At 69.2% G+C, this 56,982-nt stretch carries 46 protein-coding genes and 1 pseudogene; 19 read left to right on the plus strand and 28 right to left on the minus strand.

The annotated features are described in order from the left end of the window. Positions 1 to 369: 369 nt before the first annotated feature. Positions 370 to 1,578: a tyrosine--tRNA ligase gene (gene tyrS, locus L3V18_RS13540; RefSeq protein WP_237055734.1), complete on the minus strand. Its 1,209-nt coding sequence runs from the start codon at positions 1,576 to 1,578 to the stop codon at positions 370 to 372. A 202-nt stretch (positions 1,579 to 1,780) separates the two neighbouring features. Between tyrS and L3V18_RS13545 the strand changes: the two genes are divergently transcribed. Both L3V18_RS13545 and L3V18_RS13550 read left to right on the plus strand, forming a co-directional pair. Then, on the plus strand, positions 1,781 to 3,223 hold the full coding sequence (locus tag L3V18_RS13545) for a M23 family metallopeptidase (RefSeq protein WP_237055735.1): 1,443 nt from the start codon (positions 1,781 to 1,783) through the stop codon (positions 3,221 to 3,223). A gap of 106 nt (positions 3,224 to 3,329) precedes the next feature. Continuing rightward, positions 3,330 to 4,487 (plus strand): anhydro-N-acetylmuramic acid kinase, encoded by a 1,158-nt coding sequence (locus L3V18_RS13550; protein ID WP_237055738.1) that lies wholly within the window; start codon positions 3,330 to 3,332, stop codon positions 4,485 to 4,487. Between the two features lie 47 nt (positions 4,488 to 4,534). Here L3V18_RS13550 and L3V18_RS13555 read toward each other — a convergent pair whose 3' ends face one another. Genes L3V18_RS13555 through L3V18_RS13565 form a run of 3 tightly spaced genes read right to left on the minus strand, consistent with a single transcriptional unit; the run spans position 4,535 to position 7,121 of the window. Beyond that, positions 4,535 to 4,870, minus strand: coding sequence for a hypothetical protein (locus L3V18_RS13555; RefSeq protein WP_237055739.1), 336 nt, complete (start codon positions 4,868 to 4,870; stop codon positions 4,535 to 4,537). Between the two features lie 26 nt (positions 4,871 to 4,896). Continuing rightward, complete coding sequence (locus tag L3V18_RS13560; protein ID WP_237055741.1) at positions 4,897 to 6,309, minus strand: AmpG family muropeptide MFS transporter; 1,413 nt, start codon at positions 6,307 to 6,309, stop codon at positions 4,897 to 4,899. After that, positions 6,306 to 7,121 (minus strand): exodeoxyribonuclease III, encoded by an 816-nt coding sequence (locus L3V18_RS13565; RefSeq protein WP_237055743.1) that lies wholly within the window; start codon positions 7,119 to 7,121, stop codon positions 6,306 to 6,308. Before L3V18_RS13565 ends, L3V18_RS13560 begins: the two co-directional genes overlap by 4 nt. A 105-nt stretch (positions 7,122 to 7,226) precedes the next feature. Between L3V18_RS13565 and pyrE the strand changes: the two genes are divergently transcribed. After that, a complete protein-coding gene (pyrE, locus tag L3V18_RS13570) occupies positions 7,227 to 7,901 on the plus strand; it encodes an orotate phosphoribosyltransferase (RefSeq protein ID WP_237055746.1) in 675 nt (224 codons plus the stop codon). 84 nt (positions 7,902 to 7,985) lie between these two features. Next, on the plus strand, positions 7,986 to 8,663 hold the full coding sequence (locus L3V18_RS13575) for a hypothetical protein (protein ID WP_237055748.1): 678 nt from the start codon (positions 7,986 to 7,988) through the stop codon (positions 8,661 to 8,663). Positions 8,664 to 8,770: 107 nt separating this feature from the next. Here the strand turns inward: L3V18_RS13575 and L3V18_RS13580 are convergent, their stop codons facing one another. From L3V18_RS13580 to coaBC, 3 genes and pseudogenes are all read right to left on the minus strand, one after another. Next, positions 8,771 to 11,122 (minus strand): phosphomannomutase/phosphoglucomutase, encoded by a 2,352-nt coding sequence (locus L3V18_RS13580; RefSeq protein ID WP_237055750.1) that lies wholly within the window; start codon positions 11,120 to 11,122, stop codon positions 8,771 to 8,773. 34 nt (positions 11,123 to 11,156) lie between these two features. Further along, positions 11,157 to 11,615: a dUTP diphosphatase gene (dut, locus tag L3V18_RS13585; RefSeq protein ID WP_237055751.1), complete on the minus strand. Its 459-nt coding sequence runs from the start codon at positions 11,613 to 11,615 to the stop codon at positions 11,157 to 11,159. Positions 11,616 to 11,716: 101 nt separating this feature from the next. Further along, positions 11,717 to 12,988: pseudogene (coaBC, locus tag L3V18_RS13590) on the minus strand (bifunctional phosphopantothenoylcysteine decarboxylase/phosphopantothenate--cysteine ligase CoaBC). 253 nt (positions 12,989 to 13,241) lie between these two features. Between coaBC and radC the strand changes: the two are divergent. The 4 genes from radC to L3V18_RS13610 all read left to right on the plus strand — a co-directional run bounded on the left by radC (position 13,242) and on the right by L3V18_RS13610 (position 17,770). Then, positions 13,242 to 13,916: a RadC family protein gene (gene radC / locus L3V18_RS13595; protein ID WP_425493538.1), complete on the plus strand. Its 675-nt coding sequence runs from the start codon at positions 13,242 to 13,244 to the stop codon at positions 13,914 to 13,916. 484 nt (positions 13,917 to 14,400) lie between these two features. Then, positions 14,401 to 16,089 (plus strand): arginine--tRNA ligase, encoded by a 1,689-nt coding sequence (argS, locus tag L3V18_RS13600; RefSeq protein WP_237055753.1) that lies wholly within the window; start codon positions 14,401 to 14,403, stop codon positions 16,087 to 16,089. A gap of 111 nt (positions 16,090 to 16,200) precedes the next feature. Beyond that, positions 16,201 to 17,046, plus strand: a complete 846-nt coding sequence (locus L3V18_RS13605; protein ID WP_237055754.1) for an SPOR domain-containing protein — start codon at positions 16,201 to 16,203, stop codon at positions 17,044 to 17,046. Positions 17,047 to 17,338: 292 nt separating this feature from the next. After that, on the plus strand, positions 17,339 to 17,770 hold the full coding sequence (locus L3V18_RS13610; protein ID WP_237055755.1) for a hypothetical protein: 432 nt from the start codon (positions 17,339 to 17,341) through the stop codon (positions 17,768 to 17,770). Positions 17,771 to 17,973: 203 nt separating this feature from the next. On the opposite strand, the gene L3V18_RS13615 is transcribed toward L3V18_RS13610, so the two are convergent. The 3 genes from L3V18_RS13615 to speA are packed head-to-tail and all read right to left on the minus strand — an operon-like array spanning position 17,974 to position 21,059. After that, positions 17,974 to 18,867, minus strand: coding sequence for an NAD(P)-dependent oxidoreductase (locus tag L3V18_RS13615; RefSeq protein ID WP_237055757.1), 894 nt, complete (start codon positions 18,865 to 18,867; stop codon positions 17,974 to 17,976). A 1-nt stretch (position 18,868) separates the two neighbouring features. Beyond that, positions 18,869 to 19,138: a YciI family protein gene (locus tag L3V18_RS13620; protein WP_237055759.1), complete on the minus strand. Its 270-nt coding sequence runs from the start codon at positions 19,136 to 19,138 to the stop codon at positions 18,869 to 18,871. A gap of 7 nt (positions 19,139 to 19,145) precedes the next feature. Beyond that, entirely contained in the window at positions 19,146 to 21,059 is a 1,914-nt protein-coding gene (speA, locus tag L3V18_RS13625) for an arginine decarboxylase (protein ID WP_237055952.1), read from the minus strand. A gap of 241 nt (positions 21,060 to 21,300) precedes the next feature. Here speA and speE point away from each other — a divergent pair, with 241 nt between their 5' ends. Continuing rightward, positions 21,301 to 22,152 (plus strand): polyamine aminopropyltransferase, encoded by an 852-nt coding sequence (gene speE / locus L3V18_RS13630; RefSeq protein WP_237055761.1) that lies wholly within the window; start codon positions 21,301 to 21,303, stop codon positions 22,150 to 22,152. A 93-nt stretch (positions 22,153 to 22,245) separates the two neighbouring features. Here speE and L3V18_RS13635 read toward each other — a convergent pair whose 3' ends face one another. Then, positions 22,246 to 22,584: a P-II family nitrogen regulator gene (locus L3V18_RS13635; protein ID WP_111267765.1), complete on the minus strand. Its 339-nt coding sequence runs from the start codon at positions 22,582 to 22,584 to the stop codon at positions 22,246 to 22,248. Positions 22,585 to 22,864: 280 nt separating this feature from the next. Here L3V18_RS13635 and ubiK point away from each other — a divergent pair, with 280 nt between their 5' ends. Both ubiK and L3V18_RS13645 read left to right on the plus strand, forming a co-directional pair. Further along, positions 22,865 to 23,140, plus strand: coding sequence for a ubiquinone biosynthesis accessory factor UbiK (gene ubiK / locus L3V18_RS13640; protein ID WP_237055762.1), 276 nt, complete (start codon positions 22,865 to 22,867; stop codon positions 23,138 to 23,140). Positions 23,141 to 23,154: 14 nt separating this feature from the next. Beyond that, a complete protein-coding gene (locus tag L3V18_RS13645) occupies positions 23,155 to 24,657 on the plus strand; it encodes a YifB family Mg chelatase-like AAA ATPase (protein ID WP_237055763.1) in 1,503 nt (500 codons plus the stop codon). 154 nt (positions 24,658 to 24,811) lie between these two features. Here L3V18_RS13645 and L3V18_RS13650 read toward each other — a convergent pair whose 3' ends face one another. The 4 genes from L3V18_RS13650 to L3V18_RS13665 form a co-directional block, all read right to left on the minus strand. After that, positions 24,812 to 25,312, minus strand: coding sequence for a hypothetical protein (locus L3V18_RS13650; protein WP_237055764.1), 501 nt, complete (start codon positions 25,310 to 25,312; stop codon positions 24,812 to 24,814). A 68-nt stretch (positions 25,313 to 25,380) separates the two neighbouring features. Continuing rightward, complete coding sequence (locus tag L3V18_RS13655; protein WP_237055765.1) at positions 25,381 to 25,860, minus strand: hypothetical protein; 480 nt, start codon at positions 25,858 to 25,860, stop codon at positions 25,381 to 25,383. A 69-nt stretch (positions 25,861 to 25,929) separates the two neighbouring features. Then, positions 25,930 to 26,394, minus strand: a complete 465-nt coding sequence (locus L3V18_RS13660; RefSeq protein ID WP_237055766.1) for a hypothetical protein — start codon at positions 26,392 to 26,394, stop codon at positions 25,930 to 25,932. A gap of 162 nt (positions 26,395 to 26,556) precedes the next feature. Continuing rightward, the gene (locus L3V18_RS13665; protein ID WP_237055767.1) at positions 26,557 to 27,741 is read right to left on the minus strand and encodes a putative peptide maturation dehydrogenase; all 1,185 of its coding nucleotides are present in this window, start codon (positions 27,739 to 27,741) and stop codon (positions 26,557 to 26,559) included. Positions 27,742 to 27,901: 160 nt separating this feature from the next. Here L3V18_RS13665 and L3V18_RS13670 point away from each other — a divergent pair, with 160 nt between their 5' ends. Then, a complete protein-coding gene (locus tag L3V18_RS13670; protein WP_237055768.1) occupies positions 27,902 to 28,249 on the plus strand; it encodes an NHLP-related RiPP peptide in 348 nt (115 codons plus the stop codon). Here the strand turns inward: L3V18_RS13670 and L3V18_RS13675 are convergent. The 4 genes from L3V18_RS13675 to aceB form a co-directional block, all read right to left on the minus strand. Beyond that, positions 28,234 to 30,834, minus strand: coding sequence for a putative peptide modification system cyclase (locus L3V18_RS13675; protein WP_425493539.1), 2,601 nt, complete (start codon positions 30,832 to 30,834; stop codon positions 28,234 to 28,236). The two genes, L3V18_RS13670 and L3V18_RS13675, sit on opposite strands and share 16 nt — an antisense overlap. Positions 30,835 to 30,845: 11 nt before the next feature. Next, positions 30,846 to 31,835, minus strand: a complete 990-nt coding sequence (locus L3V18_RS13680; protein WP_237055953.1) for a GGDEF domain-containing protein — start codon at positions 31,833 to 31,835, stop codon at positions 30,846 to 30,848. 644 nt (positions 31,836 to 32,479) lie between these two features. Beyond that, the gene (gene aceA / locus L3V18_RS13685) at positions 32,480 to 33,826 is read right to left on the minus strand and encodes an isocitrate lyase (protein ID WP_237055772.1); all 1,347 of its coding nucleotides are present in this window, start codon (positions 33,824 to 33,826) and stop codon (positions 32,480 to 32,482) included. Positions 33,827 to 33,983: 157 nt separating this feature from the next. Then, positions 33,984 to 35,669 carry a malate synthase A gene (gene aceB / locus L3V18_RS13690; protein WP_425493533.1) on the minus strand — a complete coding sequence of 562 codons (1,686 nt, stop codon included), beginning with the start codon at positions 35,667 to 35,669 and terminating at the stop codon, positions 33,984 to 33,986. A 140-nt stretch (positions 35,670 to 35,809) separates the two neighbouring features. Between aceB and L3V18_RS13695 the strand changes: the two genes are divergently transcribed. Further along, positions 35,810 to 36,778 carry a LysR family transcriptional regulator gene (locus L3V18_RS13695; RefSeq protein WP_237055776.1) on the plus strand — a complete coding sequence of 323 codons (969 nt, stop codon included), beginning with the start codon at positions 35,810 to 35,812 and terminating at the stop codon, positions 36,776 to 36,778. 400 nt (positions 36,779 to 37,178) lie between these two features. Here the strand turns inward: L3V18_RS13695 and L3V18_RS13700 are convergent, their stop codons facing one another. From L3V18_RS13700 to L3V18_RS13715, 4 genes are all read right to left on the minus strand, one after another. Then, positions 37,179 to 38,195, minus strand: a complete 1,017-nt coding sequence (locus L3V18_RS13700) for a 3-oxoacyl-ACP synthase III (protein ID WP_237055778.1) — start codon at positions 38,193 to 38,195, stop codon at positions 37,179 to 37,181. A gap of 218 nt (positions 38,196 to 38,413) precedes the next feature. Continuing rightward, the gene (locus L3V18_RS13705; RefSeq protein WP_237055780.1) at positions 38,414 to 39,325 is read right to left on the minus strand and encodes a zinc-ribbon domain containing protein; all 912 of its coding nucleotides are present in this window, start codon (positions 39,323 to 39,325) and stop codon (positions 38,414 to 38,416) included. Then, positions 39,322 to 39,648: a DUF4156 domain-containing protein gene (locus L3V18_RS13710; protein ID WP_237055955.1), complete on the minus strand. Its 327-nt coding sequence runs from the start codon at positions 39,646 to 39,648 to the stop codon at positions 39,322 to 39,324. Before L3V18_RS13710 ends, L3V18_RS13705 begins: the two co-directional genes overlap by 4 nt. A 174-nt stretch (positions 39,649 to 39,822) precedes the next feature. After that, positions 39,823 to 42,735 carry a M16 family metallopeptidase gene (locus L3V18_RS13715; RefSeq protein ID WP_237055782.1) on the minus strand — a complete coding sequence of 971 codons (2,913 nt, stop codon included), beginning with the start codon at positions 42,733 to 42,735 and terminating at the stop codon, positions 39,823 to 39,825. A gap of 196 nt (positions 42,736 to 42,931) precedes the next feature. On the opposite strand from L3V18_RS13715, the gene L3V18_RS13720 reads away from it, so the two are divergent. The 3 genes from L3V18_RS13720 (at position 42,932) to L3V18_RS13730 (ending at position 45,001) form a co-directional block, all read left to right on the plus strand. Next, the gene (locus tag L3V18_RS13720; RefSeq protein ID WP_237055783.1) at positions 42,932 to 43,633 is read left to right on the plus strand and encodes an SDR family oxidoreductase; all 702 of its coding nucleotides are present in this window, start codon (positions 42,932 to 42,934) and stop codon (positions 43,631 to 43,633) included. A gap of 111 nt (positions 43,634 to 43,744) precedes the next feature. Further along, positions 43,745 to 44,224, plus strand: a complete 480-nt coding sequence (locus L3V18_RS13725; protein ID WP_237055784.1) for a tRNA (cytidine(34)-2'-O)-methyltransferase — start codon at positions 43,745 to 43,747, stop codon at positions 44,222 to 44,224. 192 nt (positions 44,225 to 44,416) lie between these two features. Next, positions 44,417 to 45,001: an OmpO family porin gene (locus tag L3V18_RS13730; RefSeq protein WP_237055785.1), complete on the plus strand. Its 585-nt coding sequence runs from the start codon at positions 44,417 to 44,419 to the stop codon at positions 44,999 to 45,001. Between the two features lie 272 nt (positions 45,002 to 45,273). Here the strand turns inward: L3V18_RS13730 and L3V18_RS13735 are convergent, their stop codons facing one another. Together L3V18_RS13735 and polA are read right to left on the minus strand one after the other, a co-directional pair. After that, positions 45,274 to 47,238, minus strand: a complete 1,965-nt coding sequence (locus L3V18_RS13735; protein WP_237055786.1) for a S8 family peptidase — start codon at positions 47,236 to 47,238, stop codon at positions 45,274 to 45,276. Positions 47,239 to 48,162: 924 nt separating this feature from the next. Beyond that, on the minus strand, positions 48,163 to 50,982 hold the full coding sequence (polA, locus tag L3V18_RS13740) for a DNA polymerase I (RefSeq protein ID WP_237055787.1): 2,820 nt from the start codon (positions 50,980 to 50,982) through the stop codon (positions 48,163 to 48,165). A gap of 145 nt (positions 50,983 to 51,127) precedes the next feature. Between polA and L3V18_RS13745 the strand changes: the two genes are divergently transcribed. Then, positions 51,128 to 51,418, plus strand: a complete 291-nt coding sequence (locus tag L3V18_RS13745; protein ID WP_237055788.1) for a DUF2782 domain-containing protein — start codon at positions 51,128 to 51,130, stop codon at positions 51,416 to 51,418. Positions 51,419 to 51,579: 161 nt separating this feature from the next. Here L3V18_RS13745 and L3V18_RS13750 read toward each other — a convergent pair whose 3' ends face one another. Further along, positions 51,580 to 51,972, minus strand: coding sequence for an HU family DNA-binding protein (locus L3V18_RS13750; RefSeq protein WP_237055790.1), 393 nt, complete (start codon positions 51,970 to 51,972; stop codon positions 51,580 to 51,582). 188 nt (positions 51,973 to 52,160) lie between these two features. Next, complete coding sequence (gene uvrD / locus L3V18_RS13755; protein WP_237055793.1) at positions 52,161 to 54,356, minus strand: DNA helicase II; 2,196 nt, start codon at positions 54,354 to 54,356, stop codon at positions 52,161 to 52,163. A 22-nt stretch (positions 54,357 to 54,378) separates the two neighbouring features. Here uvrD and L3V18_RS13760 point away from each other — a divergent pair, with 22 nt between their 5' ends. Then, the gene (locus tag L3V18_RS13760) at positions 54,379 to 55,392 is read left to right on the plus strand and encodes a M61 metallopeptidase family protein (RefSeq protein WP_237055795.1); all 1,014 of its coding nucleotides are present in this window, start codon (positions 54,379 to 54,381) and stop codon (positions 55,390 to 55,392) included. 54 nt (positions 55,393 to 55,446) lie between these two features. On the opposite strand, the gene L3V18_RS13765 is transcribed toward L3V18_RS13760, so the two are convergent. Continuing rightward, positions 55,447 to 56,058, minus strand: coding sequence for a TIGR00645 family protein (locus tag L3V18_RS13765; protein ID WP_237055796.1), 612 nt, complete (start codon positions 56,056 to 56,058; stop codon positions 55,447 to 55,449). 158 nt (positions 56,059 to 56,216) lie between these two features. On the opposite strand from L3V18_RS13765, the gene L3V18_RS13770 reads away from it, so the two are divergent. Beyond that, positions 56,217 to 56,912 carry a glutathione binding-like protein gene (locus tag L3V18_RS13770; protein WP_237055797.1) on the plus strand — a complete coding sequence of 232 codons (696 nt, stop codon included), beginning with the start codon at positions 56,217 to 56,219 and terminating at the stop codon, positions 56,910 to 56,912. The last annotated feature ends 70 nt before the right edge of the window (positions 56,913 to 56,982 follow it).

A 56,982-nucleotide genomic window follows, 5' to 3' on the forward strand; every position in this document is an offset into this window, starting at 1 on the left:
CGCTTCACCCTCCGCCACCGGCAATCGCCTAAGTGCCCGAGGGAGCCGCTCATCATACAGCAGTTTTCAGGGCCGTCAACACCTTTTCACACCCCGTTTCCTGCCTCCCCGCCACCGTTCAGCTCGCGCCTCACCGCCAGCGGGCCGCGCATCTTACAGCAACTCCCCAGACCGTCAACCGCCCGCTGAAAACCGCCTCCAATACGCCCCCGCAACCACTCACATCCCGATGCGGGGCGCGCATTGTGCACAGCCATTCCGGCTTTGGGAAGGGAGCATGACGAAATTGTTTCAGGGCCGCGGCGGCGGCCCTCTCGTATCCGCTCCCGGACAACCGCAACGCGCGTGCGAGGACGCGCGTTGCGGCACTCAGGCGGCGACCAGGCGGACGCGGGCGAAGTTGCGCTTGCCGACCGCGAGCACGCCCTCGAAACCGGGCGCGAACACCCGCTGCGCGTCCTCGACAACTTCGCCATCGATGCGCACCGCGCGCTCTTTGAGCTTGCGGTTGGCCTCGGAGTTGCTCGGGGTCAGCCCGGCAACGGTCAGCAGCGCGGCGATCCGCAACCCTTCCGCCGGCACCGCGACTTCATTCAGCGGCAGCTGCGCGGTGTCGCCCTGGCCGCGAACCGCGGCGTTCCAACCCGCTACCGCCTGCTCGGCGGTGGCGGCATCATGGAAGCGCGCGGCCAGCTCGCGCGCCAAGCGCAGCTTCACGTCGCGCGGATTGAGCTGGCCGGCGTCGATTTCCCGGCGGAGACTCGCGGCCTCGGCGACGCCGATCTCGAAGCTGAGCAGCTCGATCCAGCGCCACATCAGCGCGTCGTCGATCTTCATCGTCTTGGTGACGATCTCGATCGCCGGCTCGTCGATGCCGATGTAATTGCCCAGCGACTTGCTCATCTTCTGCACGCCGCCCAGCCCTTCCAGCAACGGCATCGTCAGCACGATCTGCGGTTTCTGGCCGTGGTGCTCCTGCAGGCCACGGCCCATCAGCAGGTTGAACTTCTGGTCGGTGCCGCCGAGCTCGACATCGGCCTTGAGCGCCACCGAGTCGTAGCCCTGCACCAGCGGATACAGGAATTCGTGGATCGCTATCGACTGCTGGGCGGCGTAACGCTTGGCGAAGTCGTCACGCTCGAGCATGCGCGCGACGGTGTGCTGCGCGGCGAGGCGGATCATGTCGGCAGCGCCCATCTTGCCGAACCACTCGGAGTTGAAGCGCACCTCGGTGCGCTCGCGATCGAGCACCTTGAACACCTGGTCGGCGTAGGTCTTCGCGTTGGTGAGCACGTCCTCGCGGGTGAGCGGCTTGCGGGTGACGTTCTTGCCGGTCGGGTCGCCGATCATTCCGGTGAAGTCGCCGATCAGGAAGATCACCTGATGGCCGAGGTCCTGGAACTGCCGCATCTTGTTGAGCAGCACCGTGTGACCCAGGTGCAGGTCCGGCGCGGTCGGGTCGAAGCCGGCCTTGACCCGCAGCGGACGGCCTTCCTTGAGGCGCGCTTCGAGTTCGTCTTGCTTGAGGATTTCGTCGGCGCCGCGGCCGATCAGTTCGAGGGAAGCTTGGATGGACAAGGCGGACTCTCTACGGGCGTTCTACAGGGGCCGGACCGTCGACCTGAATGCGACGACGGACACAGATGCAGGTTAAAGGGGCGTTAACACTCGCCAGCTCCAAAAACCCTATTCAGCTCAAGGGTTTGACGCGTGTTGCTCGCGTGACTATGGTACCCCCGACACGCCACCTTCACAGCTTCCGCAGGGGGAGACCACGTCCATGACTGTACCGGGTTCCGGCGCCAGCCGGCGCGAGCGCCTGAAGGCCCTGCGCGAAGCCGCCCTGCACCGCCCGGTGCTGGCCCGTCACCTCTCCGACGGCTTCAATGGCCGGTGGTCGCGCCGGCAATGGGCGACGGCGAGCCTGTTCGCATCGATGGGACTGCTGGTGGCGGCGATCGTGCCGGGATTCAGCACCGACGTCACCGCGCCGGCGCACGCGCCGCGCCAGTCGATGGCGCTGGCGCTGCCGCCGCTTCAGGTGCGCTCGCCCGAACAGGCGCGTGGCGACAGCTGGCAGATCGTCACCGTGCAGTCCGGCCAGACCCTCGGTGAACTGTTCGAGGCCAACGGCATTCCCGCGGCGACCCTGCAGCTGATCCTCGCCCAGCCCAGTGCGAAGGAAGCGCTCGGCCGCCTGCGTCCCGGCACCCAGCTGGCGTTCGACCTGCCGGTCGACGGCGGACTGCGCACGTTCCGCTTCGATCGCGACGATACCCATCGTGTCGAGCTGCACATCGACGGCGACTCGATCAGGGAGACCGTGATCGAGCGCCCGGTCGAGACCCGCACCGTGGTCGCGACCGGAGAGATCACCAGTTCGCTCTATGTCGCGGCGCGCAAGGCCGGGCTGTCGCCGGCCGCGATCGCGGTGCTGACCGACGAGATCTTCCAGTACGACATCGATTTCAACACCGACATCCAGCGCGGCGACCGTTTCAGCGTGGTGATGGACGAGAACTGGCGCGAGGGCGAGCGGATCGGGCGCGGCAAGATCCTCGCGGCGACCTTCACCACCGGGGGCAAGACCTATTCGGGCTTCCGTTTCGAGCGCGGCGACAAGGCCGAGTATTTCAGCGCCGACGGCCGTCCGCTGAAGAAGAGCTTCATCCGCATGCCGATCCCGTATGCGCGGCTGACCTCCGGCTTCGGCGCGCGCCGCCATCCGGTGCTGGGCAAGGTCCGCCAGCACAAGGGCGTGGACTACGGCGCAGGTACCGGCACCCCGATCATGGCCGCCGGCGACGCCCGCGTGCAGTTCGTCGGCTGGAAGGGCGGCTACGGTCGCACGGTGGTACTCGACCACGGCCGCGGCTACACCACGCTGTACGCGCACATGTCGCGCTTCGGCAAGTACAAGGCCGGCCAGCGCGTGCCGCAGGGCTCGGTGATCGGCTACGTCGGCAGCTCCGGACTGGCCACCGGTCCGCATCTGCACTACGAATTCCGCATCAACGGCGTGCACCGCAATCCGCTGTCGGTGACGATGCCGCCGCCGGAGCCGCTGCGCGGCGCCGCCCTGGCCGAGTTCCGTGCCCAGACCGGCCCGGCGCTGGCCCGCATCCAGCAGGTCGAGCGGATCATCTACGCCGACGTCGGCGGCGAAGCGGATGGCAGCCAGGTCGCGACCGCCGAGCCGGCCGGCCGGGGCAAGAAGGGCTGATCTTCCCGGGTGCCGGTGAACCTGGCCGATGATCGGTCCGGCTACCGGAAACGTCGCTGAAGCCGACCTGGTCCCCGCCGCCATGGCGTAAGCGTAAGCTGCGCGCATGGCGACCGATTCCCACCTGTTCATTGGCCTGATCTCCGGCACCAGCGCCGACGGCATCGACGCCGCGCTGGTCCGCTTCGACGCTTCTCCCGACGGCGACAAACATGCCCGCTGCCGGCTGGTCCGTGGCCACAGCCACGCCTGGCCGGCGCCAATGCGCGCGCGGCTCGTCGAGATCGGCCAGGGTGCGAGGATCGACTCGCTCGACGAGATCGCGACCCTCGACGTGCAGGCCGGCGAAGCGTTCGCCGAAGCGGCACTGGCCCTGATCGATGCGGCCGGACTGTCGGCCGACGCGATCACCGCGATCGGCTCGCACGGACAGACCGTGCGCCACCGGCCCGCCGGTGCGGCATACGACGGCCGGCACCCGTTCACCTGGCAGATCGGCGATGCCCACGTGATCGCCGAGCGCACCGGCATCGCCACGGTCGCCGACTTCCGGCGCCGCGATCTCGCCGCCGGCGGCCACGGCGCACCGTTGCTGCCGGCGCTGCACAACGCGCTGCTGCGCGCGCCGGACGAGGACCGCGCAGTGCTCAATCTCGGCGGTATCGCCAATCTGACCCTGCTGCCCGCCGATCCGGACGCGGCGGTGCGCGGCTTCGACACCGGCCCCGCCAACTGCCTGATGGACGCCTGGTGCCTGCGCCATACCGGGCGCGACTACGATGCCGGCGGCACATTCGCGGCGGATGGCAGCCCCGACGGCACGCTGCTGGCGCGACTGCTCGACGAAGCCTGGTTCGCCGAGCCGCCGCCGAAGAGCACCGGCCGCGAGCAGTTTCACCTCGACTGGGTGGCCGCGCGCCTGTCGGGCGACGAGCGTGCCGAGGACGTGCAGGCGACGCTGCTGGAGCTGAGCGCACGCACGATCGCCGATGCGCTGCGCGCGACCCAGCCCGGCACCCAACGACTGCTCGCCTGCGGAGGCGGCGTGCACAACCCGCTGCTGATGGCACGGATCGCCGCGCACCTGCCGGGCGTGCGGGTGGAATCGACCGCGGTGCACGGCGTCGATCCGGACCTCGTCGAAGCGATGGGTTTCGCATGGCTGGCACGCCAGACCCTGGCCGGGGGGGCCGGCAACCTGCCCAGCGTCAGCGGCGCCACCGGGCCGCGCGTGCTCGGCGTCGTGCATCCGGCCGCCCGCTGAAGACTGGTCGCGGGTGACCCGCGCCGGTCGCGATCGGCCGTCGACGGTCAGTCGTCTACTTTCGACGAGGCCTCGTCGAACAGGCCACGCGGGAGCGATACCGTCTGGTCGGGCGCTTTCGGCGGCGGCGGCGGTGGCTCCACCCGTCCGATCTTCGCGAAGCCCGGATCGCTGGGGACCTGCTCCATCGCCGCGATCGCCTCCTGCAGCGCCCGCGCGTCGGCATCGTCGAACGACCGCGAGAGCTCGCCCTCGCAGACGTACAGACCCTGTTCCAGTACCTGCATCAGCGCGACCTGCAAGCTCCAGCCGTGCGCATCGGCGACACGCTTGATGCGTCCCATCAGCACGGCGTCGATGTCGCGAAGGATGATGTCGCTCATGGCTGGACCGCTGACGACGGAGGAGCTCACGCTGCGCCCGCCTCCCCGGCGGACCGTGGCCGGCGCTTGGCCACCAGTATGCACAACAGGACCGCCGGCAGGCCAACCAGGGCGGTACCGGCGAAGAACAGCGAGTAGGCCTCCAGCAGACTGCGCCCGACCTCGAGCTGCTCGACCGCGACCCCGGACAGCCCCTTCAGCACCTTGCCGGGCAGCGCATAGAACGAGCTCAGCAACGCGTACTGGGTCGCGGTATAGCCGACGCTGGTGAGGCTGGACATGTAACCGATCAACGCCACTCCCGCGTAGCCGCTGCAGAAATTGTCGATCACCATCGCTGCGGTGAACACGCCGGCGTCGGCGCCGTGCAGCGCCAGGTACGAGAAGGCGAGATTGGATCCGGGGCCGAGTACCGCGCCGGCGATCAGCGTCGGCATGAAGCCGAAGCGCACCGCACTCAGCCCCGCCGCGGCGATGCCGACGGTGGTCGCGACCAGGCCGATCGAGCCGCGCACCGCGCCGACCGTCTCCTTGTCGATCCCCAGATCGGCATAGAACGGGTTGGCCATCGGCCCCAGCAGGAAGTCCGGCAGCCGGTACAGGCTGATCACCAGCAGCATCAGCAGCGCCCAGCTACCGTGCTCGCGAAAGAACACCACGAACGGGGCGATCAGTGCGTCGTAGAGCCCCCGCGGCGTGAGCAGCATCGGATGCGGCGCGGCCGCGGCAGCCATGCTGGCGGCCGGCTCGCGCGCGGACAGAGTGGCCGCGACACCGACCGCCATCAGCAGCGCCATCACCTCGTACGACACCACCCAGCCGACATGGGCGGCCAGGATCAGGATCAGCGCGTCGGTGACCAGCAGGGCGCCGCGATAGCCGAGCGTCGCGCTCGAGGTCAGCAGGCCCTGCTGTTCGTTGCTGTCCGCGCTCTCGATGCGCCAGGCATCGATGACGATGTCCTGGGTCGCCGATGCGAACGCGACCACCAGCGCCAGCGCGCCGAACACCAGCAACTGGTCGAGTTCGGTGCCGAACAGCAGCAGCATGCCTTTTCGGGGCTGCACGAGCGCCATCCCGATCAGCGCCGCCGCGATCACCAGCTGCGACAGCAGCATCCAGCCGCGCCGGCGCCCCAGCCAGCGTCCGAACAGCGGCGCGTCGAGCTTGTCGACCAGGGGTGCCCACAGGAACTTCAGCGAATAGGCCAGGCCGACCCAGGACAGGAACCCGATCGTCGACAACTCGATCGCGTTCTCGCGCATCCAGAAGCCGAGGGTGTTGCCGACCAGGTAGATCGGGATGCCGGAGCTGAAGCCCAGCAACAGCATCACCAGCACCTTCGGCTCGCGCAGGCGTGCGAGCACGTCGCGCCAGCCCGAGCGGCGCCGCCCCGTCGTGCCGGCGCCGCTCGACGGCACCGCGGAAGCGCCGCTCACCCGGCCAGCTCCCCGTCGAATTCCACCGTGAACGGGGCGTGGTCGGAGAAGCGCGGCTCGCGCGCGATCGAGCAGGCCTTCAACCGCTTTGCCAGCGCCGGGGTGACCAGCTGATAGTCGATCCGCCATCCTACGTCGTTGGCGCGGGCGCCGCCGCGGTTGCTCCACCACGTGTAGTCCTGGCCCTCGGGATGCAGCGCGCGATAGGCATCGACCCAGCCGCCCTCACGGCCGTCGGTGCCGTCGCTGCCGCCATCACGGCCGATCTGCGCGTTCAGCCATTCGCGCTCGGGCGGCAGGCAGCCTGAGTTCTTCTGGTTCGATTTCCAGTTCCTGATGTCCAGCGCGCTGCGCACGATGTTCCAGTCGCCGCACAACACGTAGTCTCGGCCGCTGGCCAGCCATTGGTCGAGGATTGGCCTGAGCCATTCCATCACCTCGAACTTGAAGCCCTGCCGCAGTTCGCCGGAGGAGCCTGAGGGGATGTAGAAGGAGACCACGCTGAGGTTGCCGTAGCGTGCCTCGATGTAGCGGCCCTCGTCGTCGAACGGCGCCCAGTCCAGCGCGGTGCGCACCTCGTCGGGCTCGCGCCGGCTGTAGATCGCGACGCCGCTGTAGCCCTTCCTGGTGATCGCGTCGCGATAGAAGCAGTGATGGCCGTCGGGACGGAACATCGGGTCCGCGAGTTGCGATTCCTGCGCCTTGGTCTCCTGCAGGCACAGCACGTCGGCGTCCTGCGCGCGAAACCAGTCCAGGAAGCCCTTGCTGGCGGCCGAGCGGATGCCATTGGCGTTGAAGCTGATGATTTTCATTGAAGCGAGTGCTGAGGGCTGAAGGCTGAGAGCGTAGCCCATCCGTGGCGGGGGCGTTCCACGAGCGGGTTATGCTTCCAGCCCCGCCCCTCGACTCTCAGCCCCGTGTCGTACAAGTCCCGCTTCCTGCACCTCGCGCTGCGCGCCCAAGCGCTGCGCTTCGGCGAGTTCACACTCAAGTCGGGCCGGCAGAGCCCATATTTCTTCAACGCCGGGCTGTTCAACAGCGGCGCGGCACTGGCGGGGCTTGCCGCCTGCTATGCCGACGCGATCGACGCGCGCGCCGCCGACGGCACGATCGGGGACTTCGACCTGCTGTTCGGTCCTGCCTACAAGGGCATCCCGCTGGCCACCGCGCTGGCCTGCGAGTACGCACGCCGGGGTCGCGACCTGCCGGTCGCGTTCAACCGCAAGGAGGCCAAGGCGCATGGCGAGGGCGGCACCCTGATCGGCGCACCGCTGGATGGCCGGCGGGTGCTGATCGTCGACGACGTGATCACCGCCGGCACCGCGATCCGCGAGGCGCTGGACATCATCCGCGCCGGCGGCGGGACCCCGGCCGGGATCGTGATCGCGCTGGATCGGCAGGAAGCCGTCGACCCGGCCGTGTCCCGACGCTCTGCGGCAGAAACTGTCGCGGATGAGCAGGGCCTGCCTGTGATCAGCGTCGCCGGGCTCGACGACCTGTTGGACTTCACGGGCGACGACGACGCCCTGGCCGCCGAGCGCGGGCGCCTGCTGGCCTACCGGGACGCCTACGGGAGCCTCACGCCACGCTGACCGGCGCGGTCGCAAGCTCTTCGCGGGCTTGGCCCGACTCTTGCGTCATGAACGAAAGATGACCATGGACGAACGGGGTCCGCCATGAACACGATCCGTCGCCGGATCCGCGACGCACGCGCACTGCCGGCGATCGCCGCCGGCGCTCTGCTGCTCGCGGCCGCCCCGGTCGCCGCCCAGAGCAAGGGCGGCGCCGGCGGCAACAAGAAGCTCTACTGCTGGGAGGAGAGCGGTCGCAAGGTCTGCGGCGATGCCCTGCCGGCCAGCGCGGTCGACAGCGCGCGCACCGAGATCAGCGTCAACAGCGGCATGACCACGGCCACCGTGGGCCGTGCGCTGACCCAGGAGGAGCGTGCCGCCGCGGCCGAGCAGGAACGCGCGCACCAGCTCGCCGAAGCCCGGCTGGCCGCCCAGGCCCGCCGCGAAAAGGCGATGGCCGAGTCCTATGCGACCGAAAACGACCTGCGTCGCGCCTACCAGAACCGCATCGTGCTGCTCGACGAAACCGTCAAGGCCTCCGAGCTCGGCATCCAGGGCCTGCGCCAGAGCCTGGTGACCCTGCTGCGCCGCGCCAGCGAGACCGAGCTGGCCGGCAAGCCGGTCGACAAGGCTCTGGCCGGCAACATCCAGGGCCAGCACCAGGAACTGCTGCGCCAGCAGGACATGCTGACCCAGCAGGAGCAGGAGCGGCGCGACGTCGAGGGCGAATTCGAGGCCGCACTTGCCCGCTATCGCGAACTGAAGGGAGCGGCCGAGGGCTGACCTGACAGCGGCAGGAGCGGCGCAAGCCGCGGCTGGCTTTCATGGAAAGCTTCATCGCGGCTTGCGCCGGTCCGGCGGGCTTCCTGCATTCCGAGTCCGGATCCAACCTAGAACGGCAGCTTCAGATCCGGCTTCAGCGCGAGCAGCTGCGTGCGGAACGCTGCCTGGATGCGGTTGAGCGCGGCCTTGTTGTCGGCATCGAAGCGCAGCACCAGCACCGGCGTGGTGTTGGACGCACGCACCAGGCCCCAGCCGTCGGGCCAGTCCACGCGCAGGCCGTCGATGGTCGACAGTCGCGCGCCTTCGAAGTGGGCCTGCTCGCGGAACGCGTCGACGAACGCATGCGGATTGCCTTCCGGGGCCTCGACCTTGATCTCCGCCGTGGATACGCCGTCGGGCAGCTCCGCCAGCGCCTGGCTCGGGCCGTCCGGGTGCATCGCGAGGATCTCGAGCAGGCGCGCCGCGGCGTAGATGCCGTCGTCGAACCCGTACCAGCGCTCCTTGAAGAAGAAGTGGCCGCTCATCTCACCGGCCAGTTCCGCATCGGTTTCGCGCATCTTGGACTTGATCAGCGAATGACCGGTCTTCCACATCAGCGGGCTGCCGCCGTGGCGGAGGATGTGGCCGGGCAGGCGGCCGGTGCACTTGACGTCGAAGATGACCACCGCGCCCGGATTGCGTTCCAGCACGTCGGCGGCGAACAGCATCAGCAGGCGGTCGGGGAAGATGTTCTGGCCTTCGCGGGTGACCACGCCGAGGCGGTCGCCGTCGCCGTCGAAGGCGATGCCGAGATCGGCCTCCAGGCGGTCGACCATCTTGATCAGGTCGGCGAGGTTGTGCGGCTCGCTCGGATCGGGATGGTGATTGGGGAAGGTGCCGTCGATCTCGCAGTACAGCGGCGTGACCTCGGCGCCGATCGCCTCCAGCACGCGCGGGCCGAGTTCGCCGGCGACACCGTTGCCGGCATCCACGACGACCTTGAGCGGGCGCTCGATCTGCACGTCGGACGCGACCCGTTCGACGTAGTCGTCGTTGATGTCGCGCTGCTCGAGCCGGCCCGGCGCGGGCGCGGTATGCAGGCGGTCCTCGGCGATGCGTGCGTACAGGTCGGTGATCGCGTCGCCGGACAGGGTCTCGCCACCGACGACGATCTTGAAGCCGTTGTAGTCCGGCGGATTGTGGCTGCCGGTGACCGACACGCAGGAGCCGGCACGCAGGTGGTAGGCGCCGAAATAGGTCAGCGGAGTCGGCGCCAGGCCGATGTCGATCACGTTGCGGCCGGCCTTGCGAAGACCGGCGATCAGGCCTTCGCTCAGCTCTGGACCGGACAGGCGGCCGTCGCGGCCGACCACGATGTCGTCGTGGCCCTGCTCGTGCATCAGCGAGCCGATCGCATGGCCGACCAGCTCGGCGATGCCGGCGTCGAGCGACTGCCCGACGATGCCGCGGATGTCGTAGGCACGGAAGATGCCGCGGTCGATGGCGACCTGGGCGGTGGGGGTTCGAGCGTCGTTGTCGATGACGGATACCTGCTGGGTGGGAGTGGGCGGGGGCGCTGGCGCCTGCTGCAGCGACTCGGCCAGGGTCTGCTCGGAGGCCGGCTCCTCCTCCTCGCCTTCGGCAGGCTTGCGGCGGCGCGCGAACTTGTCGGCGTAATTCGCCAGCACGGCCATCAGCAACAGTACGCCGGCGAGCATGAAGCAACGCGGACCGTCGAGGCCGAACGGGCCGCCGGCAACGTCCGGCACTGCGGCGGCGACACGCCACTCGCTGTCGGGAATGCGTACGGCGAGCGCCTCGGCGCCGCTGTCGAGCCCGCTGTCGCCCCGCTCGACCACGCTGAGCGAACCCTGCCGCAGCGCGAGATAGGTGTCGTCGGCCACCGCCGCCTGTTCGATCGCGTTGCGGATCGGGTCGAGCGGCAGCTGCACCGCGGCCACCGCGACCAGGCGGCCGTCCCCGTGCACCGGCGCGGCCATTTCCAGCCGCCGCGTCGCCGCGTCGCCGACGATCCACGCGACGGGGCGGTTCTGCGCGATCGCCGCCTCCAGTGCGGCCAGACGGCCGTAGCCGCCGCTGCGCGCACCCTCGGCGGTCAGCACTGCGTAGGCATCCTGCAGGCTGGGCGCGAATACCCGCGCCTCCCTGGCCTCCGGCCAGCCCTCCGCAAGCCGGGTGCCGGCGGTGGCGAAATCGCCGGCCGCCAGCGCGGCGCGCACGTCGGTCTTGGCCAGCTGCGCCGCCATCCGCTTGTACTCGCCGCCCAGCGTGTTCTGTACCGCCTGCGCGACCGAGTCGCGCGCGGCCTGCAGGCCCTCGCGTCGGCTGCTGTCCTGGTGCAGTTGCCAACCGCACCACGCGAACCATCCGGCCAGCAGCAGGCAGGCCACTGCCAGCACCCGCTGCAGCAGCCTGCTCTGTTCGGCCGACAGCTGCGGCCGCTCGATCTTCAGATCCACCATTCCATCCTTCCCCTTGAAGCCTGTCGCTCCGCTAGCGCACGCCGGTATGGCCGAAGCCGCCGGCACCCCTTGCGCTGGCTTCGAATTCGTCGACGACCTGCAGGCTCGCACGCACGATCGGCAACATCACCAGTTGCGCGATGCGGTCGCCGGGTTCGATCGTAAAAGCCTGCCGGCCGCGATTCCACACGCTGATCATCAACGGCCCCTGGTAGTCGGCGTCGATCAGCCCGGTTCCGTTGCCGAGCACGATGCCGTGTTTGTGACCCAGTCCCGATCGCGGCAGGATCACCGCGCACAGGCCCGGGTCGCCGATGTGTATCGCCAGCCCCGACGGCAGCAGCGCGGCATCGCCCGGCGCCAGCGTCAGCGGCGCGTCGAGCGCCGCGCGCAGATCGAGGCCGGCACTGGCCTCGGTCGCATAGGCGGGCAGCGGCCAGGCGTCGCCGAATCGCGGGTCGAGTATTTTCAGCTCCAGGGTGTGACGCATCGGATGTCCGGTGTCCTCGGGCGGTGGGATCCCGGGCAAGCTCATCCCGGAGTGGCTGTCTGCGGCCTCGGGTGTGACGCAAGTTTCGTGCCCCGGCGCGATCATGCGCCCGGCCGCGGATCCGGAAGGTGTTCCAGCACCAGGTCCAGCAGCCGGTCGGCCAGTTCGGTCTTGGTGGCCGGACCCAGCGCGCGCTCGCCGTCGTTCCAGAACACCGACAGTGCGTTTTCATCGCACTCGAAGCCGCTGCCGGCGACGCCGACGCGGTTGGCGGCGATCATGTCCAGGCGCTTGTTGGCCAGCTTGCCGCGCGCGTACCCCTCGACGTTGTCGGTCTCGGCGGCGAACCCGACGACCATCCGCGGACGCTGCGCCGGATGCGCGGCGACCTCTGCCAGGATGTCCGGGGTGCGGACCAGCTCGAGGGTCAGGGTATCGCTCCCCGGGCGCTTCTTGATCTTGCTGGCGGAGGCCTCTCGCGGGGTGAAGTCGGCCACCGCCGCGGCACCGATGTAGACGTCGGCCGGCAGCGCGGTCATCACCGCCGCATGCATGTCCGCGGCCGAACGCACGTTGATCCGGGTCACCGCCTCCGGCGAAGGCAGCGACACCGGCCCGGCGACCAGCACGACATCGGCGCCACGACGGGCCGCAGCGGCGGCGATCGCGAATCCCATCTTGCCGCTGCTGCGGTTGCCGATGAAGCGGACCGGGTCGATGTCCTCGTAGGTCGGACCGGCGCTGACCAGCACGCGCAGGCCGGCCATCGACGCCGCCGGCGTGGACTGTCCGTGATGCGCGGCCATCGCTCAGGCCCCTTCCCGCCGCATCGCGTCCGCCAGAGCGGCGACGATCTCGTGCGGCTCGCTCATCCGACCGGGACCGGACTCGCCCTCGGCGAGCGGACCGTCGTTCGGACCGACCACCCGCACGCCGCGGCCACGCAAGGTGTCCATGTTGGCCCGGGTCGCCGGATGCTGCCACATGCGATGGTTCATCGCCGGCGCGACCGTCAGTGGCGCGGTGGTCGCCAGGCAGAGGGTCGTGACCAGGTCGTCGGCCATGCCGTGGGCCAGCTTGGCGAGCGTGTTGGCGGTGGCTGGCGCGATCACCACGTGATCGGCCCAGCGCGCGAGCTCGATGTGGCCCATCGCGGCCTCGGCGGCCGCGTCCCACAGCGAGGTCCGCACCGTACGTCCGGACAGCGCCTGGAAAGTCGCCTCGCCGACGAAATGGCCGGCATCGGCGGTCATCGCCACCTGGACCTCGGCACCGGCGTCGCGCATACGCCGCACCAGCTCGGCCGCCTTGTAGGCGGCGATGCCGGCGCAGACGCACAGCAGCACGTGTTTTCCGTCCAGGACAGCGGACATCGGGTCGGAAATTTCCTAGGCGAAACCGGGCGTTTAGCTTACCCGATGCCAGGTGATTTTCCGGCTGCGCCGCGCCCCGCGATCAGGTGGAATGGCCTTGTGGCGGGGTGGCCGGCATCTCCGGACCGGTCCGCGGACTTTCCCCAACGCGGGCCGGGCGCCGGCTCACCGCCACTCCCAGGACTGGACACCTGCCCAAGGACGGGCCCTATCAATGCATGACGCGCTTCAGGATCCAATCGCCAACCCTCCGCTGCACATCCGTGACTGGCCGGCCGCCGAACGCCCGCGCGAGAAGCTGCTCGCCCGAGGTCCGGGCGCGCTGTCCGACGGCGAACTGCTGGCCATCTTTCTCGGCTCCGGTCTGCGCGGACAGGATGCGGTGACCACCGCGCGCCAGCTGCTCGCCGCCCACGGGCCGCTGCGCCGGCTGCTGGAATGCGCTCCGCCCGAATTGGCGCAATTGCCCGGACTCGGGCCGGCCCGGGCCTGCAAACTGGCCGCCGCCCTGGAGCTCGCCCACCGTCACCTGTCGGCCGAGCTCGAGCGCGGCGAGACGATGAGCGATCCCGGCGCTGCGGGCCGCTACTTCGCGCAGCGCCTGCGCGGGCGGCCGCACGAGGTGTTCGCGGTCCTGTTCCTCGACGCCTGCCACCGCGCGCTGGCGTTCGAGGAAATGTTTCAGGGCACCCTCGACGGTGCCGAGGTCCATCCGCGCGAAGTGGTACGACGGGCGCTGGCCCACAACGCGGCGGCGCTGATCGTCGGCCACAACCACCCCAGCGGCAATCGCGAGCCCAGCGCCGCCGACCGCGCGGTCACCGCACGGCTCAAGCACGCACTGGCGCTGGTCGATCTGCGCCTGCTCGACCATTTCGTGATCGCCGACGGCCCTCCGGTCTCGCTGGCCGCGCGGGGCTGGGTCTGAAGCTGAACAGCCATCACCCTCAGCCGCTGCGCCAGGGATCCGAAGACTGTCGCGAACCGGGCACTGGACAGTGGCTCCCCATGCGTGCCGCCTCCGTCCATGTCCGGATACTCTTTCCCCACCGGGGTCGAAAGGCCGGCCGACCGGTTGAGGCGAGTGGCCGTCCGCGTCGAGGATTGCCGGAATCGGACGCGGCCACGGCGGAGCGGCCCCGCGGGCAGCCGCCTTCCGGTCAGCCGCCTCCAGCATCCGGCGCGCGGAAGGGCGCACCGGGAGGCCCGGCCCTCCCGAGACCGGACTGCCGCGTCAACCTTGCCAGCCCACGACTCCGTGCGCCGGCGGCTTCCCCCCTGCGCGGGACACTGTCGACTGAACCGCCCGGCCGTCGCGCCATATCCCAACGGCCGCATGCCGCCAGAACCGGCAACCCGCGTGTTGCCGCTCGCGTACAATGCGCGGTTCCGCAACGCACCCGGAAATGCCCGTGAAAGCCGCCCTCCGCGCCCTGGTCGCGCAGGCCATCGACGCCCTGCGCACCGCCGGCACCCTGCCGGCCGATCTCGCCACGCCCGACTTCGTCATCGAGCGACCGAAGACCCGGGCACAGGGCGACTTCTCGACCAATGCGGCGATGCTGCTGGCCAAGCCGGCCCGGTCCAACCCGCGCGCGATCGCCCAGGCCATCGTCGATGCACTGCCGGCCAGCGGCACGATCGCCGGCGTCGAAATCGCCGGCCCGGGCTTCATCAACTTCCGCATCGCCGAGGCGGCCTGGCGCGATGCCGTCGGCGAGGTGTTCGCCGCGGGCGAGGCCTACGGCCGCAACGACGCCGGCCGCGGCCACACCGCCGGCGTCGAGTACGTCTCGGCCAATCCGACCGGCCCGCTGCACGTCGGCCACGGCCGTGCCGCGGTGATCGGCGACTGCATCGCCCGCGTGCTTGCCGCCAATGGCTGGGACGTGAAGCGCGAGTTCTACTACAACGACGCCGGCGCGCAGATCAACAATCTCGCGATCTCGGTGCAGGCACGCGCGCAGGGCCGCGGCCCGGACGATGCCGGCTGGCCGGAGGACGGCTACCGCGGCGACTACATCAAGGACGTTGCCGCGGCCTACCTGCGCGGCGACAGCGTCGAGGTCGAGGGTCATGTCGTCACCGGCGCGAAGGATCCGGACGATCTGGACGCGATCCGCCAGTTCGCAGTGGCCTACCTGCGCCGCGAGCAGAACCTCGACCTGGAAGCGTACGGCGTCGGCTTCGACGTCTATTTCCTCGAGAGCAGCCTGTACACCGACGGCAAGGTCGAGGAGACCGTGCGCGGGCTGGTCGCCGGCGGCCACACCTACGAGGACGGCGGCGCGCTTTGGCTGCGCAGCACCGACTTCGGCGACGACAAGGACCGCGTGATGCGCAAGTCCGACGGCACCTACACCTACTTCGTGCCGGACGTCGCCTACCATCTGTCGAAGTGGCAGCGCGGCTACGAACGCGCGATCACCGAGCTGGGCGCCGACCACCACGGCAGCCTGGCCCGCGTGCGCGCCGGCCTGCAGGCCCTCGACAAGGGCATCCCGCAGGGCTGGCCGGAGTACGTGCTGCACCAGATGGTCACCGTGATGCGCGGCGGCGAGGAAGTGAAGCTGTCCAAGCGCGCCGGCAGCTACGTGACGCTGCGCGATCTGATCGACGAGGTCGGACGCGATGCGACCCGCTGGTTCCTGATCGCGCGCAAGCCCGACTCGCAGCTGACCTTCGACATCGATCTGGCGCGCAGCCAGTCGCTCGACAACCCGGTCTACTACGTCCAGGTCAGCCATGCGCGCATGTGCGGACTGATGCGCCAGCTGGCCGAACGCGGACTGGAGTTCGATCGTGAACAGGGCCTGCTGCAGCCGCTGGACCTGGACGATGACGCCTGCCATGAGCTGGTCGCCGCGATCGGCCGCTACCCGGACGTGGTCGAGAGCGCCGGCCGCGACCTCGAGCCGCACCAGCTGGCCGCCTATCTGCTCGAACTGGCGCAGACGTTCCAGACGTACTACAACGACCACCAGTTCCTGGTCGAGGACGCGGCGACCCGCAATGCGCGCCTGGTGCTGGCCCTCGCAACCCGGCAGGTGCTCGCCAATGGCCTCGGCCTGCTGGGCGTGAGCGCTCCCGAGGTGATGTAAGCCGACCGTGCCTCGCATACACTGACCGGAAAACCGCATTCCGCGATAGGCATCACATTTCGACCGGCAGCCCACGATGCCGGCAGCGACAGCTACGAGGTTGATCACACGGTGGCAGCACGACGCAACAAGTCCCAGGCCAAGCGCAACCAGAGCAACGGCCTGCCCGGCTGGGCCTGGATGGTGCTCGGCATCCTGCTGACCCTGATCGTGGTCCTGGTCGCACCCGGCTACCTGAAGTCCGACGGCGACGGCTTCTTCCGCCCGCAGCCGAACCCGGACGCGCAACCCGCGCCGGTATCGAGCGCCGACGACGAGATCGCGGCGCCGCGAAGCAGCGGCGAAGCAGCGGCAACCGGCGAGGCGCCGGCCACGGACGCAAAGGGCGATGATTTTGCGTTCTACGACATGCTCACCGGCAAGGAAGTGCCGATGACCGATGCCGAGCTGGCCGCAACCGAACGGGCCGAGACCGAGCGTCGGGCGGCACTGGAACGCGATCGTGCGCTACGCGCGCTCAATGGCGAGTCCGACGTGCAGGTCGCATCGACCGATCGCGCCCTGCCGCGCCCGGTCGATGCCGACACGGGCACGACATCCGCTCCCGAGCGTCGCGAGCCGCCGGCACAGCCGGCGCGCGAACCGGCGACAGCCCGGAATACGGCACCGACCGTCGCATCGACGACGGCCGGCAATACGGCGACCGCAGCCGGTGCGGGCGACGGCAGCCGCTACATTCTGCAGGCGGGTGCCTTCCAGGCCTCCGGCCAGGCCGAGGAACTGAAGGCACGCATCGCCCTGTTGGGTCTTGGCGCACGCGTCGAGTCGGCGCAGATCAAGGGCAAGACCGTCTACCGGGTGCGGATGGGGCCGTACGGCACCGCGAGCGATCTGGCCGATGCCAAGCGCAAGCTCGCCAACGGCGGCCTCGACGCGCTCGCGATCAAGGTGCAGTAGCCGGGCAACGGCCTGCATGCGGTAACGGCCGCCGCGCCAGACCACAACGGCCGTCCTGACAACCATGCGGCCCGGCCACTGTCGACCGGCCACGGAGCGACCCGGCATGGGCGCGGTTCTGCCTCCCGGGCATCCCGTCGGAAGTCCGGCGAATCCGCGGCGACCGGACAGGCGACGCATCGCTCCGGTCGTCCGAAATCGTGTACGGGTCGCGGACGCATGCCCCGGGGCGCGCCTAGACTCCGCAGGCAGCGCACGCCGACCGCGTGCCCGAATCCTGGCCGGGGAGCCGATGGACAAGCGACTGGACAAACGACATCTGCTGGCCTGCATCGCGGCGCTTGCGATCATGCTGGGTTTCGATCTGGCCATCAGCCTCAGCGGCCGTGCGCTCGATCTGCCCACGGACACCGGCTGGGGCACGGTTCCGATCGCCGGCCTGCTGGTGACCGCGCTGGCAATGGCCGTCGGCGGCTGGATCGCCCGCCGGGGCTTCAGGCCGCTGGCGGTGCTGCTGGCCGCGGCGCTGTGGCTCAGCGTCGTGTCGGTGATCGGCCTCGGCGCGCTGTCCGCCGAAGACGGACCCGCGTTCGGCCTGGGCGACGTGCTGAGCCAGTACGCCCTGGCGATGGTACTGAGCCTGCTGGCGGCGTGGCTCGGCGCCGTTCTCGGCGAGCGGGTGGCTGCACAGCGCTTCGAGCCCGCGGCCATGGCGCAGGGGTGAGCGGCAGCGCAACCGACGGGCCGGTCGCGGCCTGGGCCGCTCCTGCGAAACCGGAGGCGCTGCGCGGTCGACGGAAGCCCGGGCGGCGAGCTCACTCCGACAGTGAAAACACGCCGCGGCCAGAACGCAGCTTCATCCCTCGCGGAAGGGCGTAAGCCGGTACGGGATTTCGCGGGAAGGCCCGATCGCGGCTTGCGCCACCCCTACGAGCGCTCCTGCGGCCTGCGCTTGAGCACGATCAGCGCCGAGGTGTCGGATTCGCCATGGCCGCGCTCGACCAGTTCGGCATAATCGGCGACCGCCTGGTCGATCGTCGCGGTACGGACGCCGGCCTCGCGGGCGATGCCCTGCACGATCCGCAGATCCTTGAGCATGTGCACCGACTTGAAGCCGGGCGCGAACGCATCGCGCATCATCGTCGCGCCGCGCTTGTCGAGGAACCAGTTGCCGGCGGCACCGGCCATCAGGGTCGGCAGCAGGCGATCCGGGTCCAGCCCGAGCTTCTCGGCCAGGGCGAGGCCTTCGCATACCGCCTCGTTGATGCCGGCCACCAGCACCTGGTTGACCGCCTTGGTGGCCTGGCCGGCGCCGGTATCGCCCATCAGGCTGACCCGCGCGGCATAGGCCTCGATCACCGGCCGCGCCTTCTCCAGCGTCTCCGCCGCGCCGCCGACCATCACCGAGAGCTTGCCGTTGCGCGCGCCCTCGACGCCGCCGGACACCGGCGCATCGAGAAAACCGATGCCCTCGGCCGCCAGCAGCGTGGCGACCCGGCGTGCGGTCTGCACCGACACCGTCGAGTGGTCGATCACGAGCGCGCCAGTCTTCAGCACCTTCGCCAGCGCGGTCGCGTTCTCGATCACGTCCGCATCCAGCGACACGCACATCGCGACCACGTCGCAGTCGGCGAAGTTGTCGGCCGAGCGCGCGGCACGCACACCGAGCTCGGCGGCCAGCGCATCGGCCTTGGCCTGGGTGCGGTTGCCGACCACGGTCAGCAGACCGGCGCTGTGCAGGTAGCGGGCCATCGGTGCGCCCATCGCACCCAGTCCGATGAAGCCGGTCTTCAGTGCGGTCGTGGAATTCTCGGTTGCCATCTCATACGTTCCATTCGAAAACGGTCAGCCGCGATGCGCCGCTGACGTGAAGTGGGTCGGACCCGGCCAGCGCACGGGCTTCTTCAAGGTCGCAGGCGCGCAGCACATAGGCGCCGCCGCTGCCGTCACCGAACCCGCCCGCCAGCTGCAGCCGCCCCTGCCCGCGCAGCCGGTCGAGGAAGTCCCGGTGCGGCCCGATCACCGCCGGATCGAAGTCCGCAGTCCGCATCGCGAGCACCAGGAAGTGCTTCCCCCGGACAGCTTCGTCCATGCCCGTCTCAGATCGCGCGACCGACCGCGGCACCGCCGTCGTCCAGATAGGTGTAACCGGTGAGCCCCGCCTCCAGCGCGGCCAGCAGCTGCGCCGCCTCGTCGGCCGGCACGTGCGCGTCGGCGACCCGGGCCTCGTATGCCGCACGCAGCGCGTCGAGGCGGTAGCCGACATAGTCCAGCATCACGTCGGTGGTGTCGCCGCGGCGCTGCTGGGTGATCCGGTAGCCGCGCGGATCGCCGGCATCGACCCTGACCTCGACCGCATCGGTGTCGCCGAACAGGTTGTGGATGTCGCCGAGGATCTCCTGGTAGGCGCCCACCAGGAAGAAGCCGAGCCGGTAACTCTGGCCATGCTGCAGCGCGTGCAGCGGCATCGACGTGTTGAGCGTCTCGTTCTCGACGTAGGTGTCGATGCGGCCGTCGGAATCGCAGGTCAGATCGGCGATCACGCCACGCCGGGTCGGCACCTCGTCAAGGCGTTCGATCGGCACGATCGGGAATACCTGCTGGATCGCCCAGACGTCCGGCATCGACTCGAACACGCTGAAGTTGACGAAGTACTTGTCGACCAGCCGCTGGTTGAGTTCGTCCAGCACCGCCTGGTGACTCTTCTCGCCCGGGTTCAGTTGCGCACGGACCGCATGGGCGATCGCATAGAACAGGTCGTCGATGCGGGCCCGGTGGACCAGGTCGATCTGGCCCAGCGCGTACAGGCTCAGGCCCTCGCTGTGGTGGTGCTGGGCCTCGTGGAACAGCTCCACCGCCGGACGCTGGCCGAGTTCGGCGTGGACTTCGCGCAGATGGCGGATCACCGCCGGCTCGTCGTCGTGCGATTCGGGCACACGGCCCTCCGGCGCCTGCTCGACCTCGGACACGTTCGCGACCAGCACCGCGTGATGCGCGGTCATCGCACGGCCGCACTCGGTGACGATCCGCGGTGCAGCCAGCCCGTACTCCTCGCAGGCCTCGGCCAACGGCTGCACGATGGTGCCCGCGTACTGGCTGGCGCCGTAGTTGATCGAGCAGTAGCTGCGCGAACGGGTGCCCTCGTAGTCGATGCCGAGGCCACCGCCGACGTCCATGTAGCGCACGTTCGCGCCAAGCACGGAGAGCTCGACGAAGTAGCGCACCGCCTCGCGCATGCCGCTGGCGATGTCGCGCACGTTGGAGATCTGGCTGCCCATGTGGAAATGCAGCAGGCCGAGACAGTCGGTCATGCCGGCGTCGCGCAACGATTTCCACAGGTCCAGCACCTGCCGCGGCGACAGTCCGAACTTGGCCTTGTCGCCGCCGCTGTTCTGCCACTTGCCGGCGCCGAGGCTGGCCAGCCGCATGCGCACGCCGATGCCAGGCTGCACGCCCAGCTCTTGCGCCTCGGCCATCACCAGCGGCAGTTCGGAGGGCTTCTCGATCACGATCCAGGTATCGAGACCGAGCTTGCGGCCGATCAGCGCCAGGCGGATGTATTCGCGGTCCTTGTAGCCGTTGCAGACGATCAGCCCGCCGGGGCGCGAGAGCGCCATCACCGCCATCAGTTCGGGCTTGCTGCCGGCCTCCAGGCCGAACCCGTCGCCGCTGTGCGAGGCCAGGGTGCCGGCAACACCTTGGTGCTGGTTGACCTTGATCGGGTACACAGCGGTGTAGCCCCCGGTGTAGTTCCAGTCGGCCATCGCCTGCGCGAACGCCGCCTGCAGGCGGCCGAGCCGGTCACCGAGGATGTCCGGGAAGCGCAGCAGCAGCGGCAGCTTGGCACCGTTGCCGCGGGCCTCGTCGACCAGCGTGGCCAGCGCCACCGCCGGCCCGCCGTCGCGCTGCGGGCGCACGGTGACGCGGCCGGCGTCGTCGACGTCGAAATACCCCTCGGCCCAATGGGGGATCGAGTAGGTCTTGCGAGCCTGATCGGCGGACCAGCGGGACAGCGACGGAGACATCGGCGGAACACCGGTTGCGGGGGACGCGCATTCTACAGGCGCCGGCGTGATGGGGCGTGCCGCCGGGGCGGCCCGGTCATGCCGCGGTCACGGCGGTGAGGTGGCGCTCGGCTACAATTCGCGGCCTCACGCGGCCCGCCCGGGCCGCCCCGGCCAGACCGGCCCGTCCGACCCTTGCGTCCGGGCGCCCGGTCAGCCCCCTGTTTGGCTAACCGCGGGACGCACCGGCATGAACGACAACGGCACCTGGCACTACGAGAACTTCGACCCGACCGGTTCGGCGATCGGCTATCGCATCACCCGCAAGCTGGACGAGGTGCAGTCGCCGTTCCAGAAGATCGAGATCTTCGAGAGCACCGACTGGGGCAACCTGATGCTCATCGACGGCGCGATGATGCTGACGACGAAGGACAATTTCCTCTATCACGAGATGATGTCCCATCCGGCGCTGTTCACCCACGCCGATCCGAAGCGGGTGGTGATCATCGGCGGCGGCGATTGCGGCACGCTGCGCGAGGTGCTCAGGCATCCTGGCGTCGAGAGCGCGACCCAGTGCGACATCGACGAGCAGGTCACCCGGATGGCCGAGAAGTGGTTTCCGGAACTGTGCGAATCCAATGCCGATCCGCGCGCGGAACTGCTGTTCGACGATGGCGTCGCCTACATGGCCAACTGTCCGGCCGGCAGCGTCGACATCGTCATCGTCGACTCCACCGACCCGGTCGGCCCGGCCGAGGGACTGTTCAACAAGGCCTTCTACGAGAGCTGCTTCCGCGCACTGAAGGACGACGGCATCCTCGTCCAGCAGTCGGAATCGCCGCTGATGCTGCTGGACCTGATCAAGGAGATGCGCGGCGAGATGGGCAGGGCCGGCTTCGCCAGCTTCAAGACCCTGCCGTTTCCGCAGCCGTGCTATCCGACCGGCTGGTGGAGCTGCACGCTCGCGCGCAAGCGAGGCGGCTTCGACTTCCGCGCCGACGATGCCCGCGCGAAGACGTTCGAGACCAGGTATTACACCGCCGACATCCACACCGGCGCGCTGGCGACGCCGCCGTTCATCGCCACAGCACTGGGCGAGTGACTCTCGGCAGCCCGGCTCCGACAGCACGGCACCGGGCCCCGCCACGCGCGGGGCCTTCCGTCTCCGGGGCCGGCTCGTAGGCCAGGAGGGGGATTACAGCGCGTCGGCGTCCAGTTCTCCGGTACGGATGCGCACCGCACGGTCGAGGTCGTAGACAAAGATCTTGCCGTCGCCGACCTTGCCGGTGCCGGCCGCCTTGATGATCGCCTCGACGACCGCGTCCACCAGGTCGTCGGTGACCGCGATCTCGAGCTTGATCTTGGGCAGGAAGTCGACCACGTATTCGGCGCCGCGGTAGAGCTCGGTATGGCCCTTCTGACGGCCGAAGCCCTTGACCTCGGTGGCGGTGATGCCGGCCACGCCGACCTCGGACAACGCCTCGCGGACGTCGTCGAGCTTGAACGGCTTGACCACCGCCATGACCATCTTCATTGCTGCGCCTCCCTCAACGGCCGATGGCCCGGCAGCGATGTCCGGGCCTGCGTTCAGGATAGCGTCTCCCCCGACGGGCGCCCAGCGCGGTGGCCGCGGCAGCCGGTCACGATGGGGTAAAGTGCGCGTCCGCGTCCGGCCGCTGCGGACGTTTTCACCGAAAGCCCGCACCTAGGAAACTTCCTAGCCGACGACGCGGCACAGGATGAGTGCGCGGCCACATCCGGCACGCCAAGCTGGTTCCATGCCGAACAGTCCACGCCGGACAGGAACACAACCCATGATCGACCTGACCCAGATTGACGAACTCGCCCGCCGCCTCAGCAACCTGGTTCCGCCTGGCCTGCGCGAGAGCCGCGAGGAGCTGCAGCAGAACTTCAAGACCGTGCTCCAGAGCGGTCTGCAGAGGCTGGACCTGGTGACCCGCGAGGAGTTCGAGGTACAACGCGCAGTCCTGCAGCGCACCCGCGAGAAGCTCGAGGCCCTGCAACGGACCGTCGCCGAGCTCGAAGCGCAACTCGGCGACGGCTCCGGCAACGACACGCCGCGCCACTAGCCGGGCGCGCCACAATGAACCTGGCCCTCGTGCACGGACGTGCGCGGTCCGGGGTGCGGGCGCCGGCGGTGCGGGTGGAGGTGCACCTGGGCGGCGGCCTGCCCGCGATGTCGATCGTCGGCCTGCCCGAAGCGGCGGTACGCGAAGCCAAGGACCGTGTCCGCGCCGCGATCCAGTGCGCGCAGTTCGAGTTCCCGGCGCGCCGGATCACCGTCAATCTCGCCCCGGCCGACCTGCCGAAGGACGGCGGCCGTTTCGACCTGCCGATCGCGCTCGGCATCCTGGCCGCCAGCGGGCAGATCCCGCTGGAACCCTTGCGCGACTATGAATTTCTCGGCGAACTGGGCCTGACTGGCGAACTGCGCGCGGTCGACGGCGTGCTGCCGGCGGCGCTGGCGTCCGCCGATGCAGGACACCGGCTGGTCGTACCGGCCGACAACGGTGCGGAAGCGGCGCTGTCGAGCCGGGTCGAGGCCTACACCGCGCGCACCCTGCTGGAGGTATGCGCACTGCTGCAGGGACGGCGGTCGCTGCCGGCCGCGGTCGCGGTACCGACGCAGGACAGGCCCGGCCCCGATCTCGCCGAGGTGCGCGGCCAGGCCCACGCGCGGCGCGCGCTGGAAGTCGCCGCGGCAGGCGGTCACCACCTGCTGCTGGTGGGCCCGCCCGGCTGCGGCAAAACCCTGCTGGCGTCACGGTTGCCGGGTCTGCTGCCGCAGGCGTCGGAGGACGAGGCGCTGGAGGCGGCGGCGATCGCCTCCATCAGCGGTCGCGGCCTCGACCCGGCGCGGTGGCGCCAGCGCCGGTTCCGTGCACCCCACCACACCGCCAGTGCGGTCGCGCTGATCGGCGGCGGTGCCGAGCCGCGCCCCGGCGAGGTCTCGCTCGCGCATGAGGGTGTGCTGTTCCTCGACGAGCTGCCGGAGTGGAGCCGACAGGCACTGGAGGTACTGCGCGAACCGCTCGAATCCGGCGTGGTGACGGTCTCGCGGGCGGCACGCAGCGCCGAGTTCCCGGCCCGCTTCCAGCTGGTCGCGGCGATGAATCCATGCCCGTGCGGCTGGGCCGGCGACGCCAGCGGGCGCTGTCGTTGCAGCCCGGATGTGATCCGCCGCTACCGCGGCCGGATCTCCGGGCCGCTGATGGACCGGATCGACCTTCACGTGCACGTGCCACGGCTGCCGCCATCGGAACTGCGCCCCGACGGACCGGCCGGCGAGTCCAGCGAGGCCGTGCAGGCGCGCGTGGTCGCCGCACGTGCGAGGCAGCTCGCCCGCGCAGGCAAACCCAATGCCCGTCTCGGCGAAGCCGGGATGCGCGAATCGTGTCGGCTCGGCGCCTCCGATCAGACGCTGCTGGAACGTGCGGTCGAATCGCTGCGCCTGAGCGCGCGCTCGATGCACCGGATCCTGCGGGTGGCGCGGACCATCGCCGATCTCGCCGGCAGCGCCGAGATCGGCACCGCCCACCTCACCGAGGCGATCGGCTACCGGCGGACGGAAGGCAACGCCGGATGACAGGGTCGACGGCAGCCGACAGCGATGCGTCACCCGCGCCTCGCCTGACGCTTCGGTCCGGCCCGGGAACCTCGACGGAAGTGGCCGAACCGCATTGCCGGGAACAGTGGCTGGAAGGCGGGCGCGAACCGGCTCCTCGGAGTACGGCGAACGGTCAGAGTCCGCCGCAGTCCTGGCCGCAGGTCTTCGGCCGCTCCAGCCAGTCGCGCGCGCCCTCGCGTGCCTCGCGCCGTTCGGCCTCGGTACCGCATCGGGTCACCCGCCGTGCGGTGCCTGACATCTTCTCGCGCCAGCACACCGTCTGCTCGTCACCGGCCCGGCGCGTGTTCTTCACGTAGGCGTTGATCTGCTCGAGCGCGTTCTCCAGCTCGATCTTCTCGTCGACGCTCAACTCGTCGAGCCGGCTCTTGCCTTCGGTGACCGCGAACACCTGCTCCTGCGCCTTGCGTACGCGGTTGTTTTCGCGCGTTGTCAGGCCCTCGATGCCGCCGTCGTCGAGGTCGGTCTTGAGCTCCCGCTGCTGCTCGAGGATCACCTGCAGACGGTCGATGTCCTCGACCGTGTCAGCGGAACCGGCCGGCGGCGTCTGCGCCAGCGTCGTGCCGCCGGTTGCGATCAGCACGACCAGAACCCATGTCCGAACGATGCGTTTCATGGCACACCCCGCTTGCCGGTGGACGACGACTGCCGTACGGAACCGGCCGCCGTCGTCGGTGCCTGGCCTCAGAAACCGCCTTCGAGCGATTTGCCGCTGCCGCAATCGCCGCTGCACATGACCGGCTTGTCGACGTAGTTGCGGGTGTCCTCCCGCACCGCGCGCATTTCGGCTACGGTCGCGCAACGCGTGGTCCGCATCGTGGTGCCGATCTTGCGCTCGCGCCAGCACTCCTGGCGGTTGTCCTCGTTCTCGTTGATGACCGCCTTTACTTCCTCGAGCGCGTTGAACAGCTCGACCTTCTGGTCCGGGTCGAGCTGATCGACGGTGCTGACATCGTCCAGCAGCTCGAAGACGCGATCCTGCGCGGTGTGCATGCGCTCCAGCGCCTGCGAGCCGAAGCGGGCGTACTCGCCGGTCGAGACCTCGCTTTCGCGGCGGATCTCGTGCTGCTGCTTGAGGATCTGCCCCACCTTGTCGACGTTCGCGACCGCGGTGACCGATACCAGGCCCAGTGCGAGGGTGGCGATCCAGGTACTTGCTTTCATGACGTTCTCCTTCGGGTGGTGGGGCCGGCCTGCGGGGCCGGATGCACAGGTGCCCGCGTACGGGCCGGATCAGTCCGAGGCGCAGTCCATGCAGATGCTGCGGGCGTCCATCGCGTTGCGCGCGGCCTCTCGCTCTTCGCGCAACTGGGCGACGGTCTTGCAGACACGTTCCTTGCGGTTGCTGCCCAGGACCCGGCGGCGCTCGCAGACGAGGCGCTCGTCGCTGGCACGCGTCAGCGCATTCTCGATCCATTCGACATCGGCCCCCACGCGGGCCTGCGCGTCGCTGTCGAGCTCATCGATGCGGCGCTTGCCCTCGAGCAGGGCGAGCATGCGCGCCTGCCGCTCGGCCAGCTCCTCGCGGGACTTCGCCGACAGTTCGGCGTACGGGCTGTCGCCCGCCTGGATGCCGGCGTTGATCTGCGCCTGGCGCGCACGGATCTGGTCGGGCTGCTGGGAAGTTGCCGCACCGGCGGCGGAAACGGAAAGGGCCAAGGCCAGCGCGACCGCTGCCTTCAACAGGAGATGGCGCATGTATGGGGGCTGTTGGTTACATGAATGGTGTCCGAACATACAACGGCATTCCACGCCGTGTCGACCGACTTTGCACAGCCCGAACGCATATTTGGCAAGGCGCCGCCCGTGCCGGCGGGCGGCGAGGGGCCGTCGGGGACCGTCCGCTCCGGCGGCAGCGGATCAGTCGCCCTCCCGCTCCCAGACTTCCCCCGCCGGATCGAGTTCGGCGGTCTCCATCACCGTGCCGCGCCAGCCGAACCCGCACAGCGCCAGCGCGCCCTGGCTGATCGGATCGAGGCCGAACGTCCGCTCGACCAGCTTCTCGTTGATCGCGCCGGTGATGAAGGCGCCCAGTCCCGCCTCCGTCGCGGACAGGTACAGCGTCTGCGACAGGTGGCCGCCCTCCAGCGCCACCACCCGGTAGCCCTTGGCATGCTGGCGATACTTCCAGAACGTGCGGTCGAAGCGCGGCGACAGCACCACCAGCACGTGCGCATCGGCGAACCAGTGCTGCCGGGCGGCGATGTCCATCACCAGCTCGCGCAGCGGCCGGTCCGGGGCGGGCAGCGGCTCCAGCGCATGTTCGACCGCGTGGTAGTGGTACAGCCCCGGCGCCAGGCCTTCGACGTGCTGTACCAGCAGGTAGCACTCCATCGGGTGCAGACCGCCGCCGCTGGGTACGTTCTTCTTCAGGAACACGGTGTCGTCGGACACCCGTACCTCGGCCTGGGCGGCGAACACGCGCTGCATCAGCTGGGCGAACGCCTGCAACGGCAGTCGGCGCGACGGGTCGAAGTTGCGGCAGGTGGCGCGACGGGCGAGCAGGCGGTCGAAGTCGTTCGGGGCGACCCTCGGCAGTGCCAGACGGTCGCCGGCGTCGGTGCGGGCCGCGGCCTCGACCGGCGGCGCGCCGAGCACCTCGCGCATCTCCACCGCCGTGCCGGTACGGCTGTCCCTGGTGTTCTGCACCGCGTCGACCCCCTCCCAGCGGGTGAAGGCGTGCAGGGTCGCCCCGAGCGGGTGCCAATGGACCTGACGGAACAGCTGGTCGCGTTCGCGCCAGCGCGCCCGCACGGGGTCGGCCGGATCGGTCTCGGCGATGACCAGCCCTTCGGCCAGCAGCCGCTGCAACGCCGCGGCACCCTCACCGAGACTGTCGGCCTCGACCCACTGACCAGGGCTCAGCCGCCCCAGCAGCTCGCGTTCGCCGGCGTCGAGCTCGACTTCCTCGCCGATGTGCGGGGCCAGCGCCAGCCAGCGTCGCGTCCGGCGCAGGCCGTCGCCGCCGGTCAGCAGCGAATCCAGCTCGAACGCAACCTCCTCCCGCGGTTCGAGGAAGACGACCGCGCAGCGGCGGATGCGCATGGGAAAGCCCCGTTTCAAGTCCGGCGCTACTTTAGCGCGCGCATCGCGTGCGTCGACATGCGGCGACTCGACGCGATTTGTGACGGTTGCCCGTCCGCAGCCGGGACGCTAGATTCTGCCGCTGACGGCCTGGCCCAGGGCCGCACACGGGGAAACATCGATGAGCACCAAGACCCGGACCGCGCCGCTGCCGACGGAGGTCGCCGATCGCCTGCTGGATCTGCTCGGCAGCGACGATCTGTTTCGCGAGCGTTTCCAGCGCGACCATCTCGCCGCCCTGCGTTCGATCGGCTACGAATCGCCCGCCCCCGGCCAGATGACGGCCTGCGGCGCGATCCCGGCGGCCGAGGCGGAGCCGTTCGAGGGATGCAAGGTCAGGCAACTGGCGTCGAAGGAAACCATCTCCGCTGCCCGCGAAGAGATCCTGGCCATGTTACTTCGCGGGCTGGACCAGACCACGCCAAAGCTCGACACCGGCAACGCAACGGGCCGCTACCTGCGCAGGTAGGCCTTTTCATCGAAGCCCGGCCACACGCTGCCGAACGCATCTTTCCGGGCTTGAGCGTCCTTCGATCGACCCAGTTCTTCCAGCAACTGGGCCTCCCGGCGGACCGCAAGACGACTGTCGGCGACGTTCAGCGCCTGCAGGCAATGTCCGCATTCGAGCTCCACGTAGGCCAGTCCGCGTCGCCGCTGCAGCCAACGCGCCTGTTCGACCGCCTCCTCCAGGCGTCCGTCCCTTGCATAGGCTTCCATCAGCTCGACACGCGTCTGATAGCGCTCACCGCCCACCAGAAGCGGTTCAAGGGCGGTGACGGCTTCGCGCGCCCTGCCGTTGCGGCGATCGACCGCGGCGCGAAGCACCACGCGAAGTTCGGAGAGAGCCGGCGTCCGCATCAGGGCGTCGTGCTCGTCCAGCGCCGCAATCACACGCTTCGCGACGTCCCGATCGCCCGATCGGAGCGCGACCAATGCGGACGCCAGGGCCAGCGCCGCATCCTCTTCGGCATCCGCATTGAATCCGCCGGCCGCCTCCAGCGCCTGGATGGCGATGTCCGCGGTCCTGCCGGCCTGCCGTGCGGCCGCCTTCCGGTCCCCGGCCAGCATGTCGACGACGGCGACCGGCAGCCGCAGGTAGCGCCCGGCAAGCCCGTCCGGGTTGTCCAGTGTGGCGAGCGCCTGCCGTGAAGCCTCGCGCGCCGCGGTCCAGTCCGACCGATCGACGGCAAGCGAGGTCTGCTCGATGTACGAATAGGCGTTGGCCGGGTCGAGCGATTTCGCGTAGCGTGCGGCCGCCTCGAGATCGCCGCGCGCGGCCGCGGTCGAGACCAGCCGCCGCATCGAACTGCCGGTCATCTCGTTCGAGCGCCTGAACGCGGCTTCCGCCTCCGCATACCGCTCCAGGCCCAGTTGCGCACGGCCGACCGAATCGAACTCCTGGCCCGCCAGCGGATTCTGCGGGACCGCGGCCGCAAGCGCATGCTCCAGTGCAGCCTTGAACTGGTTGTCCTTGTACAGCCAGGTGGCCGCGTTGCCCTGTGCCGGCATGAAATCCGGATACAGCCGGGCCAGTTCGACCCACTTCGATGCCGTCGTCGCCGGGTCGTCGAACTTGGCCGCCCATGCGTCGAGATACATCGCCTCGCGCGAGGGCAGGTGTTTGCGCAGCGTCTGCGCCTTGCGCATGGGTTCGACAGCGGCAGGCGCATTCTCCACGGCGTAGTGCGAGCGCACCTGGCCGATCCACGCAAGCGCGAACTCCGGATCCAGCTGCGTCGCCCGCCGGTAAAGCTGCAACGATTCGGTGAACCGGTGATTCGCATAGGCCTCCTGCGCCAACGCATATGCGCGCAACGCGTCTAGATTGCCGGTGGTGACCTCCGGCAATGGCCTGGAGTCCTTGTCGATCTGCACCACCGCCTCGCCCAGGTCCGCGCGCAGTGCGCCGGTGACCTGGTCGATCGACGCCAGCACCGACTCCTCGCCCTTGCCGTCGGCGACGTGCGCGTAGACGGTGGTCTGGGTATACGGATCGATCACCTCGACGCTGAAGCGCAGGCGGCCACCGACCTCGGAGACGGTCGGCACGATCACCGCGCGGGCACCATCGCGCTGGGCGATCTGCGCGGCCAGGCCGCGGTCGACGAGCGTCTCCGGATCCAGGCGCATGCGGGCCAGCGAATCGCGGACCTTCAGGTCCGACAGCACGTTGACGAAGCGCGACTGCTCCAGGCTGATCCGGAACGCCTGCTCCAGCGAGTCGTCCAGGCGGGTGTCGCCGGTGAGGTTGCGCAGGTCGCCGACCACGACCCAGTCGCGCTCGTTGAAGGCGATCGCCGGCGGCGGCCGGGTCGCGAACCAGCCACCGACCGTGACCGCCGCGACCAGTGCGGCCTCGGCGGCAAGCATCGCCGGCCGGCGCCACAGCGGGATGTCCCGCCAGGCCTTGGGCGAATTCGGCGGCGCCCGCAACGGCGCGACACCGGGCTCGCCGACCTCGAAGATCTGCTGGCGCTCGACGACGCCCTTGAACTGCCACACGCCGTGCGACTTCCAGATCATGTGCTGGCCGCGCTCGCCCAGTTCACGGGCGGCACGGTGGGCGAGCGGCTCGGCGACCGCCGACATCAGCACCTGGCCGGGACGCGCGATCGACATCAGCCGCGCGGCGATCGGCTTGGCGAGGCCCTCGACCTCGACCGGCTTGGCGCCCAGGCGCACGGCCTCGTCGCTGTTGCGCCAGGTCAGCACCTCGCCGACATGCAGACCGGCGCGGGTGCGGACCTTCAGGTGGCGCAGCTTGCCGATCTCGTCCAGGCCACGTCCGTAGTCGAGCGCGAAGCCCAGGCCGTCGATCGGCCGCTCGAACAGCAACAGCAGGCCATCGGAGCGGTCGATCAGGCGACCGCGCCACTGCTGCTGCAGGCGCAGCACCAGACGATCGTGCTCGCGGAAGAACTGTGCGGTGCCGCTGTCGCCGAGCTGTTCGACCAGGGTGGTGGAGTCGCAGATGTCGGTCAGCAGGATCGTGCGCAGCTGCGGCGCTGCCGTGGCGGCCTGGGGCTCCTGCTCGAGCGTCACGACGTCGTCCATGGCGGCAACGGTCAGGCTGGACTCGGCAATGGATCCTGCCATTCGACCCGTCCGCCACCGAGCCGCTTGGCACGGTAGAGGGCGGCGTCGGCCTGCGCATACCAGGCATTCCAGTCGGCATCGGCCTCGACCAGGCAGGCGCCGACGCTGAGCGGGCAGATGATCGGGGTGCCGCCTTCGTCGCTGCCCAGCGCCAGCAGATCCTGGGCGGTGCGGGCGACGTAGCTGGCGACCCGCATCACGTCGTCGCGCTGGCCGGACGCGACCACCAGGCAGAACTCGTCGCCGCCGAGCCGGCACGCAAGATCCTCCGGACCGACCACCGCGCGCAGGATGCTGGCCACGCTCTGCAGCACGCGGTCGCCGACCAGATGGCCGTACTCGTCGTTGACCTGCTTGAACCGGTCGCAATCGACCAGCACCAGGCCGAGCGCCGAGGTCATGCCGATTTCGCGGCACTCCTGCATGTGCAGCATCAGGCCGCGACGGTTGTAGAGTCCGGTCAGCTCGTCGGTGCGGACCAGTTCCTCGGTCTGGTTCAGCTGATGGGTGGTCGTATGCAGGCTGTCGAGCGCCGCCTGCAGATCGTGATTCCGGCGGCGCAGGCGACGGATCAGGCCCTGTTCGTTGTAGACCACGCGCATGATCGCGCGGCGCAGGAAGAAGGACACGGTGGCCGGGTCCTGATCCACCAGGCGCTCGAACTCCTCGTGGCGCAGTTCGATCAGCTCGCCTTCGCAGACGGCGATCGCGTCTGCACTGCGGGCATGGTCGCCGATCAGCAGGCCCAGCTCGCCGAAGAACTCGTTCGGACCGAGCCGCTTGACCTGCAGGTCGTCGCCGAAGTCGAGGTCGATCTCGCCGCGCGAGATCACGTACATCACGGTGCCGCTGTCGCCGCGGCGGAACAGCATCTCCCCCGGCCGCACGTGACGCAGGCGGCCCATGCGCGCGAACAGCTCGAATTCGTCGGCGCTCAGGATCGCCGACGTCATCGCCATCACATCGTGCGCGTTGCGCGAAGCGTCCACGGTCCTCCCCGCCTTGCCGTCGGTCGTCCGATCAGGCATCGCAAACGCCAGGTTTTCGCGGTTCATGCGCACCCCCGCACCGTCGATGCCCCATCCCTGTTCGCCAGACCCGTGCACCGCTGCGGCACAGGCGTCCGGAGAATAGCACCTCACCCGCTCGATTAACGGAATGGCCCGGGGCCGGCGGACAAGCGGTCCGGCACCGCGGATCGCCCGCGCAGCGGATTCGCCGGCATCACGCCCGACGCGCGGGACATCCTGCCGGTCCGGTTCCGCTCATCGCCTGGCGTGCCACGCCTCCCGCCCGTGGGCCGCCGGCACGCGACCGCAGCGCAGGCGGACAGCAGCCGGCGGCATGCGCGGATCCAGGCGGGTCGTGCGGATGGACCGACAGGGGCGACCGCACGACGCGTGCCGCTCCGGCCCGGATCGACCGGGTGACGGGGCCGGCTCTCGCGCGGCCCCACGGGCGTGTGGCTGCAGTGGGATCGAGACCGCCTGCATCCATCGCCGGCCGCCTCAACGACGGACCCGGCAACCGTTCGCCCTAGCCCGCCCTGGAGCCGAAAAAAGCGAGCGGTCCGTGGCTCCGGATGTGCTCCGGAGCCGTCGGGTCAGGCGGCGATCGCCTGGTGACCGGCCTTGCTGCCGGTCGCACGCTCGTCGTCGCGGAACTGCTCCTCCTCGGTCGAGCCCTTCAGCGCGACGGTCGAGGACTGGCCGCCCTGGATGGTCTGGGTGACCGCGTCGAAATAGCCGGTGCCGACCTCGCGCTGGTGCTTGACCGCGGTAAAGCCCTTTTCGGCGGCCGCGAACTCGGCCTCCTGCAGCTCGACGAAGGCGCTCATCTGCCGGCGCGCGTAGCCGTGGGCAAGATTGAACATGCCGTAGTTCAGCGCATGGAAGCCGGCCAGGGTGATGAACTGGAACTTGTAGCCGTAGGACGCGATCTCCTTCTGGAACTTCGCGATGGTTTCGTCGTCGAGGTTCTTCTTCCAGTTGAAGCTGGGCGAGCAGTTGTAGGCCAGCAGCTTGCCCGGGTACTTGGCGTGGATCGCCTCGGCGAACTTGCGGGCGAACTCCAGGTCCGGCTTGCCGGTCTCGCACCAGACCAGATCCGCGTAGGGCGCATAGGCCAGGCCCCGGCTGATCGCCTGGTCGAGGCCGTTGCGGGTCTTGTAGAAGCCCTCGACGGTGCGCTCGCCGGTGGTGAACGGCTTGTCGTTGTCGTCGATGTCGCTGGTCAGCAGATCGGCGGCCTCGGCATCGGTGCGGGCGACGATGATCGTCGGCACGCCCATCACGTCGGCGGCCAGGCGCGCGGCGACCAGCTTCTCGACCGCCTCGCGGGTCGGCACCAGCACCTTGCCGCCGAGGTGGCCGCACTTCTTGGCCGAGGCGAGCTGGTCCTCGAAGTGCACGCCGGCGGCACCGGCCTCGATCATGCCCTTCATCAGCTCGAAGGCATTGAGCACGCCGCCGAAACCGGCCTCGGCGTCGGCCACGATCGGCTGCAGGAAATCGACTTCGCCGCCGCAGTTGTCGCCATTGCGTTCGGCGCACTGGATCTGGTCGGCGCGCAGCAGGGTGTTGTTGATCCGCCTGACCACCGCCGGCACCGAGTCGGCCGGGTACAGCGACTGGTCCGGGTACATCTGGCCGCCGAGGTTCGCGTCGGCCGCGACCTGCCAGCCGGAGAGGTAGATCGCCTTCAGCCCGGCCTTGACCTGCTGCATCGCCTGGTTGCCTGTCAGCGCACCCAGCGCGTTGATGAACTCCTCGGTCTGCAGCGAGTTCCAGAGCTTCTCGGCGCCATGGCGGGCGATCGAGTACTCGACCGGCACGGTGCCGCGCAGACGCACGACATCCTCGGCAGAGTACGGACGGGTGATCCCGGCCCAGCGCGGGCTGCTGGCCCATTGCTGGCGCAGTTGGTCGGCGGTGGCGTGGGTATGGCTCATGGCGGTGGCCTCTTTGCGGCGCCCTTGCTCGGGCGTGTGGGGTTCGTGTTTGTGGTGGGTGGTTTTGTATGTAGGAGCGGCGTAAGCCGCGACCGGACGTCACGGGAACGCTTCATCGCGGCTTACGCCGCTCCTACAGATGTCGGCTAAGCTCGGATCAATCCAGCCGCGCGTACGCGGGCAGGGTCAGGAACTCCTCAAGCGTGTCGGCGTGGGTCAGGCGGTCGAGCACGCCGATCGCCTCGTTGATGCGGCTGCCGCCCGGGATCCGGCTACGGTCGCCGATGCGCTTGGGCAGGCCGATGAAGGCACGCTCGAGCAGGGCGAAGTCGACCGGGGTGCCGTCGTCCAGGTGCAGTTCTTCGCTGTGCAACCATGACCACAGCTGGGCACGGGCGATCTCGGCGGTGGCGGCGTCCTCCATCAGGTTGTGGATCGGCACGCAGCCGTTGCCGTCCAGCCAGGCGGCGAGGTAGCGCACGCAGACCTCGACGTTGCCCTCGAAACCGGCGCGGGTGATCGTGCCCAGCGACGGCCGGATCAGCTCGTCGCGGCTGACGGTGACCTCCTCGCGCAGCACGTGCTGCTGGTGCTTGCCGGGCATGCGCTCGTCGAACACCGCGCGCGCGACCGGGATCAGCGCCGGATGCGCGACCCAGGTGCCGTCATGGCCGGCGGTGACCTCGCGCAGCTTGTCGGCGCGGACCTTGGCCAACGCCGCCTCGTTCGCCTCGATGCTCGCCCGGTCGCTGCCGCCGACCGGTATCTGCGCGGCCATGCCGCCCATGGCGTGGGCGCCGCGGCGGTGACAGGTCTGGATCAGCAGCTCGGAGTAGGCGCGCAGGAACGGCTGGGTCATCGTCACCTGGCCGCGCTCGGGCAGCACCCGGTCGCGGTGCGCGCGGAAGGTCTTGATGTACGAGAACATGTAATCCCAGCGGCCGCAGTTGAGGCCGGCGATGCGGCCGCGCAGCGCATGCAGGATCTCGTCCATCTCGAATACCGCCGGCAGGGTCTCGATCAGCACGGTGACCTTAATCCGGCCCTCCGCCAACCCGAGCGCCTGCTCGATGTGGCCGAGCACGTCGTTCCAGAGCTGCGCCTCCTCCATGCACTGGAGCTTCGGCAGGTACAGATAGGGTCCGCGGTCCTTCGCGGCGAGCACGTCCGCATTGTGGAAACAGAACAGCGCGGCATCGAAAATGCTTGCTGAAATCGGGCTGCCGGCGCTCGCCGCGCCGTCGACGCGCGTGCTGTCGACAAGCACGTGCTTCTCGTCCAGGTGCCAGCCGCGCGGGCGCACCATCAGCACCGCCTGCTCCCGGAACGGCTTCAGTGTGTAGAGCTTGCCGGGGCGGCCGTCGGCGGCCGGCGATGTGAAGGTCAGGGTGCCGGCGACCGCCTCGCGCAACGCGCCCTGGCCGGTCAGCAGGTTGTCCCAGGTCGGCGAGGTGCTGTCCTCGAAATCGGCCATGTAGCAGTTGGCGCCGGAATTGAGCGCGTTGATGACCATCTTCGGGTCGACCGGACCGGTGATCTCGACCCGGCGGTCGAGCAGCGCCGCCGGCAGCGGCGCGACCCGCCAGTCGCCGGCGCGGATCGCTGCGGTGTCCTCGCGGAAATCGGGCAGGCCTCCGGCGTCGAAAAAGGCCTGGCGCTCGCGACGCGCTGCCAGCCGGGTCTGGCGGGCGCCCTCGAAGCGGCGGTGCAGGTCGGCGAGCAGGTCGAGCGCGGCCGGGGTCAGCAGCGCATCCTGGCCCGCTGCCTGCGCGGTGATCTCGACGCCCACCGGAATCTTGCCGGGGTCGTGGGGGTGCTGCCTTTCTGCCATCACTGCCGACATCGTGCGTCTCCTGCTGGAACGTTGGATCAGGAGGCGGGTGCTGGAACGATCCGCCCTGTCCAGCACCATGCGGCGACGTGTAGTATTTGACAATCAAGTTTTTGCAATGCACAACATAAGAATTACTTATAAATAGCCCCATGGTCCGTTCATCCGGCTCCACACCGCGCTTCGCCTACAAGGGCGACCGACTCAAACCGTTGCGGGCGTTCTGCCAGACCGCCCGCCTGGGCTCGGTTTCGCGCGCGGCCGAGGCGCTGTACGTCAGCCAGCCGGCGGTGACCCTGCAGTTGCAGGCGCTGGAACGTGAAATGGGCGTGAAACTGCTCGAACGCAGCGGTCGACGGCTGGTGATGACCCGCGAGGGCGAGGCGCTGTACGAGCTGGCCCGGCCGCTGGTCGAAGGCCTGGACGGCATCGACGGGGTATTCCGTGAGCGGATCCGCGGAATGGATGCCGGCGAACTGAACGTCGCCGCCGGCACCTCGACCATCCTCTATCTGCTGCCGACGATCGTCGAGCGCTTCAAACAGGCGCACCCGGACGTGCGGCTGACACTGCACAACGTCACCGGCGCCGGCGGGCTGGACCTGCTGCGCTCAGACGCGGTCGACCTGGCGGTCGGTTCGATGCTCGACGTCCCGACCGATCTCGACTATGCACCGGTCTACCGTTTCGAGCCGATGCTGATCACCCCGCCCGATCATCCGCTGGCCGACAAGCCCGACCTGGCCCTGGAAGACCTGTCGCCGTACGGCCTGATCCTGCCACCGCAGCGGCTGACCACCTATCGCATGGTCGACCTGGTGTTCCAGCGCGCACGGGTGCCCTACACGGTCGCCCTGGAGGTCGGCGGCTGGGAGATCATCAAGCAGTACGTGGCGATGGGCCTGGGCATCAGCATCGTCACCGCGATCTGCCTGACCGAGACCGACCGGGACCGCCTCGCCGCGCGCTCGCTGGCCGGCTATTTCCCGGATCGCAGCTACGGTGTCGTCGTGCGCAAGGGCAAGTACCTGAGTCCGCAGGCACGTGCGTTCACCGAACTGATCAAGCCCGACCTGTTCGTCCGCGGCGACTACTACGACACCGGCCCGTCGGAGCGCTGACGGTCTGCGATGAAAAAGCCTGTTCGCATCCATGAGGACCGGCTTCGGAAGGAGTCGCCGCCCGGCGGGGTGGGGTTGGCTGCGCCCTCCTGGCGACGTCGTGTCTCCAAGTCGGGTCGCGGGCCATCCATGGCCCACTCTCCGCCACCCCCACCCCGTCGGCCGTCGCCTTCGCGAGGTTGAGCGCTTGTCGCTTCGGACGATAAGTCCATCCCCATCCAGCCCTCGCCTGCCAGGGGAGAGCTGGGTGGGGATGGGTGTGCTTGCAAACGCCGACCACGTGTCCGCAAGCCGATGGCCCGGCCCTTGCGGAGACTCCCGCGTTCAAGGGAAAACCTAAAGAAAACGCCCCGGTCCTTGCGGACCGGGGCGTCGAAGAAACCTGCCTGCCGCCGGGCGGCTACCAGACCACCTCGGCCATCGAGCAGTTCAGGCCCGAGCCGATGCCGAGCAGGGCGACGCGGTCGCCTTTTTTTAGTCGGCCCATCTCGCGCAGCTTGCTCAGTACGATCGGCACCGAGGCCGGGCCGATGTTGCCGTGCTCGCCGAAGATCGTCAGCACCTTCTCCGGATCGATGCCGAACGCCTTCACGAAGGCCTTGGTATGGACCTGGCTGACCTGATGGATCACGAACTCGTCGAGCTCGTCGGCAACCCAGCCCAGCGCGCTGCGGGCGGCGACCCAGGTGTTCTGGGCGAGCTTCAGGCCCTCGCTGAGCAACAGCCGGGTGTCGGTGACCATGCGATCGAGGTTGCCGCGGCACAGCCCGTTCCACTGGGTCGCGGCGCGGGTCACGCCGCCGCGGTAGCGCGGGGCGCCCGGGGCCAGCTCCGAACGCGCCAGCACCATCGCCGCGGCACCGCAGCCCAGGGTCAGGGTCGCCAGTTCGTTGCGGAACTGTTCTTCGGTCGCGTCCGGCGCGGTCAGGCGCTCCAGGGTCTTCTCGTAGGCCAGGCCGGCGGTCTCGCCGTCGACGACCAGCGCATAATCGATCTCGCCGCGCTCGATCATCCGGCTCGCGATGTCCATGCCGTTGATGAAGGCGAGGCAGGCGTTGGCGACGTCGAAGTTCTGGCAGTTCTCCGACAGCTTCAGGTTGCCGGCGACGATGCTGGCGGTGGACGGCTCCAGGTAGTCGCGGCTCACCGAGGTGTTGACCAGCAGACCGACGCGGTCGGGCTCGATGCCGGCATCGGCCAGCGCCTTCACCCCGGCCAGGGTGGCGGCATCGGACGCCTGCATCTCGCCGTCCCAGAGGCGGCGCGCATTGATACCGGCGATGTCCTTGAGCACGTCGATGCGGATGCCGAGACGGTCGAGGGTCGGCTTCAGGCGCGCGTTGATCTCGTCCGAGCTGAGACGACGCGGGGCATCGATATGGGCCAAGCCCGCGATCGCGACATGTTGGAACAGCATGGCGGCAGCTACCGGCAGTAAACGAAATAGCGCGCCAGCATACCGCGTTGGCGCCGCTCCCGCCATCCGCCACCGTAGGGTGGTCGTCTCGACCGGGGCCAGGGCCGGCTCCAGAGCGCCGGAACCGCCGCCACTGCGGCCGCTCCCGGTTCTTCCGGTCGCCTCCCGCGCAGCGGGCGGGACCGCGCAGCGGCCGATATCGCCACGTTGCCTCGAACTCAGGGACCCGTTCCCCAGGCCAGCCGGACCGCCGCAGCGACCCGGCCGTCCGGGTGGTCGCACAGCTTCGGCCGCCACGCCGAGTACAACGTCTCGCCGCCGGCATACCAGCGGACCGCCCAGACCAGCCTGATCAGCCGTTCCGGGTCCGCCCGACGCCACTCTGTTTCCAACGCCCGCTCCCAGAACGCCTGCGGCCGTGCCCTCAGTGCCGCAAGCAGATGGCCGCCGCCGGGATGTTTGCCCAGCCCGGTCCCGAGCATCCAGCCCGCTTCCGTATCCGGCAGGCACGCCGCCAGCGCCTTCGCGGCCGCGACCTGCGCCTGGAATGCCCAACTGGAGCGGCGCGGCCGTTCCACTCCGGATGCCAGATCCCTCAGGCGCGCGACGCTGGTCCGATCTCCCCAGCACCCCAGAGTCTCGATGGCCACGATGCGCACGCCCCACCACCTGCTTTCCAGCGCCTCGTCGATGGCGCGCCTGGCGGCCTCGTCGGGCGGACGCGTGGCCAGTGCGCGGAGCCGCTCGCACTGTTCGCGCAGCAGCTGGCCGCCCGGATTGGCTTCGCGCCTCGCGCGCCGGCAGGCGCGGCAGCGCACGGCCCGGCTGTCGATATGGCCCAACGCCTGCTCGTACCACCACTTCTGCTGCCTGGCCGTCCACACCTGCTCCTCGCCGCAGTCGCGGCAGGTGAAGGCGCGGTCGAGATAGAACTCCGGCAGCAAGCCGTAGGTGTTGTTGTGGCGCGCCAGCAGTTCGCGGTCGGCGCGGACGGCCCCGGCCGGCGGGTTCTCGCAGTCCGACCAGCGCACATCCGGCTGCGACAGTGCCGACCGGGCCGCCTCGGCGCGCTTCAGCCGTCGTTCGCGGATTTCAGTACGGCGCTGCCTATTGCTCTTGCGTTCGCTCACCTGCCACAGCGGTAGCCGGCGAAGCGCTGTTCGCCGTCGTGCGGCTCGCCCAGCGGCTGGATGGTGTCGGCGCCAAGGCCCGGGCCCTCGTTGCGGGCGAGAGTCTCCAGTTCCTCGCGCACGCGCAACGGGTTGCGGTCGTAGAACGCGATGCTGTCCTTCACCGACACGCTGATCTCGCCGAGCTTCTGGCAACCGGCCGGCGGAGCGCCGGCGGGGACCACCCGCACCGCGCTGGCGCCAGGCGCCATGTGGACCCAGGTGCAGCCGGCGGCCGATGCGCCGAGGACGGCGATCGAGGCGGCAAGGAGCAGCGGACGGATCGTATTCGGGCGCATCGTGATGAACTCTCGTCGGTCGTGATGCCGGCGACCCTATCCGAAGCGGTCGCCGGAGACAAAACGGGGCGCCAAGGCGCCCCGTCCGTAGCAGCGGTCCAGTGATAGCCGGCCGCTCCCTCCCCGTCGCTGAACGACGGGGTTCGCATCGCCCGCCGGCTACTTCCCGGCCACCGGCTTGCCGTCGGCATCGAGCACCTGGACCTCGCCGAGGTCCAGCGCGCGGATCGGCGCTTCCATCTGTGCGAGATCGCCGACCACCACCCAGACCAGCTTCGACGGATCGATCGCCTTGGCCGCAGCGGCGACCTCGGCCGGCGTCATCGCCTGGATCTCGTCGTTGCGGCGGACCACATAGTCGTCAGGACGATCGTAGCGGACGATACCGCCGATGGTGCCCATCACCGCCCCGGCGGTCTCGTAGGCGCCCGGCAGGCTGCGGCTCTCGTTGGCCTTGATGCGATCGATCTCGGCCTGGGTCGGCGGCATCTTGCCGCTGACGTACTCGGCGACTTCGCGCTGGATCTCGGCCAGCGATTCGGCGGTCTTGTCGATCTGCACAGGCGCCACCGCCAGCCACGGCCGCTGGCCCAGCGCGTTGGTCAGCACGGTGCGGGCGCCGTACGACCAATGCTTGTCCTCGCGCAGGTTCATGTTCAGGCGCGAGACGAACGATCCGCCGATCACCTCGTTGGCCATCTGCAGCAGGGTCTCGCCGTCGCTGCCGGTCGGCGGCATCAGCTCACCGGCGAAGATGTTCGCCTGCACCGCGCCGGGCTGGTCGATCAGATAGACCCGGGCCTTGTCCGGTCGCGCGACCTCCGGCACCTCGACCGCTTCCGGAGCCTGGCCGGCGCCCTTCCAGTCGCCCAGGTGCTTGTTCAGCACCGGCACGATTTCGCCGAGGGTGGTATCGCCGACCACGATCAGGGTCGCGTTCTCGGGGCGTACCCAGTCCCGGTGATAGGCGGCCAGGTCGTCACGGCCGAGCGCGGCGATCGAAGCCTCGGTACCGGAACCGCTGAACGGCATCGCATACGGATGGCCTTCGCCGTACAGCAGCGGCGGCAGCACCCGCAGCGCGGCCGAGTTCGGGCGCGCCTTCTCCTGCTTGATGCCGGCGATCCAGCTGGCCTTCACCCGGTCGATCTCGGCCTGCTCGAAGCGCGGCGCGCGCAGCATGTCGGCGAACAGGTCCAGTGATGGATCCAGGTTCTCCTTCAGCGCCGAAAGGTAGGCGCTGCCACCATCGAGCGCGGCACCGGCGCCGAGGTTCGCACCCAGCGCCTCGGCGCGATCACGGAACGCGAGCGCATCGTACTCGCCGGCGCCTTCGTCGAGCATGCTCATCGCGAAGCTCGACGCGCCGAGCTTGTCGGCCGGATCGGTACGATAGCCCCCGTCGAATTCATAGCTGAACTGCACGACCGGGATGTCGTGACGCTCGGCCAGGATCACCGCGGTGCCGTTGTCCAGCGTCGCGCGCTGCAGCTCGGGGAACTTCAGGGTCGGGAACTCTTCCGGCATCGGCACGCCCTCGCTGCGGTCGACCGTGCTCTCGAGAGTGCGGTACTTCGGATCGACCGGCGGCCGCTCGAACGGCTGCGGCGTCACCGCCGGCTCCTCGGCCAGCGGGGTGCGCTCGCCCGGTTCGACGACGAGGGTGTGGGAACCCTCGCCCAGCCAGCGGCGGCCGACCGCCTGCACGTCGGCAGCGGTGGTCGCGGCGATGTTGTCCAGCGACTCGCGGAAGCAGCCCGGATCGCCGGCGTAGACCGCGCACTCGGCCAGCGCGTCGGCCTTGCCGCCGAAGCCGCCGATACGCTCGATGCCGCGGATGAAGCCGGCCCGGTACACGGTCTTGGCCTGCGCCAGCTCGGCCGCGGTCGGGCCCTCGGCGAGCAGCTTCTCCAGCTCCTCGTCGACGATCTTCTCGACCCGGGCCACGTCGACGCCTTCCTTGACGTTGATCATCACCATGAAGTTCGAACCCAGCTGCGACGCATAGGCACCGGTGCCGACGCTGTCGGCCAGCTTGTCGCCGTGCACCAGCCGCTTGTCGAGTCGCGAGGAGGCGCTGCCGCCGAGCACCTGCGACAGCACCTGCAACTGGTCGATGTCGCGGGTGCCCACCTGGGCGACGTTCCAGACCCGATAGATGCGCGGCTGCGGCACCTTGTCGTGCATCACCTCACGGGTGTCGGCCGGGCGCCGGGCGACGTCGACCGCCGGCTGCGCCATCGTCGGCCCGGCCGGGATGTCGCCGAAGTACCTGGCGACCTTTTCCCTGGCGGTGGCGACGTCGATGTCGCCGGCCAGCACCAGCACCGCGTTGTTGGGGCCGTACCAGGTGCGGAACCAGGTCTTCACGTCCTCCAGCGAAGCGGCGTTGAGGTCGTTCATCGAGCCGATCGTGCTGTGGTGGTACGGGTGCCCCTTCGGATACAGCGAGCGGCCGAGCTGCTCCCAGACCTGGCCGTAGGGCTGGTTCTCGCCCTGGCGCTTCTCGTTCTGGACCACGCCGCGCTGCTCGTCGAGCACCTTCTGGTCGATCGCGCCGAGCAGGTGGCCCATGCGGTCGGACTCCATCCACAGCGCCATGTCGAGCGCGGTGGTCGGCACGTTCTGGAAATAGTTCGTGCGGTCGGAATTGGTGGTGCCGTTCATATCGGTCGCGCCGACCAGCTCGAACGGTTCGAAATACTCGCCGCGGTGATTCTCCGAGCCGTTGAACATCAGGTGTTCGAACAGGTGCGCGAAGCCGCTGCGCCCGGCCGGCTCGTCCTTGCTGCCGACGTGGTACCAGATGTTGACCGCGACGATCGGCGCCTTGCGGTCGGTGTGCACGATCACCCGCAGGCCGTTGGACAGGGTGAACTCCTCGTACGGGATGTCGACACCGGTGCGGACGGCCTGCTGCTCGGCCAGCGCCGGCGTGGGCGCGGTCCAGGCCACGCCGCCGATCGCGGTCGCCAGCGCGGCGGCGAGCAGGCCGCGGTTGAACAGCCGGCGCGGGGCAGCGGGCTTGAGGTCGGACAGTCCCGCTTTGCGCGGCCTACGGTCTATGAACATCGGTAGCTCCTTGGCTCTTCCATTGATGGGTGCCGATCTCCCTGTCAGACCGGACTGGCATGAACCCCCATCCTAGCCCGCGTGCCAGGCCTGGGCACTAGGCCACAAGTCTCGCCGTGTCGCGATACCGCGATTGTGGTTTCATGTCGGCAGGCGCCCGTACGCGCCAGCCGCCACCCGTCCCTCGAGGTGTGCCATGCCCAACCCCCGCCGCTGCCTGGTCACCGGCGCGAACCGTGGCCTTGGATTCGAATTCGCCCGGCAGCTGCTCGAGCGCGGCGAGCACGTGCTCGGCACCTGCCGCCACCCTGGCCGCGCGCCGGCGCTGAACGACCTCGTCGGCGAGTACCCGGGACGGATGCACGTGCTGCCGCTGGACGTGGCCAACCCGAAGTCGATCGCCGAACTCGCGCGCGAACTGCCGCTGGTCCTCGACGGACTCGACCTGCTGATCAACAACGCCGGAGTCCTGCATTCGGGCGAGCGCTTCGGCAGCGTGCCGTCGCTCAACCTCGACGACAGCTTCCGCACCAACGCCAGCGGCCCGTTCCTGCTGACCCAGGCGCTGGCGCCTCGCCTGGCCCCCGGGGCGAAAATCGCCAGCCTGTCCTCGTCCTGGGGCTCGGTCTCGGAGCTGGAGGCCTTCCGCACGCCCAGCTACGCGATTTCCAAAGCCGCGCAGAACATGGTCACCGCGCTGCTCGCCAAGGCACTGGCCGAACGTGGCATCGTCGTGCTCGCGCTCAACCCGGGCTGGGTGCAGACCGACATGGGCGGCACGCATGCCGAACTGACCCCGGCAGAGTCGGTCTCGGCGATGCTGCGGGTGATCGACGATGCCGGTCCCGGCGACAGTGGCCGCTTCCTCGACTGGCGCGGCAAGGCGGTACCATGGTGATGCGCGCCGCACTCCTTGCCCCCTCCGCCGCAGTGCCCGACGCTGGCGTCGTCCGGACGCGTCCGGATAAACGGCAGCCGTCATTCCGGCACGCGTTCGCCGGGACAGCCCATGTTCGACGTGATCCTCTACCAGCCGGAGATTCCACCCAACACCGGCAACGTGATCCGCCTGTGCGCCAACACCGGCGCGCGCCTGCACCTGGTCGCACCGCTGGGGTTCGACATGGACGACCGCCAGCTGCGCCGCGCCGGGCTGGACTACCATGAATACGCGACCGTGCAGGTGCACGACGGCCTGGACGCCGCGCTGGCCGCGATCGCGCTGGCCAACGGCGCCGTGCCGCGGCTGTTCGCACTGAGCACCCGCGGCCGCACCCGCTTCGACACACCACGCTACGCCGCCGGCGACGCCTTCCTGTTCGGCCCGGAGACCCGCGGCCTGCCCGACGCGGTGCTCGACGCGCTGCCCGCGCCGCAGCGTCTGCGGTTGCCGATGCGTCCGGGCAACCGCAGCCTCAACCTGTCCAACAGCGTCGCGGTGGTGGTGTTCGAGGCCTGGCGCCAGCACGGCTTCGACGGCGGCGGCTGAAATCCACCGGCATTCGCGGCCCGCCACAACCGCAACGCGACCATGCGCCAGCGAAATAGTTCCTGAACCTCGCCGTTCAGTATTAAGGCGCAATTGGGGAACGCTGCGGATACTGGCTCGCACCGGATGTGACGGACGCCAAGAAAGCCGCCGTCCGGCCCGATACCAAGACAAATAAGAGGCTACGTCCTTATGAAGCGCTCCCTCACCATTTCCAAGCTTGCCGCCCTGTCGCTGATCGCCGCCCTGCCGTTCGCTGCTTCCGCGGCCGAGGGCGTGTCCTACACCTACGTCGAAGGCGGTTACGCCGCCACCAACACCGACGGCAACGACGCCGACGGCTGGGCCATCGGCGGTTCCGGCGCGATCGCGCCGAACTTCCACATCTTCGGCAACTACAGCAACCAGGACATCGACGGCACCAACCTCGACTTCGACCAGTGGCGCGTCGGCGTGGGCTACAACCACGAGATCAACCGCAACGTCGACCTGCTGACCCGCGTCGCCTACGAGAAGTTCGATGCCGGCCGCGGCTTCGATGCCGACGGCTGGAGCGTCGAGGCCGGCGTCCGCGGCGCGTTCACCCCGAACTTCGAAGGCTACGCCCTGGCCGGTTACGAGGACTTCGACGAGATCGCCGGTCAGAGCATCGACGGCGAGTTCTACGGCCGCCTCGGCGCGCTGGTGAAGTTCAACCAGACCTGGGGCATCAACGGCGACGTCAAGTTCGTCGACGGCGACACCCAGTGGTTCGTCGGCCCGCGCGCCAGCTTCTGATCGCGGCCCGCCCCCTCCCATCGCGCTGAATCTCTCTCTCCCCCCGAAACATCGCGATGTAGCCCGGCCCTTGTGGCCGGGCTTTTTTGTGCGTCGGTACCGCGCCCGGGTGGAGGCAGGCACCGCGATAGCAACCGGTGCGTGCTTGCAGGTCCGGGGACGACGCCCGCTCGGCGCAAGACCGGGCACTGCCCTCTCCGGCCACTGCAGCGACCGTCGACGGCTTCCATCGGCAGCAGCCGTCGTCGAAACGACGGCTGCTGCACGCGATGTCACTGCGCTCCGGCCTCCTTCAGGGCGGCTTCCGTCGCCGCGCCCTCGACGAATACCGGGTCGCCGGTGGTGCCGACATCGAACAGGCAGTCCCTGTGCAGCTTCTCGTCCTTGACCCGCGCGCAGACCTGCTTGGCCAGTTCCACGTTGGCCGGGTTCATCGGCGGAATCTTCTCCCGCGGGAACGGCTCGCTGACGAATTTGCCCGGATCGACATCCTCGGCGTAGTCGAACAGGCTGGTCTTCCTGTCCACGCGCCACTTGTCCGAGAAGCCCGGCTCCAGCCACTCGCCCTGCTTGAGCACGCCCATGATGCCGTCCGTCGCCATCGTGTGGTACGCGCGCACGTTCATGTACCAGAGGTTCTGGCCGGCCCACCAGTTCGCGGTGGCGGTCATCCTCGTTCCGTCCGGGAAGTAGACGTTGATGCCGTTGTTGCCCAGCGTCGTCACCCTGGCGCCGGGACCGAGGTCGATCCCGCCCGACGGGATCGGCGTGACCACGCCGTCCACGCGCAGCTGCAGGCCGGCCGGATCGGGCATCACCCCGGTGCCCGGCTGCCAGGTCACCCGATGATTGCCGACACGCGTGGCGACCGCCGTGTTGACGCTGACCCAGGGGAGGTTGTCCACCGGCCGCTGCCGGGTCTGGATTTCCATGCCCTGCGAGCGCAGTGCGACGAATTCGCCGCCGGTCTGGAAGTCGTAATACAGGCCATTGACGGTTCTGATATGGGGATCGCCGTCGTTGTAACCGTCGTTGAGCGAGCCGTAGTGCAGCTGCACGTTCGGCGATCCGGTGCCGAGGCTGCCCACCCCCGGCCAGGACGGGGTGGTGCCGAAGATGTTGGCGGCGTTGTACACCGCAGCCCACACCGCCGCGGGCGTCGCCGCCGGATAGGTCTGCAGGTAGCGCGCAGCCGCGCCGGCCACGTGCGGCGCCGCCATCGAGGTGCCGTCGATGGTGTTGACGGCGGTGTTGCTGCCGATCCATGCCGAAGTGATGGCGCTGCCGGGGGCGAACAGATCCAGGCAGCTGCCGTAGTTCGAGAACCAAGAGCGGGTGTCGGTGTTGTCGACCGACCCGACCGTGATCGCCACCGGCTCGCGTGCCGGCGAGTAGCCGCAGGCGTTGGCGGAGCTGTTGCCGGCGGCGACGACCACGGTGACGCCGTTGATGTTGTGCAGGTTGGCCACCGCGGTATCTACCGAGGTGTTGCCGCCTCCGCCCAGGCTCATGTTCACCACCGCCGGGGTCACATGATTGGCGGCGACCCAGTTGACGCCGGCGATGATCGTCGACCACGGCGAACCGCCGACGCAGGGGAACACCCGCACCGGGTGGATGGTGACCTGCTTGGCGACGCCATAGGTGGTGCCGCCAAGGGTGCCGGCAACGTGCGTTCCATGCCCGTTGCAGTCGTTGACGCCGCCGCCGATGAAGTCCGCGCCGAGTCCGACCCGGCCTGTGAACTCCGTGTGGCCGACATTGAGGCCGGAATCGATCACGTAGGCATGAACGCCAGCCCCGGTGGTGTCGTAGGTATAGAGCGTGTCCAGCGGCAGCAGGCGCCGGTCGATGCGATCCAGCCCCCAGGTCGCTCCGGTCTGGATGGTGTCGATCGTGGCGATGCCGTCCTCCTCGACATAGGCCACGCGTGGATCGGCCAGCAAAGCGGCCAGGGTGTTGTCGTCGGCCTTCACCACGAAACCGCGCAGCACGCGGTCGTAGCTGCGCACCAGGCTGGCGCGATGTTGCGCGGCGATGGCCTTCGCCGCCACGGCGACCGGCGCGGCGCGGTTGGACTCTCCTGCCAGGCTCGCCGCCTGCGGCTTGAGCACGACGATGTACTGGCCGCTGATCGGATTGTCGGTGGTGCGGAACTCGCCGGAAACAGCGGACAGAGCGGCGCACATCAGCGAAGCGCCGACAGCGACGGCGAGCGGGGTGATATGAAGTCTCATAGTACGTTCCTTGTCCATGGTTTGAATGACGATGCGGGCTGAACAGCCCCGTCGAGAACGGATCGTGCAATGGACAGCAAAGGCGATCCTGCGTGAAGCGATTCCCTTGCCTCACATCCGGCGATCCGCGCGCCCAGCCTACGCCAGCCCCGTGAGCGGAGTCGTCACATTCCCGGACGAAGGCCCGCCAGCTGCCGTCGGCCGTCGGGCGCCGCACGACTCCGCTGCGGCGGGCGCCGATGGACACGTCGGGAGGCGCGTGCCCGCGCCTATGCATGAATCGCCGCCAGGCTTCAGGTGCCGTTCGTGCCAGGACGACCGGCCAGCCGCGAAACGGTTCGTTCGGGACGACGCCGCCACGACACGACCGGATTCCTCTGCGGCTCGTCACGGCGCTGACAGCGCGCGCCTGACGTCGGACGCACATCCCGCCGCATGCTCCCATCTCCGCCGGACAATGAGACACCCGGTCCCGGGCCACCGCCCCCGGCAAGGGCGTGCAGCCCCTTCCAGCCGCCTCCCTCGCTGGTCCGAAGCCGGTTGCCCGATCGCACGTTCGCGCAGGGACCAGGCCGTCCCGGGAACCACAGACCCGCGGCCCGCAGGTAGGACGCGGCCGGAACGGCGCCGTGCCCGGCCGCCAGGGCATCGGCGAGGAAACCACGCGCCAGAACGCGGGCAATAAAAAGCCCCGCGGGCAGGGGGGGCCGGCGGGGCTGGTGGAACGGGACCTGGGGAGGGGTGCTCCGTTCCGGGGGATCACTCCAGGGGAGGGGAGAGATCAGCGACAGGCGTTGCACCTGTCGCGATCTATATGACCACTTTCCGCATTGATGGTTCGTGAAGATCGGGGTTAATAAATTGTTGGATTCAGGCTCGATTCACCGAAATAACTCCGGCGAACGTGCCGCCAAAACCGGCACATCAATGGGCTTCTTCCCAGTTGTCGCCGACTCCGCAATCGACGACCAGCGGCACCCTCAGCTCGGCCGCCGCCGCCATGCGGCCGGAAACCTCGGCGACCAGCGTTTCAACGAAGTTGGCCTCGGCCTCGAACACCAGTTCGTCGTGCACCTGCAGGATCATCAGCGCCGGCGCCCGGCCGCTGCCGTCGCGGTGCCCGGCCAGCCAGCGGTCGACGTCGATCATCGCCCGCTTGATGATGTCGGCCGCCGTGCCCTGCATCGGTGCATTGATCGCGGCGCGTTCGGCGCCCGCCCGCAGTCCCTGGTTGCGGGCATGGATGTGCTCCAGATACAGGCGGCGTCCGAACACGGTCTCGACATAGCCCCGCTCGCGTGCCTGTTCGCGGGTGCGCTCCATGAAATCGCGCACGCCCGGATAGCGGCTGAAGTACAGCGCGATGTAGTCCTGCGCCTCGCCTCGCGACACGCCGAGCTGCCTGGCCAGGCCGAACGCGCTCATGCCGTACATCAGGCCGAAGTTGATCGCCTTGGCCGCGCGCCGCTCGTTGGCGTCGACGTCGCCGATCGCCTTGCCGAACACCTCGGCGGCGGTCGCGCGGTGGATGTCGGCACCGGAGGCGAACGCATTGACCAGACCTTCGTCGCCGGACAGGTGGGCCATGATCCGCAGCTCGATCTGCGAGTAGTCGCAGGCGACGATCCTGCGTCCCGGTGGGGCGACGAAGGCGGTGCGGATACGACGGCCGTCTTCGGTGCGGATCGGGATGTTCTGCAGGTTCGGATCGCTGGAGGCGAGCCGGCCGGTCGCGGCGCCGGCCTGGTGATAGCTGGTGTGCACGCGGCCGGTATCGGGATTGACCATCTCCGACAGCTTGTCGGTGTAGGTACTGCGCAGCTTGGCCAGACCGCGATACTCCAGGATCACCCGCGGCAGCTCGTGCTGGTCGGCGATCGCCTCCAGCGCCTCCTCGTTGGTGCTCGGCTGGCCCTTGGGCGTCTTCACCAGCGCCGGCAGCTTGAGTTCGTCGAACAGCAGTGCGCCGAGCTGCCTGGGCGAGTCGAGGTTGAAGCTGCGGCCGGCCAGTCCGGTCGCCTTGCGTTGCGCGGCGAGCATGCGCTTGCCCAGATCGGCCGACTGCCGGCGCAGTTCGTCGCCGTCGATCATCACGCCGTTGGCCTCGATCCGCTCGAGCACCTTGACCAGCGGCATCTCGATCTCGCGATAGACGCGCTCAAGTGACGGCACCGCGGCCAGCTTCGGCGCCAGCACGCGGTGCAGGCGCAGGGTCACGTCGGCATCCTCGGCGGCATAGCGGGTGGCGTCGTCGAGCGCGACCTGCGAGAACGGGATCGCCTTGGCGCCCTTGCCGGCGACGTCGGCGTACTTGACCGTCTCGTAGCCAAGGTAGCGCCTCGCCAGCGAATCCATGTCGTGTCGGGTCGCGGTGGCGTTGTAGACGAAGCTCTCCAGCATGGTGTCGTCGGCGTAGCCGTGCACCTCGATGCCGTGGCGGCGCAGCACGTGCAGGTCGTACTTGCCGTGCTGGCCGAGCTTGCGCCGGCCCGGGTCCGACAGCAGCGGCCGCAGCGCATCGAGCACCACGGTGCGGTCGAGCTGCGCCGGTGCGCCCGGATAGTCGTGCGCGAGCGGGATGTAGCAGGCGGCACCGGGCTGGGTCGAGAAGCTCAGTCCGACCAGGTTGGCGCGCATCGGATCGAGCGAGTCGGTCTCGCAGTCGAACGCGAACTCGTCCGCGGCCCGCAGCCGTCCGATCCAGTCGTCGAGCTGCGCATGGGTGGTCACGCATTCGTACACGCCGGCGGCGGCGAGCGCCGGGTCCGCGTCCCCGTCGACGGTCACGGACGCCTTCGCGTAGCCGGCCGCGGTGTTGCGCATGCCGGCCTGCTCGGCACGCGCCTGCTCCGTGCCGGATACGGTACCGGCCCCCCCGTCGAGCTCCTTCAGCGCCTGCTTGAAGCCGTAGCGCGTGTACAGCGCGCGGAGGGTGTCGGTATGGGCTTCGCGCAGCGACAGCGCGGTCGGCGTCTGCTCCAGGTCGACATCGGTCCTGATCGTGACCAGGGTGCGGTTCAACGGCAGCCGATCCAGCGCCTCGCGCAGGTTGTCGCCGATCTTGCCCTTGATCGCATCGGCGTGCGCGATCACCCCGTCGAGAGTCTCGTACTCGGCCAGCCACTTGGCCGCGGTCTTCGGTCCGCACTTGCGCACGCCGGGCACGTTGTCGACCGTGTCGCCCATCAACGCGAGATAGTCGACGATCTGGCCGGGGCGGACGCCGAACTTCTCGACCACCGCCTGCTCGGAATCCATCCGGCTGCCGCTCATGGTGTTCACCAGCGCGATGCCGCCGCCGTCCCCGCGCGCGTGCACGAGCTGGGCGAAGTCCTTGTCGCTGGTGGAGATGGTGACCCCGATGCCCTCGGCCGCCGCCTGCACCGCGAGGGTGCCGATCACGTCGTCGGCCTCGACGCCGGGTACGCGCAGGATCGGCATGCCGAGGGCCTCGACGATGTCGCACATCGGCTGCACCTGCGCACGCAGCTCGTCCGGCATCGGCGGACGGTTGGCCTTGTACTCGGGATACAGCTCGTCGCGGAAGGTCTTGCCGGGGGCGTCCACGACGAAGGCGACGTAGTCGGGCTTCTCCTTCAGCGTCGCGCGCAGCATGTTGACCACGCCGAACAGTGCGCCGGTCGGCTCGCCGTCGTCGTTGCTCAGCGGTGGCAATGCGTGGAAGGCACGGTAGAGATAGCTCGATCCGTCGATCAGGACGAGGCGGCGGGCAGTGTCGTTCATGGCGTCGATTCTACGCTGCAGTTGCCGCGGCCTCCGTCGACGACGTCACTGCGTCCGCGCATCGGGCGGCGTATGCTGGCTGCAACCGTCATCCGGGCGTGGAGCAGTCCCGTCCGCAATCCAGGCAACGCACCAGGAGCCCGCCATGCGCCCCGCCCTGCCCCTCCTTCTCGCCCTGTCGCTGGTCGCCTGCGCCAGCACCGGCCCCGCCGCCGACGACCCGACCGCCGGCCTGGTCAACCCGCAGGTGATCCGCAGCGAGCAGCCCAACGGCGACGTCATCGAGGAGTACCGCGTCAACGGTCGCCTGCACGTGGTCAAGGTCACCCCGGCCCGCGGCCCGGTCTACTACCTGCAGGACCGCGACGGCGACGGCCGCCCCGACGACGGTGCGCCGGTCTCGCCGGTGCTGTGGAAGCTGTTCGAATGGGATTGAGTGCGGTGGCACCCCGGGCGCGGAACCACGGGCCACCGGCCGTGAGCGGCGACGTCCTCGCGCCGCGACCATGGCACCCTGCCCACAAAAAAAATGCCGACGCGAAACGCCGGCATTCTTTCATGCGGCCGCCGGCATGACCGGCGACCCGGAACGACGCCTTACAGCGCGGCGTCCTTGAGCTTCTTCAGCGGACGCACCTTCACCTTGACGGTGGCCGGCTTGGCGGCGAACCACTGCTCTTCCTTTGTGAACGGGTTGATGCCCTTGCGCTTCGGCTTGGCCGGCACCTTGACCGCGGTGATCTTCAGCAGACCCGGCAGGGTGAACGCACCGGCGCCCTTCTTGCTGATCGAACCATGCACGGCATTCTCCAGCGACGCGAACACGGCGCGGACGTCCTTGGCGGCCACACCGCTGACCTCGGCGATGTGCGCGACCAGGCCCGACTTGCTCAGGACTTCCTTGATCGGCTTCGGCGCGGCCGGCTTGGCGGCGGTCTTCTTCGGTGCAGCTTTCTTTGCAGCTTTCTTTGCGGTTTTCTTGGTGGCCATGCGTGTCCCCTGATGGGTCCTCGTTGGGTTTCTGGTATGTGCCTGCAGAGCCGGCACTCGGAATGTAGGGCATGGCCGCGACTTCGCCAAGCGGTCGAGGGCCGAAAATGGCTGAAAACAGGGTCGAAACACGAAAAAGTCGAAAAAACCCCGCGCAGACCGGGGGATTTCACCCATCGATCACGCGATCAGGCCGGCTGCAGGTTGGCGTAGGCGAGCACCAGCCACTTGCTGCCGGCCTCCTCGAAGTTGACCTGGACCCGGGCGTGGGCGCCACTGCCCTCGTAGTCGGTCACCGTGCCCAGGCCGAACTTCGGATGGGTGACCGCGACGCCGAGCGGAATCGATGGCGACTCGATCGCGGCATGGCCGCCCGGCGCGTTCCTGCGCGCGGCGCCGGCCATCGGCCGCGAGACCTGCACCTTCGGCCGCACCTCGTGCAGCAGCGCCGGCGGGATCTCGCGCAGGAAGCGCGACGGCATTCCGTACATGTCCATCCCGTGGATGCGACGGCTCTCGGCATAGCTGAGCACCAGCTTCTGGCGCGCGCGGGTGATGCCGACGTAGGCGAGCCGGCGTTCCTCTTCCAGGCGGCCGTGCTCCTCGGTCGACTTGCCGCTCGGAAACAGCCCCTCCTCGAGGCCGCCGAGGAACACCAGCGGAAATTCCAGGCCCTTGGCGCTGTGCAGGGTCATCAGCTGCACACCGTCCTCTCCGGCCTGGGCCTGGCCCTCGCCGGCCTCCAGCGAGGCGTAGCTGAGGAAGGCGACCAGTTCCGGCATCGCCTCGGCCTCCTCCTCGTCGATACGGCTGAAGCGCGAGGCGACCGACACCAGTTCGTCGAGATTGTCGGTGCGCGAGTCCAGCTGCCCGCGCGATTCGTTGGCATAGAACTCGCGCAGGCCCGAGCGCGCGAGCACGTGATCGATCTTCTCCGGCAGCGGCATCTCCGCGAGTTCGCGCTCGAGGCTGTCGATCAGCTGGACGAAGCCGGCCAGCGCATTGCGCGCACGCGCGGCCAGGCCGGTCTCGACGGTGATCCGTTGCGCCGCGTCCCACAACGGGATGCGGTCGGCGCGGGCGCGGCGACGGACCTCGTCGAGGGTGCGCTCGCCGATGCCGCGCGCCGGCGTGTTGACCGAGCGCTCGAACGCGGCGTCGTCGCCGCGGTTGGCGACCAGCCGCAGGTAGGCCAGGGTGTCCTTGATCTCGGCGCGCTCGAAGAAGCGCAAGCCGCCGTAGACGCGGTATGGCACCTGCTCGGCCAGCAATGCCTCTTCGAACACCCGCGACTGCGCATTGCTGCGGTAGAGCACCGCGATCTCGCCGTGGCTGCCGCCGTCGCGGACCCACTGCCGGATCCGCTCGACGACGAAGCGCGCCTCGTCGATCTCGTTGTAGGCGGCATACAGGTCGATCGGCTCGCCCTCGCCGGTATCGGTCCACAGTTTCTTGCCGAGCCGGTCGGGGTTGTGCGCGATCACCGCATTGGCGGCGTCCAGGATGTTGGCGCTGGAGCGATAGTTCTGCTCCAGGCGGATGGTCTGCGCACCGCGGCCGTCATTGGGCCCGAAGTCCTTGAGGAAGCGCTGCATGTTCTCGACCTTGGCGCCGCGCCAGCCATAGATCGACTGGTCGTCGTCGCCGACCACGAACACCTGGCCTTCCTCGCCGGCGAGCACGCGCACGAAGGCGTACTGGATCGCGTTGGTGTCCTGGAACTCGTCGACCAGGATCTGGCGGAAGCGGTGGCGGTAGTGCGCGAGCAGCGCCGGGTTGTCGCGCAGCAGCTCGTGCGCGCGCAGCAGCAGTTCGGCGAAGTCGACCAGGCCGGCGCGGTCGCAGCGTTCCTGGTAGGCGGCGTAGACCTTGCGCATCACGTCGGTCCACTCGTCCTGGCCGCCCTGCAGGTGTTGCGGACGACGCCCCTCGTCCTTCTGCGCATTGATCCACCATGCGATCTGGCGTGGCGGAAAACGGCTGTCGTCGATCTCCAGCGACTGCACGACGCGCTTGACCAGGCGCTGCTGGTCGTCCGAATCCAGCACCTGGAAGCCTTCGGGCAGCTTCGCCTCCTGCCAGTGCAGGCGCAGCAGACGATGGGCCAGGCCGTGGAAGGTGCCGATCCACATGCCGCGCGCACCGTGCGCGAGCTGGGCGTCGACGCGCGCGCGCATCTCGCCGGCGGCCTTGTTGGTGAAGGTCACCGCGAGAATGCCGTAGGTCGGCACCCCGAACACTTCGTTGAGCCAGGCGATGCGGTGGGTCAGGACGCGGGTCTTGCCGGAACCGGCGCCTGCGAGGACCAGGTAGTGACCGGGAGGCGCGCTGACGGCCTCGCGCTGGGCCGGGTTCAGCCCGTCGAGCAGGTGGGAAACATCCATTCCGTCATTGTACGCTGCGGACATGGACGCTCCCGCGGCCCCGTCCGGCATGTCGTCACCGGCCCGCGCCCGCGGGCGCAGATCATGGCGGACGACGCTCGCGCTCCTGCTGCTGGCCGCGTCCGGCGTCGGCGCAGCCGCCGGCTCCGACGATGCGGCGGACGTGGCGCAGGTGCAGCAGACCGTGCGTACGCTGACGCTCGGCGATGCACGCGTCGAGGTCGACATCGTCGATGCGACGCCGGCTCGTGCCGAAGCGCTGGAAACCTGGATCGGCGAGGTCGCCCATGCGGTGGAGGCGACGTTCGGCACATGGCCTCTGGCCCGCTCCGTGATCCGCATCACCCAGGTGGAAGCCGGCCAGGCCGGCGGCGGCAGCCCGGTTCCGTGGGGACAGACCTCGCGCCGCGGCGAACGGGTCGCGGTGCTGCTGTTCGTTCGACGCGACGCCGGCATCGGCGAGTTGCGCGACGACTGGACCGCCGCGCACGAACTGGTTCACCTGTACCACCCCTACCTCGGCCGCGAAGGCCGCTGGCTGGCCGAGGGCCTGGCGAGCTACTACCAGAACGTGGTGCGCGCGCGCGCCGGCCTGATGAGCGGCAACGCCGCCTGGCGCGCGCTCGACGCCGGCTTCGGTCGAGGTCGTCGCGACACCCGCGACCGTCCGCTGGCGCAGGCACGGCGGGGCGAGACAATGCGGGTGTACTGGGCCGGCGCGGCGTACTGGCTGGAAGCCGATCTCGCGTTGCGCGCGCGGGGCTCTTCGCTGGACGAGGTGCTGGCCGGCTATGCCGAATGCTGCCTCGCCGGCGCACGCTTCGGCGATGCGGAAGGCTTCGTCGCCGCGCTCGACCGGGTCGCCGGACGGGAGGTGTTCGCGGCACGGTTCAGGCGCTACGCCGCGTCACGCGCATTCCCGGACCTGGGCGAGGCCTATCTTCGCCTGGGTCTGCGCCGGGGTGCGGACGGCCTGCATTTCGATCCCGCCGGTGCTGCGCTGCGCGCGCGGATCATGGCCGCACCGGCACGTTGATACGATAGGGCCCGCGCCTCCATGGCGCGGGCCCTGCGGACGCGGGTGGCGCCCTCAGTGCGGCGCGGCGGGCTTGTGCGACTTGGTCACCGTGGCCATCAGCCTGTCGGTATAGGCAATGCCGATCGCCGACAGGATGAATACGCAATGGATGATGGTCTGCCACATCACCCCGATCGGGGTCGCCTTGGTGCACAGCACGCCGGCCGTGACTTCGGGGCCGCACAGCGGCAGGCCCAGCGAACCGGCTTCGATGAAGGTCTTCAGCAGATGGATCGACGAGATGCCGATGATCGCCATCGCCAGCTTGACCTTCAGCACGCTGGCGTTGACGTGGCTGAGCCACTCGGGCTGGTCCGGGTGCCCCTGCAGGTTCAGGCGCGAGACGAAGGTCTCGTAGCCGCCGACGATCACCATCACCAGGAGATTGGAGATCATCACCACGTCGATCAGGCCGAGCACGATGAGCATGATGCCCTGCTCGGTGAGGTGGCCGGCGTCGTGGATCAGGTGCCACAGCTCCTTCAGGAACAGGAACACATAGACGCCCTGGGCGACGATCAGGCCCAGATACAGCGGCAGCTGCAGCCAGCGCGAGGAGAAGATCAGGTACGGCAGCGGGCCCAGGCGCGGCGTTCCCGGGCGTACAGGTGGCGATTCGGACATGCGGATCACGGTCGGTTGAGGTCGGCGCAGGGTAGCCAGCCGTGATGACCGTCTCAAGAGGGCGCTGGAGCCGGTGCGGTGCGCGGGTCGAGCCGGTCGCGCCGGCACCGTACACTGCAGCCTTCCCACGCATGCGTCCCACGGTCAACGGAGCCGCCATGATCGACCTGTACTACTGGCCGACGCCGAACGGTCACAAGATCACCCTGTTCCTCGAGGAAGCAGGCCTCGACTACACCGTGCATCCGGTCGACATCGGTGCCGGCGACCAGTTCAAGCCCGAGTTCCTCGCGATATCGCCGAACAACAAGATGCCTGCGATCGTCGACAACGCGCCGGCCGACGGCGGCCTGCCGATCACCGTGTTCGAGTCCGGCGCGATCCTGGTCTACCTGGCCAACAAGACCGGAAAGTTCTTCGGCGCCGACGTGCGCCAGAAAATCGAGGTCAACCAGTGGCTGATGTGGCAGATGGGCGGACTCGGCCCGATGACCGGCCAGTACGGGCATTTCCACGTCTACGCGCCCGAACCGATCGCCTACGCCCGCGACCGCTACGCGCGCGAGGCCGCGCGCCTGCTCGGCGTGCTCGACAAGCGCCTGGACGGCCGCGACTTCCTCGCCGGCACCCAGTACACCATCGCCGACATGGCCTGCTATCCGTGGATCGACCCTTACGACAAGGCGCCGATGGACCTGTCCGGCTATCCGAACCTGCGCCGCTGGCGCGCCGCGATCGCCGAACGCCCGGCGACCGCCCGCGCCTACGCCGTCGCCGACCGCCACCGGGTACAGCGCGAGATGACAGAGGAAATGCGGCGCAATCTGTTCGGCACGCCGTCGAAGCCGGACTGAGCCTATTTTCCGTCCCCTAGGAGCGGCGTAAGCCGCGATGAAGCTTTCAAGGAAAGGTCCGATCGCGGCT

Origin of the sequence: Marilutibacter chinensis (genome assembly GCF_021725675.1) — a bacterium.
Classification (GTDB): Bacteria; Pseudomonadota; Gammaproteobacteria; order Xanthomonadales; family Xanthomonadaceae; genus Marilutibacter; species Marilutibacter chinensis.

What these genes read in the sequence shown, in the direction of transcription:
- L3V18_RS13670 (WP_237055768.1), top strand. Translation starts at nt 27,902, where the DNA reads ATGAGCACCAAGACCCGGACCGCGCCGCTGCCGACGGAGGTCGCCGAT.
- aceA (WP_237055772.1), bottom strand. Translation starts at nt 33,826, where the DNA reads ATGAGCCATACCCACGCCACCGCCGACCAACTGCGCCAGCAATGGGCC.
- L3V18_RS13745 (WP_237055788.1), top strand. Translation starts at nt 51,128, where the DNA reads ATGCGCCCCGCCCTGCCCCTCCTTCTCGCCCTGTCGCTGGTCGCCTGC.
- L3V18_RS13615 (WP_237055757.1), bottom strand. Translation starts at nt 18,867, where the DNA reads ATGGCAACCGAGAATTCCACGACCGCACTGAAGACCGGCTTCATCGGA.
- L3V18_RS13750 (WP_237055790.1), bottom strand. Translation starts at nt 51,972, where the DNA reads ATGGCCACCAAGAAAACCGCAAAGAAAGCTGCAAAGAAAGCTGCACCG.
- L3V18_RS13680 (WP_237055953.1), bottom strand. Translation starts at nt 31,835, where the DNA reads ATGGCGATGACGTCGGCGATCCTGAGCGCCGACGAATTCGAGCTGTTC.
- L3V18_RS13695 (WP_237055776.1), top strand. Translation starts at nt 35,810, where the DNA reads ATGGTCCGTTCATCCGGCTCCACACCGCGCTTCGCCTACAAGGGCGAC.
- L3V18_RS13650 (WP_237055764.1), bottom strand. Translation starts at nt 25,312, where the DNA reads ATGAAACGCATCGTTCGGACATGGGTTCTGGTCGTGCTGATCGCAACC.
- L3V18_RS13735 (WP_237055786.1), bottom strand. Translation starts at nt 47,238, where the DNA reads ATGAGACTTCATATCACCCCGCTCGCCGTCGCTGTCGGCGCTTCGCTG.
- aceB (WP_425493533.1), bottom strand. Translation starts at nt 35,669, where the DNA reads ATGTCGGCAGTGATGGCAGAAAGGCAGCACCCCCACGACCCCGGCAAG.
- L3V18_RS13715 (WP_237055782.1), bottom strand. Translation starts at nt 42,735, where the DNA reads ATGTTCATAGACCGTAGGCCGCGCAAAGCGGGACTGTCCGACCTCAAG.
- L3V18_RS13545 (WP_237055735.1), top strand. Translation starts at nt 1,781, where the DNA reads ATGACTGTACCGGGTTCCGGCGCCAGCCGGCGCGAGCGCCTGAAGGCC.
- L3V18_RS13655 (WP_237055765.1), bottom strand. Translation starts at nt 25,860, where the DNA reads ATGAAAGCAAGTACCTGGATCGCCACCCTCGCACTGGGCCTGGTATCG.
- dut (WP_237055751.1), bottom strand. Translation starts at nt 11,615, where the DNA reads ATGCGTCACACCCTGGAGCTGAAAATACTCGACCCGCGATTCGGCGAC.
- L3V18_RS13660 (WP_237055766.1), bottom strand. Translation starts at nt 26,394, where the DNA reads ATGCGCCATCTCCTGTTGAAGGCAGCGGTCGCGCTGGCCTTGGCCCTT.
- L3V18_RS13765 (WP_237055796.1), bottom strand. Translation starts at nt 56,058, where the DNA reads ATGTCCGAATCGCCACCTGTACGCCCGGGAACGCCGCGCCTGGGCCCG.
- L3V18_RS13760 (WP_237055795.1), top strand. Translation starts at nt 54,379, where the DNA reads ATGGACGCTCCCGCGGCCCCGTCCGGCATGTCGTCACCGGCCCGCGCC.
- uvrD (WP_237055793.1), bottom strand. Translation starts at nt 54,356, where the DNA reads ATGGATGTTTCCCACCTGCTCGACGGGCTGAACCCGGCCCAGCGCGAG.
- ubiK (WP_237055762.1), top strand. Translation starts at nt 22,865, where the DNA reads ATGATCGACCTGACCCAGATTGACGAACTCGCCCGCCGCCTCAGCAAC.
- L3V18_RS13700 (WP_237055778.1), bottom strand. Translation starts at nt 38,195, where the DNA reads ATGCTGTTCCAACATGTCGCGATCGCGGGCTTGGCCCATATCGATGCC.
- L3V18_RS13550 (WP_237055738.1), top strand. Translation starts at nt 3,330, where the DNA reads ATGGCGACCGATTCCCACCTGTTCATTGGCCTGATCTCCGGCACCAGC.
- L3V18_RS13645 (WP_237055763.1), top strand. Translation starts at nt 23,155, where the DNA reads ATGAACCTGGCCCTCGTGCACGGACGTGCGCGGTCCGGGGTGCGGGCG.
- L3V18_RS13555 (WP_237055739.1), bottom strand. Translation starts at nt 4,870, where the DNA reads ATGAGCGACATCATCCTTCGCGACATCGACGCCGTGCTGATGGGACGC.
- L3V18_RS13675 (WP_425493539.1), bottom strand. Translation starts at nt 30,834, where the DNA reads ATGGACGACGTCGTGACGCTCGAGCAGGAGCCCCAGGCCGCCACGGCA.
- L3V18_RS13565 (WP_237055743.1), bottom strand. Translation starts at nt 7,121, where the DNA reads ATGAAAATCATCAGCTTCAACGCCAATGGCATCCGCTCGGCCGCCAGC.
- L3V18_RS13730 (WP_237055785.1), top strand. Translation starts at nt 44,417, where the DNA reads ATGAAGCGCTCCCTCACCATTTCCAAGCTTGCCGCCCTGTCGCTGATC.
- L3V18_RS13635 (WP_111267765.1), bottom strand. Translation starts at nt 22,584, where the DNA reads ATGAAGATGGTCATGGCGGTGGTCAAGCCGTTCAAGCTCGACGACGTC.
- polA (WP_237055787.1), bottom strand. Translation starts at nt 50,982, where the DNA reads ATGAACGACACTGCCCGCCGCCTCGTCCTGATCGACGGATCGAGCTAT.
- speE (WP_237055761.1), top strand. Translation starts at nt 21,301, where the DNA reads ATGAACGACAACGGCACCTGGCACTACGAGAACTTCGACCCGACCGGT.
- L3V18_RS13725 (WP_237055784.1), top strand. Translation starts at nt 43,745, where the DNA reads ATGTTCGACGTGATCCTCTACCAGCCGGAGATTCCACCCAACACCGGC.
- L3V18_RS13770 (WP_237055797.1), top strand. Translation starts at nt 56,217, where the DNA reads ATGATCGACCTGTACTACTGGCCGACGCCGAACGGTCACAAGATCACC.
- L3V18_RS13575 (WP_237055748.1), top strand. Translation starts at nt 7,986, where the DNA reads ATGAACACGATCCGTCGCCGGATCCGCGACGCACGCGCACTGCCGGCG.
- L3V18_RS13665 (WP_237055767.1), bottom strand. Translation starts at nt 27,741, where the DNA reads ATGCGCATCCGCCGCTGCGCGGTCGTCTTCCTCGAACCGCGGGAGGAG.
- L3V18_RS13720 (WP_237055783.1), top strand. Translation starts at nt 42,932, where the DNA reads ATGCCCAACCCCCGCCGCTGCCTGGTCACCGGCGCGAACCGTGGCCTT.
- L3V18_RS13620 (WP_237055759.1), bottom strand. Translation starts at nt 19,138, where the DNA reads ATGGACGAAGCTGTCCGGGGGAAGCACTTCCTGGTGCTCGCGATGCGG.
- L3V18_RS13610 (WP_237055755.1), top strand. Translation starts at nt 17,339, where the DNA reads ATGGACAAGCGACTGGACAAACGACATCTGCTGGCCTGCATCGCGGCG.